The 57,671-nt window shown below is 58.3% G+C and carries 45 protein-coding genes and 1 pseudogene; 23 read left to right on the top strand and 23 right to left on the bottom strand.

From position 1 onward, the window contains the following. Nucleotides 1-643: 643 nt before the first annotated feature. From Q2M23_RS22090 to Q2M23_RS22080, 3 genes are all read right to left on the bottom strand, one after another. Entirely contained in the window at nucleotides 644-1,417 is a 774-nt protein-coding gene (locus Q2M23_RS22090) for a hypothetical protein (RefSeq protein WP_316397028.1), read from the bottom strand. A gap of 9 nt (nucleotides 1,418-1,426) precedes the next feature. Continuing rightward, entirely contained in the window at nucleotides 1,427-2,212 is a 786-nt protein-coding gene (locus Q2M23_RS22085; RefSeq protein ID WP_316397027.1) for a nodulate formation efficiency C protein, read from the bottom strand. A 419-nt stretch (nucleotides 2,213-2,631) separates the two neighbouring features. Beyond that, a complete protein-coding gene (locus tag Q2M23_RS22080) occupies nucleotides 2,632-2,943 on the bottom strand; it encodes a hypothetical protein (protein ID WP_316397026.1) in 312 nt (103 codons plus the stop codon). A gap of 518 nt (nucleotides 2,944-3,461) precedes the next feature. On the opposite strand from Q2M23_RS22080, the gene Q2M23_RS22075 reads away from it, so the two are divergent. Both Q2M23_RS22075 and Q2M23_RS22070 read left to right on the top strand, forming a co-directional pair. After that, entirely contained in the window at nucleotides 3,462-4,289 is an 828-nt protein-coding gene (locus Q2M23_RS22075; protein ID WP_316397025.1) for a transcriptional regulator, read from the top strand. Continuing rightward, nucleotides 4,286-5,269 carry a nucleotidyl transferase AbiEii/AbiGii toxin family protein gene (locus Q2M23_RS22070; RefSeq protein ID WP_316397024.1) on the top strand — a complete coding sequence of 328 codons (984 nt, stop codon included), beginning with the start codon at nucleotides 4,286-4,288 and terminating at the stop codon, nucleotides 5,267-5,269. Before Q2M23_RS22075 ends, Q2M23_RS22070 begins: the two co-directional genes overlap by 4 nt. A gap of 153 nt (nucleotides 5,270-5,422) precedes the next feature. Here Q2M23_RS22070 and Q2M23_RS22065 read toward each other — a convergent pair whose 3' ends face one another. Then, a complete protein-coding gene (locus Q2M23_RS22065; RefSeq protein WP_316397023.1) occupies nucleotides 5,423-5,578 on the bottom strand; it encodes a hypothetical protein in 156 nt (51 codons plus the stop codon). A 157-nt stretch (nucleotides 5,579-5,735) separates the two neighbouring features. Here Q2M23_RS22065 and Q2M23_RS22060 point away from each other — a divergent pair, with 157 nt between their 5' ends. After that, the gene (locus Q2M23_RS22060; protein ID WP_316397022.1) at nucleotides 5,736-7,265 is read left to right on the top strand and encodes a hypothetical protein; all 1,530 of its coding nucleotides are present in this window, start codon (nucleotides 5,736-5,738) and stop codon (nucleotides 7,263-7,265) included. A 148-nt stretch (nucleotides 7,266-7,413) separates the two neighbouring features. Here the strand turns inward: Q2M23_RS22060 and Q2M23_RS22055 are convergent, their stop codons facing one another. Further along, nucleotides 7,414-8,310, bottom strand: coding sequence for a LysR family transcriptional regulator (locus Q2M23_RS22055; protein WP_316397021.1), 897 nt, complete (start codon nucleotides 8,308-8,310; stop codon nucleotides 7,414-7,416). Nucleotides 8,311-9,020: 710 nt separating this feature from the next. Between Q2M23_RS22055 and Q2M23_RS22050 the strand changes: the two genes are divergently transcribed. The 4 genes from Q2M23_RS22050 (at nucleotide 9,021) to nolL (ending at nucleotide 15,929) form a co-directional block, all read left to right on the top strand. Next, nucleotides 9,021-10,319 carry a glycoside hydrolase family 28 protein gene (locus Q2M23_RS22050; RefSeq protein ID WP_316397020.1) on the top strand — a complete coding sequence of 433 codons (1,299 nt, stop codon included), beginning with the start codon at nucleotides 9,021-9,023 and terminating at the stop codon, nucleotides 10,317-10,319. Between the two features lie 251 nt (nucleotides 10,320-10,570). Further along, nucleotides 10,571-11,557 (top strand): pectinesterase family protein, encoded by a 987-nt coding sequence (locus Q2M23_RS22045; protein ID WP_316397019.1) that lies wholly within the window; start codon nucleotides 10,571-10,573, stop codon nucleotides 11,555-11,557. 345 nt (nucleotides 11,558-11,902) lie between these two features. Beyond that, nucleotides 11,903-14,158 (top strand): hypothetical protein, encoded by a 2,256-nt coding sequence (locus Q2M23_RS22040; RefSeq protein ID WP_316397018.1) that lies wholly within the window; start codon nucleotides 11,903-11,905, stop codon nucleotides 14,156-14,158. Nucleotides 14,159-14,810: 652 nt separating this feature from the next. Beyond that, entirely contained in the window at nucleotides 14,811-15,929 is a 1,119-nt protein-coding gene (gene nolL, locus Q2M23_RS22035) for a nodulation factor fucose acetyltransferase NolL (protein ID WP_316397080.1), read from the top strand. Nucleotides 15,930-16,069: 140 nt separating this feature from the next. On the opposite strand, the gene Q2M23_RS22030 is transcribed toward nolL, so the two are convergent. Further along, entirely contained in the window at nucleotides 16,070-17,176 is a 1,107-nt protein-coding gene (locus Q2M23_RS22030; RefSeq protein WP_316397017.1) for a carbohydrate porin, read from the bottom strand. 1,393 nt (nucleotides 17,177-18,569) lie between these two features. Here Q2M23_RS22030 and Q2M23_RS22025 point away from each other — a divergent pair. Continuing rightward, complete coding sequence (locus Q2M23_RS22025; RefSeq protein ID WP_316397016.1) at nucleotides 18,570-19,007, top strand: hypothetical protein; 438 nt, start codon at nucleotides 18,570-18,572, stop codon at nucleotides 19,005-19,007. Between the two features lie 54 nt (nucleotides 19,008-19,061). Here Q2M23_RS22025 and Q2M23_RS22020 read toward each other — a convergent pair whose 3' ends face one another. The 6 genes from Q2M23_RS22020 to Q2M23_RS21995 all read right to left on the bottom strand — a co-directional run bounded on the left by Q2M23_RS22020 (nucleotide 19,062) and on the right by Q2M23_RS21995 (nucleotide 25,027). After that, nucleotides 19,062-19,526: a nucleotidyl transferase AbiEii/AbiGii toxin family protein gene (locus tag Q2M23_RS22020; RefSeq protein WP_316397015.1), complete on the bottom strand. Its 465-nt coding sequence runs from the start codon at nucleotides 19,524-19,526 to the stop codon at nucleotides 19,062-19,064. Next, nucleotides 19,519-19,947 (bottom strand): nucleotidyl transferase AbiEii/AbiGii toxin family protein, encoded by a 429-nt coding sequence (locus Q2M23_RS22015; RefSeq protein ID WP_316397014.1) that lies wholly within the window; start codon nucleotides 19,945-19,947, stop codon nucleotides 19,519-19,521. Before Q2M23_RS22015 ends, Q2M23_RS22020 begins: the two co-directional genes overlap by 8 nt. Continuing rightward, nucleotides 19,940-20,584 carry a type IV toxin-antitoxin system AbiEi family antitoxin domain-containing protein gene (locus Q2M23_RS22010; protein WP_316397013.1) on the bottom strand — a complete coding sequence of 215 codons (645 nt, stop codon included), beginning with the start codon at nucleotides 20,582-20,584 and terminating at the stop codon, nucleotides 19,940-19,942. Before Q2M23_RS22010 ends, Q2M23_RS22015 begins: the two co-directional genes overlap by 8 nt. A gap of 438 nt (nucleotides 20,585-21,022) precedes the next feature. Beyond that, nucleotides 21,023-22,357: an oxygen-independent coproporphyrinogen III oxidase gene (gene hemN / locus Q2M23_RS22005; RefSeq protein ID WP_092083560.1), complete on the bottom strand. Its 1,335-nt coding sequence runs from the start codon at nucleotides 22,355-22,357 to the stop codon at nucleotides 21,023-21,025. Nucleotides 22,358-23,218: 861 nt separating this feature from the next. Next, the gene (locus tag Q2M23_RS22000; RefSeq protein WP_316397079.1) at nucleotides 23,219-23,797 is read right to left on the bottom strand and encodes a sulfite exporter TauE/SafE family protein; all 579 of its coding nucleotides are present in this window, start codon (nucleotides 23,795-23,797) and stop codon (nucleotides 23,219-23,221) included. A 909-nt stretch (nucleotides 23,798-24,706) separates the two neighbouring features. Beyond that, nucleotides 24,707-25,027, bottom strand: a complete 321-nt coding sequence (locus Q2M23_RS21995; RefSeq protein ID WP_316397012.1) for a hypothetical protein — start codon at nucleotides 25,025-25,027, stop codon at nucleotides 24,707-24,709. Nucleotides 25,028-25,564: 537 nt separating this feature from the next. Here Q2M23_RS21995 and Q2M23_RS21990 point away from each other — a divergent pair. After that, nucleotides 25,565-26,290 carry a helix-turn-helix transcriptional regulator gene (locus Q2M23_RS21990; protein WP_069280042.1) on the top strand — a complete coding sequence of 242 codons (726 nt, stop codon included), beginning with the start codon at nucleotides 25,565-25,567 and terminating at the stop codon, nucleotides 26,288-26,290. 334 nt (nucleotides 26,291-26,624) lie between these two features. Here the strand turns inward: Q2M23_RS21990 and Q2M23_RS21985 are convergent, their stop codons facing one another. Both Q2M23_RS21985 and Q2M23_RS21980 read right to left on the bottom strand, forming a co-directional pair. Continuing rightward, nucleotides 26,625-27,350 (bottom strand): outer membrane protein, encoded by a 726-nt coding sequence (locus Q2M23_RS21985; protein ID WP_225646299.1) that lies wholly within the window; start codon nucleotides 27,348-27,350, stop codon nucleotides 26,625-26,627. Nucleotides 27,351-27,993: 643 nt separating this feature from the next. Beyond that, complete coding sequence (locus Q2M23_RS21980) at nucleotides 27,994-28,239, bottom strand: hypothetical protein (RefSeq protein WP_316397011.1); 246 nt, start codon at nucleotides 28,237-28,239, stop codon at nucleotides 27,994-27,996. A gap of 146 nt (nucleotides 28,240-28,385) precedes the next feature. Here Q2M23_RS21980 and Q2M23_RS21975 point away from each other — a divergent pair, with 146 nt between their 5' ends. Continuing rightward, nucleotides 28,386-28,517 carry a hypothetical protein gene (locus tag Q2M23_RS21975; RefSeq protein WP_283848635.1) on the top strand — a complete coding sequence of 44 codons (132 nt, stop codon included), beginning with the start codon at nucleotides 28,386-28,388 and terminating at the stop codon, nucleotides 28,515-28,517. An 809-nt stretch (nucleotides 28,518-29,326) separates the two neighbouring features. On the opposite strand, the gene Q2M23_RS21970 is transcribed toward Q2M23_RS21975, so the two are convergent. From Q2M23_RS21970 to nodD1, 7 genes and pseudogenes are all read right to left on the bottom strand, one after another. After that, nucleotides 29,327-29,701, bottom strand: coding sequence for a NolY (locus tag Q2M23_RS21970; protein ID WP_092083564.1), 375 nt, complete (start codon nucleotides 29,699-29,701; stop codon nucleotides 29,327-29,329). Nucleotides 29,702-30,825: 1,124 nt separating this feature from the next. Next, the gene (locus tag Q2M23_RS21965; protein WP_316397010.1) at nucleotides 30,826-31,854 is read right to left on the bottom strand and encodes an LLM class flavin-dependent oxidoreductase; all 1,029 of its coding nucleotides are present in this window, start codon (nucleotides 31,852-31,854) and stop codon (nucleotides 30,826-30,828) included. Between the two features lie 164 nt (nucleotides 31,855-32,018). Then, nucleotides 32,019-32,276 (bottom strand): annotated as a pseudogene (locus tag Q2M23_RS21960) (transposase); the annotation flags it as partial. Nucleotides 32,277-33,216: 940 nt separating this feature from the next. Then, nucleotides 33,217-34,329, bottom strand: coding sequence for a branched-chain amino acid ABC transporter substrate-binding protein (locus Q2M23_RS21955; protein WP_316397009.1), 1,113 nt, complete (start codon nucleotides 34,327-34,329; stop codon nucleotides 33,217-33,219). A 342-nt stretch (nucleotides 34,330-34,671) separates the two neighbouring features. Beyond that, nucleotides 34,672-35,385, bottom strand: a complete 714-nt coding sequence (locus tag Q2M23_RS21950) for a MerR family transcriptional regulator (protein WP_316397008.1) — start codon at nucleotides 35,383-35,385, stop codon at nucleotides 34,672-34,674. Nucleotides 35,386-36,316: 931 nt separating this feature from the next. Continuing rightward, on the bottom strand, nucleotides 36,317-37,312 hold the full coding sequence (gene nodD2 / locus Q2M23_RS21945) for a transcriptional regulator NodD2 (protein ID WP_316397007.1): 996 nt from the start codon (nucleotides 37,310-37,312) through the stop codon (nucleotides 36,317-36,319). Between the two features lie 630 nt (nucleotides 37,313-37,942). Continuing rightward, a complete protein-coding gene (nodD1, locus tag Q2M23_RS21940) occupies nucleotides 37,943-38,887 on the bottom strand; it encodes a transcriptional regulator NodD1 (protein ID WP_316397006.1) in 945 nt (314 codons plus the stop codon). An 852-nt stretch (nucleotides 38,888-39,739) separates the two neighbouring features. On the opposite strand from nodD1, the gene Q2M23_RS21935 reads away from it, so the two are divergent. The 10 genes from Q2M23_RS21935 (at nucleotide 39,740) to Q2M23_RS21890 (ending at nucleotide 50,288) form a co-directional block, all read left to right on the top strand. Beyond that, a complete protein-coding gene (locus Q2M23_RS21935) occupies nucleotides 39,740-40,372 on the top strand; it encodes a NodA family N-acyltransferase (RefSeq protein ID WP_316397005.1) in 633 nt (210 codons plus the stop codon). After that, entirely contained in the window at nucleotides 40,369-41,028 is a 660-nt protein-coding gene (gene nodB / locus Q2M23_RS21930; RefSeq protein WP_316397004.1) for a chitooligosaccharide deacetylase NodB, read from the top strand. Before Q2M23_RS21935 ends, nodB begins: the two co-directional genes overlap by 4 nt. 14 nt (nucleotides 41,029-41,042) lie before the next feature. Next, nucleotides 41,043-42,413, top strand: a complete 1,371-nt coding sequence (gene nodC, locus Q2M23_RS21925) for a chitooligosaccharide synthase NodC (protein WP_316397003.1) — start codon at nucleotides 41,043-41,045, stop codon at nucleotides 42,411-42,413. A gap of 12 nt (nucleotides 42,414-42,425) precedes the next feature. Beyond that, nucleotides 42,426-43,058 (top strand): nodulation methyltransferase NodS, encoded by a 633-nt coding sequence (nodS, locus tag Q2M23_RS21920; RefSeq protein ID WP_316397002.1) that lies wholly within the window; start codon nucleotides 42,426-42,428, stop codon nucleotides 43,056-43,058. A 13-nt stretch (nucleotides 43,059-43,071) separates the two neighbouring features. Next, the gene (nodU, locus tag Q2M23_RS21915; protein WP_316397001.1) at nucleotides 43,072-44,781 is read left to right on the top strand and encodes a nodulation protein NodU; all 1,710 of its coding nucleotides are present in this window, start codon (nucleotides 43,072-43,074) and stop codon (nucleotides 44,779-44,781) included. A 1-nt stretch (nucleotide 44,782) separates the two neighbouring features. After that, complete coding sequence (gene nodI / locus Q2M23_RS21910; RefSeq protein WP_316397000.1) at nucleotides 44,783-45,703, top strand: nodulation factor ABC transporter ATP-binding protein NodI; 921 nt, start codon at nucleotides 44,783-44,785, stop codon at nucleotides 45,701-45,703. Nucleotides 45,704-45,705: 2 nt separating this feature from the next. Continuing rightward, on the top strand, nucleotides 45,706-46,497 hold the full coding sequence (locus Q2M23_RS21905) for an ABC transporter permease (protein WP_316396999.1): 792 nt from the start codon (nucleotides 45,706-45,708) through the stop codon (nucleotides 46,495-46,497). A 279-nt stretch (nucleotides 46,498-46,776) separates the two neighbouring features. After that, nucleotides 46,777-48,804: a carbamoyltransferase gene (locus Q2M23_RS21900; RefSeq protein ID WP_316396998.1), complete on the top strand. Its 2,028-nt coding sequence runs from the start codon at nucleotides 46,777-46,779 to the stop codon at nucleotides 48,802-48,804. A gap of 168 nt (nucleotides 48,805-48,972) precedes the next feature. Continuing rightward, entirely contained in the window at nucleotides 48,973-50,085 is a 1,113-nt protein-coding gene (locus Q2M23_RS21895; protein ID WP_316396997.1) for a nodulation protein NodZ, read from the top strand. Next, on the top strand, nucleotides 50,082-50,288 hold the full coding sequence (locus Q2M23_RS21890) for a hypothetical protein (RefSeq protein ID WP_316396996.1): 207 nt from the start codon (nucleotides 50,082-50,084) through the stop codon (nucleotides 50,286-50,288). Before Q2M23_RS21895 ends, Q2M23_RS21890 begins: the two co-directional genes overlap by 4 nt. A gap of 275 nt (nucleotides 50,289-50,563) precedes the next feature. Here Q2M23_RS21890 and Q2M23_RS21885 read toward each other — a convergent pair whose 3' ends face one another. Together Q2M23_RS21885 and Q2M23_RS21880 are read right to left on the bottom strand one after the other, a co-directional pair. Continuing rightward, a complete protein-coding gene (locus Q2M23_RS21885) occupies nucleotides 50,564-50,854 on the bottom strand; it encodes a helix-turn-helix transcriptional regulator (RefSeq protein WP_316396995.1) in 291 nt (96 codons plus the stop codon). A 3-nt stretch (nucleotides 50,855-50,857) separates the two neighbouring features. Beyond that, nucleotides 50,858-52,186, bottom strand: a complete 1,329-nt coding sequence (locus tag Q2M23_RS21880; protein ID WP_316396994.1) for a type II toxin-antitoxin system HipA family toxin — start codon at nucleotides 52,184-52,186, stop codon at nucleotides 50,858-50,860. 823 nt (nucleotides 52,187-53,009) lie between these two features. Between Q2M23_RS21880 and Q2M23_RS21875 the strand changes: the two genes are divergently transcribed. The 3 genes from Q2M23_RS21875 (at nucleotide 53,010) to nifA (ending at nucleotide 57,355) form a co-directional block, all read left to right on the top strand. Next, nucleotides 53,010-53,150: a DUF3551 domain-containing protein gene (locus Q2M23_RS21875; protein WP_410469752.1), complete on the top strand. Its 141-nt coding sequence runs from the start codon at nucleotides 53,010-53,012 to the stop codon at nucleotides 53,148-53,150. A 1,351-nt stretch (nucleotides 53,151-54,501) separates the two neighbouring features. Continuing rightward, nucleotides 54,502-55,338 (top strand): SDR family oxidoreductase, encoded by an 837-nt coding sequence (locus Q2M23_RS21870; RefSeq protein WP_316396993.1) that lies wholly within the window; start codon nucleotides 54,502-54,504, stop codon nucleotides 55,336-55,338. A 193-nt stretch (nucleotides 55,339-55,531) separates the two neighbouring features. Then, nucleotides 55,532-57,355, top strand: coding sequence for a nif-specific transcriptional activator NifA (gene nifA / locus Q2M23_RS21865; protein WP_316396992.1), 1,824 nt, complete (start codon nucleotides 55,532-55,534; stop codon nucleotides 57,353-57,355). Nucleotides 57,356-57,671 lie beyond the last annotated feature (316 nt).

The raw sequence follows: 57,671 nt of genomic DNA, 5'->3' as shown, positions 1-57,671 counted from the left end.
ATCCGAACGACTGGTCGTTCAGCCCGGATCAGCAAGAAATAATGCTTAGTTTTAATTGATTGGCCGGTGCAGTGGCGCTGATCACCATCGCGATCGACGAGAACTACGTCGCGAGGATGCCTCTACCCGAATGAACGCTTTGAAAGATTTCCGAGGTATAGAAGCTGCGTTCAGGATTGCCAAAGATGAGCCCCAGCACGCGTTGCTGTACGTTGGAAAAAAGCGCACTCGCCAGGCTTAGCTCTCTCGTCATATCGATCCCATTTTGGGTACTATGCCCCCCAAATTGGGTACTGGGGCGGATGATGTCGAAACTGCAGAGAATATCGCCGCGTTCGATGCTGCCGGGTCAACCCGCCATAGCCTGCCGCGTGTCGCTATCGAGGCTGCAGAGCTCGTCGCGGCCCTTGCGACGGAGGAGGCGGGGCGCACCTTTTGCGGTTGCGAAGCGGACGAGCGCCACGCGCTTGCGTCACCAGACAAGAGGACGGTGCAAACAGGCCCGGACGGACGCGGCCGGTGCGGGAGGGGAGAAGAATTGCACAGCCCCGGCTCTCGACGTCGCTACGACGGGATCGAGGCACACAGATGCGCGAGAAAAACAATCTGCACCCGATAGCCGCGGAGCCGCCGCGGTTTTCGATCAGGGCCCAAGATTCCTCTTTTCCATCTGCGAGGCGCTCCAAACTCTGAGAGCCCGGGGTGTGAGGCTTGTTTCGGTCAGTTTTCTCCAGGACCTGCCCGCTTCGATCCAACTGCCTTTCCACGAGGGTGAGGTATCCAGCACTTTCCGGGCAATTGATGCGAGATGCGCGGTTTCGGAGTTCGGGTCGAGCTTCGCATCTTCAAGAATTTTGACAGCGGCCTCTTCGGACCGCGTCCACCCTGCTTCAGTGAACCTGCTCTCGCCGAAATACTCAAAGCAGGTGCGGAACGTCAAAGCACGGCCGATAACGGCGTTGTTTGGCAGGCCCGCATCGTTTAGCCACTTCCGGAAACAGTCACACCACTCTTGGCTGCTGAGGTCGAGAAGATTGCTGCCTTCAAAGATCAAGAGTGCCGCCATGCCGGCGATTTCGTATCGAACCCGTTCATCCTGTTTTTCGAACCAGTCGCGGATTGCCTGCAAAGGCGTCGTCGGCCGGTTGACGACTGATGTCTCTGTCGAGCCTGCCCGATGAAGCCGAATGACGTTTTCCAGCGGGGGCATGCGCGGCCACGGTCTCCCTTTTGCGTCCCACAGGACCCAGCGCTCTGCGATCGCTTTTGCTTCTTCGGGCGGCCTGGTGCGCCAAAGCTCCTTGAGCGCCTCATCGACGTAGTACGAAACATCGGCCTCCAGGCCGCATGTGCGTGCGATTGCCGCGAGGCGTCCGGCGTCAAGGAGCCGCGCCGCGAAGTTGTTCTCTGCGTTCATTTTTAAGACCTATCGCGCGCTCTCCAGAGCGTCCCGCTCATTCTGCTCTATATGATCAAACCAGAAGCCCGGGGGAAATGTCGCTATCCGCCTGGCAAAAAGGGATTGCGGCTCCCAATCCTGTCGCTCGCGCTTTTCGAAGGTGATGACGCCTTTGCGAGTGAAGTAATCAGGCCCGGGAATATTGCAGTTCACCAAAAGCAGTACGCGCCACAGATCGCCTTTCGTGGTCTGATTCGCGTCGTCCATCTTCGGCTGGTAATCCACGCCGACGGGTCCAACGATCGTGCAGCGGCCGCGGCCGAGCAGATCGCCCAGTTTGCCTTGTGGGGTCGTCACGAAGTTGAAATTGACCGGATCATGCAGAAAGCGACGATTTACGTCCTTTTCACCGTCCGTGACCTCAGCTGCGATCAGTGAGAGCGCGAAGGCGCGCCAGCCCAGCTCCATCGGCTTTGCATATGTCGAGGCGATCTCGGGCGTCCCATCAGGCGAAAACTTCCACGTGATGACATACGTTTCGTTCGATCTGTTGTCGCCGTGTCTGGTCCACGAAAAGAAAACATATTGGTTTCGGCCGGCTCTCCCAGCAACGCCCCACGTTCGGGGAGCCAAGTGCGCCACTTGCGAGACCCTGCAGATAATCTGTTCAACGGTCTCGCCGTCTTGCGCTCGCCAGGTTGATTTGACCTTATGCACGAGAGCGCTGTCGTTGGCGCGTACACTGCTGGCCACGCCGGCGCAGCAGGCCAGCAAGAGGCCAAGACGGAACCACTGCGCGCGTCTTCTAGCCATTTTTCACCTGCTATGCGGATCCATCTGTTCGCCCGCGACGCGTCAATCCTGAAGCGGACCACAAATACGCTGTTCGCAGCGCGGAAAGTTAGCGGCGACGTGACAACGTGCCCGTCGGTATCGGCCGAGCAGACGCCGTCTTGCCTCATGTCACGCGCCGCTAACCTCAGTGGCCAGCCACGGCCTCAACTTGCGATGGTAGCCATGCCTGAAGGAGGGAGGGCCCCCAGGCAGGTCGAGGGTCTGCATTCTTCGTGCCAGCTAATAGTCAACAGTTCGCAACATCTTTGTGTTGATCTTGTAGGCTTCCCGACGCACCTGGGTCTTGATCCTTGCACTCAGTCCAGTCCCTGGCGGAGTCATGTCGACATTGTCGGTTTCGCAGTTAGCAACAGCGCAAGGCAGGCCTATGGCTTCCACTACGGATGTGGGATGAACGATGGTTTTCGTCGTTCGGCGCCGTTTGCGTCGCCGCCGTTGCAGTGAGGATGACGTCCCACCCAGGCGGATCTTTTGGGCAGATGCGACCAAGGCTTCCAAGCCGCCAGCCTGCCCCGTTCCAGTCCAAGCACGCTGCGCTCCCGCAGTTTGAGCGCAGCACCGGCCAGTCGGGCGTGGCGCTTGATGTCAATCGGCGTGCAAATTTCCCCTCGTATTGCCGCATCAGCGAATGTTACGTTCATGGCGCCATCGCACTGGTCGATGCGACCTCGAAGGATCGGCCGCGCCAAGTGGCTTTTCCGGCTTGCTCGACGAGAGGGGCTGTCGGCGGGTCGGGCCCTAAACAGCCCGAGCCGTCCACAACCGCGGGCATGGGGCAGCGGTGGTGGCCTCGCCGAGCGGCTCGAAATTGCTGCGGTTCATATCGCTGCTGTATGCGTGACACGCGGTGCTTGTTCGGCGCCACAATCACCGAACGCTGTCCTTGCAGGCTGTGAAAATCGCCTCTGGATGCCGTGTGCTGGAACGCCTGAAAGAACGTACCACTCGCAACGATCTCTCCGGCAGGGGCTGGCGAGTTTGGGGGAGCATGACGACACCGCCCCTGAGCCGGCGCAAAGCTGACCATCCCGACCTCGTGCGGATCGGGAACAGCGCCGGCCAGGTTCGCCTTCGCTGGGAGGTCCGGCTCGGCGTTCGTATTCGTTGTAGAATTTAGGGTATTATATACCCTAGATAGTGCATTTAAATTCGGAGTTCCTTGCATAGTGTGAGATTTAGGGTATAATATACCCTAAGGAGCGCACCGATGGTGGGACCGAAAGGGAAGGTTGAAAGATTTCTATCCTCACATCCGGTTTTCACCCGGACCGAGTTCCGCGAAACCGTATCTCCCGGCCAACCGCTCTCGTCGTCCGACTCCTTGCTTAAGTACCACGCCGCCTCCGGACGAATACGCCACGTCGCGCCCGGTGTGTATGCTTTCGTCCCGCCGCACCTGAATCCAGCAAACTTCCATCCCGACCGGATTCTGGTTGCATCGCGCATACGCGCCGATGGTGTCGTCGCGTACCACACCGCACTCGAATTGCACGGCCTCGCCTATTCGGAAAGCTCTCTGACCCAACTCCTCAGCGGAGGTCGCCCGGGCGAGATAAAAACGCTGGTTGGTCCCGTTAGGTTCGTCGCGCAACCCGCCTCGCTGCGCCGTCGTTCCGAGGAAATGTCTGGCACGATTAAGATGGATCGCCGCGGTCTCGACGTCATCGCGACCGGCGTCGAGCGAACGCTCGTCGACTGCATTGATCGCCCCGACCTGACCGGCGGCGTCGAGGAACTCGCAAACGCGCTCCAGAGCGTCAAGGCGATCGACGTTGGCAAATTCGCGAAGTTCGCGCTCGCTCGCGACAACCAGACGCTCGTCGGCGTCTGCGGTGCCTGGCTTGAGAGTCGGAAAGACGATCTTTTCGTTGACGAGCAGGTACTAGACGAACTGAAGCGTGCGGCCCCGCCGGCACCACGGCCCGCGCTGGGAAGCGACGCCCAAGGCCATGCAATGGAAGGCTGGAACGTCGTCCTCCCTTCGGATTTCCTCAACCCGTCCTTCGAAGGGATGTCACCGGAGATAATGCCGTGATCTCGGTCGAACGCCTCGAAAAGATTGCCACCGAGGTCTCGTTCCAACCGGCCTCGGTCGAGCGCGTCATCCGGTTGATTGACGTGCTCCACCAGATCGCGAACGACCGCGAGCTCGGGAAGCTACTCGCACTCAAAGGGGGCACCGCGCTCAACCTGTTCTATCTCGCACTCGACCGGCTTTCCGTCGACATCGATCTGAACTACGTCGGCGACGCGGACAGAGAAGTCATGCTGCGGGATTCCAAGATCATCAACACGCGCCTTCCCGCGCTCCTGCAGAGCAAGGGTTACGAAATCGGCCGTGATCCTTCCGGTGAACACGCCGGCGGCAAATGGCGCTTCAGGTACGTCTCGGCCTATCACCGGCCCGGCACGCTGGAAGTGGACGTGAATTATCTCTTCCGGACGCCGTTCTTCGGCTGGGACAGAATGAATTCCGCAAAGCTTGGCGACTACGAAGCGAAGAATGTCGGCGTGGTCGACCTCCACGAAATCGCCGCCGGGAAGATCGTCGCCCTGGTGGCCCGGAGGGCATCGCGCGATCTGTACGACGCCTGGAGGCTACTGCAGAGCGATAAGATCGATTGGGCGCAAGTTAAGGTCGGAGCGCTTGCGATCGGCGCCGCCTCCAGAGATCTGGATTGGCGCACGGTGTCGCTGAAGGACTACAAATACGATCTCAACGACCTGAACAACAAGCTGCTGTCCGTGGTGAAGAACAGCATGTTCGATGCGGAGGGCGGCGCGAAGAAATGGTGCGACCGGATCTTAGCGGAATGTCAAGAAAGGCTGGCGCCGCTCTTCAGGCACAATGACAGAGAGCTGGCCTTCCTCGATGCGCTCTACGACCGCGGAAGCATCGAAGTCGATACGCTTCCTGTAAACGACGATGTGAAAAAACGCATCGAAGCCTTTCCTGCACTCCGGTGGAAAGCGCAACATGTCGCGCAGCACTTGGGCCGGAAGCCCGCCATCTGACAAATCGAGACACGAAGGTCACGTAAAGCCAGCAGCCTGTCCACTGTGCGATAGAGGACACCCAACCCGGTCTCCGATGACAGTTCCTGACCGGTCTGGTCCGAGGAAGTGCAAGCGGATGCCGACGTCGTGTAGGGGCTGCCGAGGAAGACCTCACCGCGCCCCTGCCAGGCAAGGGATCCATTTCCAAGCGGACGACCGGGTTGCAGGCTGGGAAAATCGGCTCTGGATGCCGCGGTGCTGAAACGCCTGAAAAAACGTAACACTCGCAACGATCTCCGGCATCAGGCTGGTCAGTTTGGTCGCCATGTTGTCTGCACTCCTGATCGCGGCCATTGCTACAATTGCGGCGACCAACGATAGAGCGGGCGACGAATGCCACTTGGCACAAACCTCCGCTTCGTCAGGTTCTCGAAAGCTTGTCCGATTAGACGCGAGCTTAAGTGACTGTGGACGTGAGGCAAGCGTGGACCCGCACGATCGTGACCTATCCAGTCTGGCAGCGTCTTCGCCGGTACAACAAGACGTCTCGGGAGATCTGCGGCCGGAACAAGAGGCCTTTGAACGGCAATTGCAAGCGGCGGGATCGGCCGTGACGGCGATGCTCGATCGGCGGCCCGGCCGTAAACCTCCTCCCAACGTGTCTATCGAGGATCGCGACTATATTTACACGGTGGTCAAGGGCACTGCCAAACGCCGGAACCTCTCATCGGAGACGGCTGAGAAATATACCCAAATGCTCTACAAGGCCGCGAATTATCTCGGGGAGCGCGGCCAGTCGCTCAAAGGGAGTGATGATGTTGTCTTGAGCCAGCTCTCCGGTTCGGTCTTCAAGACGAACAAGCATGTGGGTATTGCGTTGCGGGCCCTTCAAGAACATCGTGGCGGTTCATCTGCTACCAGACGTGCCCCGGACGCCCCAGATGGTTCGATTGTTACCGGGCGCATACCTACTGCTTCGACCGAGGCTGACAGGCCGCTCATTGAAGGCATCATAGCGGATGGCATCAAGAGCAAGCATTGGGCTTCGACCACTGTCCAGCACCATGATACGATTCTTCGAAAGTTGTCGAACAGCCTTGGTACCCGGGACATGACGCTTGCTGGGACCAGTGATAGTGCGCTGTTCGATTACGTTCAGGAAGCTTTCCCGAAAAATTGGAAAAGAATGACTGCTTCGCTGAGTGCACTTCGTGAATATCGTGAGGCGAATGCCTCAGGAGCTTCGGGGCAGGGATCTTCAGCGGCAACCGGGCTTCAACAGCCTGGGGGTGAGGCTGGTGCGTCGCCGACATTAGATGTCGTTCCAGAGGAGCTTCGTCACTGGCTGGATGATGAAGCGGACGAGCCGCTTGTCACTGCGGACAATCCAGAGCTTTTGCGGCGGCAACAGGAGCTTCGCCAGGTGATTGGAGATCAACAGTCTCCGCTGTCGGTTTCTGGCGATCCGGGCGAGTTGAATCCCGATCCTGAGGACTTCACTGGCCGCCCGGCGAAGCTCAGGCGACTGCTGAATGATGAATCAACGCACTCGCCGTTGTCCGCAAGCCGAGAGGAACGTCAAGGATTGCATCAGGAGATTCAGGATCGTCGCGACGATCAAATCACCAGCCCGCCCATCTTCATCGATCCATGGGAGTTCACTTTCGATCCGAAGCAGTTTCCTCCTGGCGAGCTTCGACGACTGCTGGAGGACGAACCGATCACGTCAGGGGCGGATCAGGTCAGCCGCCAATTGCCCCCTGTCCAGCTGAACTTAGAGGAGGTTATCTACGAACAGTTCCCTCCAGGGGAGCTTCGGCAACTGCTGGATGATGAACCCGCGCAATTGGAGGCGGATCCGCTGGACAGCCAAGTGGTCGCCTCTATCGATCGAGGGGATTTCGCTTTCGATCCGGAGCCGTTTCCCTCATTGGAATTTCAACGCTTGCTCCGTGACGAACCTGCCGATTTGGAGGCTGATGATGTGCTGCGCCGGTTGCCAACCGATAGCTAGAGCACGATGAGAGCATGCTGCGGCCGGCGACGTGTCAAGCAAACTATGTCAATGGAATCCGACAAGTTGTCCGTGTGTATTGGGAACGATGGTCGATTCCGACCTGAGGCCGATCCGTGGCCGGGATCTCTAGCGATCGACGAAGTTGTTACCGAACGAGTATACTGGGTTGATACTGTTGGTCGTCGAATATTCGCTTCACCCTCTGCACAAGCTTGGCCGCAACTTCCTTTCGTAGCCCCGGCCTTGCACAAATGACAGCCCTGAGATCAGGCAATGCTGGTAAGTAGTATTCTGGCGATTGAACTAAATCGTCCGGCACGCAGAACGTAGGCAATGCAGTCAAGCCCAGGCCAACGCGCACGGCTGACAGTCTCACCAAATGGTCGGTGGTGTGAAGAACAATCCTGTAAGCTGATCCCATCCTGTCCAGCAGACCGATCATCCAATCGTGGTCAGGAAGCGTTACGATCGGAATAGGAGTGCCCGGACGGAGAACGAATTCGCGCGAGCGAACCCAGGTGGCCGGGAATGCCCGTTGTTCAAGGACAGTTTTTGAAAGATCGGAATCCACGTCCGTAGCGAAAATGCAGCCTACGTCTATGTAGCCATCGATCAAGCCCTTGCGGATCGTGCTGGAATGATCCGCGCAAATAAAGAGATCCGAAAAGTCATCGCTGCCGGCGCGCTCCAAAAGTCTTTGAGCAAGGAAATTGCTGAGACCGACGCGATGTACGGTCGCGTTGCCATGACCGGCGAGCCTGAGCATCTGATCGTTGGCCTCGAGTATTATGCGGGCCTGTCGGAGGACGAGTTCACCAAGGCTGGTGACGGTCGTGCCGTTGGGCGTTTTAACAAACAGTTGCCCGCCAATCAGTCCCTGCAATCGTTTTACTTGAGCGGTCACCGCAGGCTGACTAAGCCCGAGTTTGCTTGCGGCTTTGGTCAAGCTGCCCGTCTCGGAAATGGCTACAACAGTACGAATTGACTCGATTGGAAGGTTTAGGCTCGTAGCATTATTCCGCACAGAATCACGAACTTGCATTGGTTCTATCATCGTAGTCGCAATATCACACCGCAGCCAAAGCGCTATCCAAAATTCGGCTAGTGCGGCTAGCGATGCAAAAGATCATCTGTACAAAGCGTACACACCTCAGGGGCGGTCGCCACACGGCAACGTGTCGTTTCAGCTCCGCTCAGCGGTTGGCATTGGCTCGGTTTGTCGCACCTGAAGGCAACTTCTCTCTGAGCTGCTCGCTCTGAATCATTGATAGTTATTTGACCCGGCATCCAGTTCATTGATGTCGATCACACTGCGCGCAATAGACGGCCTTGTGTTCCGGGTCCTAGCGACGGTGATTGCCTGAAATTATCTCCTTTCGAGGTGTTGCCGACAACGCTGTTCGATCTCGGACAAATGCAGTGCCAGGGCGGATATTCGTTCATGAGCATAGCCATTGAGCGGCCTGATTTGCTTCGCGTTCCGTTCAGGGACCTGAGTTCTCTGGAGCTCACTGCGCCGCCTCCCTTGGTTTATTATTGGCCTCGCTCACGAAGCGACACCTGACATGGTGCTTCGACTCTGCCTCGGTGCGTCAAGAGCGTGCAGTCTTGCTGACATAGTGAGGCCCATGCTCTCCTTTGCGGTCTTATAAATGTCATCTTGCGCGGGCCAGTGAGAGCAAGCGGCTGGCCGATCGGCCGGCGCTCAACCCAGGTCAGACAATCACGCGAAGAGGCAAAGAGACGAGGTCGATGACAAAGCTTTTTCGTGAATGGGTCCTATTGTCCACCGTCGCCTTCATGGTTCTCTGCTCCGTAGCAGAAGCGCAAGATCGCCGCACTGTCACTGAGCCTGTTGCACCTCGCACGGTCTGTGACCGCCCGGTGCCGTCCGGCAAGAACGACACGGTCAGGCTGCAAGATGCCATCGACAATTGCCCCGCCGGGGCTGCGGTTTATCTGGGGCGTGGCGAGTTCCGGTCGGGCTCGCTCGAGATGAAATCGGGCGTGACCTTATGGATCGGACGCGGTGCAACGCTTTTCGCGATCCCCGAACCGGCTGCTTACGACAAGGGCCGCGGACAGTGTGGTCGCATCGGGGCTAAGGGCGACGGTTGCCGGCCCTTCATTAGTTTCTCCAAGACACGCGGCGGCGGCATCTATGGCGACGGCATCATCGATGGCCAGGGCGGTGCACCCATGGTCGGCAATGCTGAATCCTGGTGGCAACTGGCCCGCCGCGCGCAAGCCGAAGGTGGCAACCAAAACGCCCCGCGTTTGATCCAGATCGATCATGCGCAGGACATCACGGTGTCTGGCGTCACCTTGCGCAATGCGCCCAATTTTCATGTCGCGATGAACCGGGTCGAAGGTGCCACGTTCTGGGGCCTCACGATCGATGCACCGGCCGATGCCCGCAATACCGACGGCATCGACCCCGGCGCCAGCCAGGATGTGACCATCACCCGCAGCTTCATCCGCACCGGTGACGATAACGTGGCCATCAAGGCCGGCGACAATGGCCCCACCCGCCACATCTCCGTGACTGACAATTATTTCGGCTGGGGGCACGGGATGTCGATCGGCAGCGAAGTGAATTCCGGTGCCAGCGACATCCTGGTGCGCAACCTGACCCTGGACGGAACGACATCTGGACTGCGCATCAAGAGCGATGTCAGTCGCGGCGGCCTGGTCGAGCGAGTGACTTATGAGAACGTATGTCTGCGGGGTAACCGATGGCCGGTCGCGTTCGACACGAAATACGATCCACGTGCCCAAGGCATGAGAATTCCGGTCTATCGCCAGATTGTTCTGCGCCATGTGCATGGCGAAAATGGTGAGCTGCTGATGCGTGGAGTCGACGATAGGCACGCCCTTGATGTGGCGCTCGAGGATGTTCGGTTTGCCGACACCGCGACCTGGCAGCTCGAGCATGCCAATGTGACGGCCGATCATTCTGACGTGTCGCCGCCTCTGCCCGGGCGAGCCACAGGACAGCTGTCGCGCGGATGGGAGGGATGTGCCAGAGCATTCCGCGACCGTATTGAGTAAGTGCATGCCGAACCTTTAGGCCGGTCAGATCCCCCTTTGATGCGGCTTTGAGTTCCTGGAATAAAAGGCTACGACGCTGACGCCTCATGGCGGACGACCGACGGGGTTTAGCGCGGTCGGACATTTCCGTTAGTCGCGCGCGAGTTCCGGATCGGTGAGGAAACGTATTGACCAGACTCAGCTGCCGTATCGCCGCGGCACTTTGTACCGACTGCATGGAGCGTGCAGCGCGCCAATAAGAGTGAGATCACATGCGAGTTTCTGTGCTGTTCGCTGCGGTTCTGGCCGGATATGTCTGCATCTCGACGGCCCATGCTCAGCCACTTTTTGTCTCGCGTGCCGAGAGGGCGGCCTATCACTCCGTTCAAGCAGCCATCGACGCATTACCGGCCCAAGGCGGGGATATCCAAATCGCGCCCGGCATTTACCGCGAGAAGGTCAAGGTCTCTAAATCTGGTGTTCATATTAGGGGCTCCGGCAAGAGGCCGGATGATACGGTCATTGTATATGGCGACGGGGCGATCAATGTCGGAGGAACCGCTCATTCTGCGACGCTGGACGCCTCCGGTGATGATTTCCGGCTCGATAATCTAACGATCCAAAACGACTACGCGCTCAATCCGGCCAATTCATCTTCGCAGGCGGTGGCGCTGTCGGTTACCGGAGACAGGGACGTTATCACCCGCGTCCGCCTGCTCGGCGCCCAGGACACCCTGTTCGCCAGCAAGGGGCCGAACGGCCGAATGTCGCGGCAATACTTCGGGAGCTGCTACATCGAGGGGCATGTCGATTTCATATTTGGCGATGCCAAGGCCTATTTCCGGCAGTGTGAGTTACACGGCTTGGCCAATCAAGCGGTCGTGTATACCGCACAGAGCAAAGGCGCGCTGGACGAGGACAGCGCCTATGTTTTCGACCATTGCAGGCTGACCGCCGATCCCGCCGCGGGCTATGTTGCGCTTGGCCGGCCTTGGCGCCCCTACGCTACAGTGATTTTCCTGTCGACGAAGATGGATGCACCGGTCATGGCGGAAGGCTGGCGCGAATGGACTCCAGGCCAAACCAATAAACTGAGGACCACCAACTATGCCGAATACAAATCTTCCGGCATCGGGGCCAATCCCGCAGGCCGGGAGCCTCACTCTCATCAACTGACGGATAGCGAAGCCGCGAAATGGTCGCTCGGCGCGTTCTTCGGAGATGCCACAGATTGGCTGTCCGGCGTACCACCAAGATAGGACATAAAGACACGTTCTCGAAGAAGGCGTTTTGACGCCATGACGCCGTCCCAGCATGGACGACGGCGACGTAAGCTTTTGTTGGATTCGAGCGGACTATCCGCGGCGGCTGAACAGCAGGCAGGCTGCGATGCCACAGCAGGCAGGTTTTATGTTGCATCTTTCAGAAGAGCTTACGCGTACGCGAGCGCGACTGCTTGGGGCGAGACCTTGATCCCGTCAGCTTTTCGAAAGCTTGCGGCCGCACAATCGCGGATCTGATTGTCGCCGAAACTCCTGCCGCCTGACCGGAGTTCGAACTTCGGCCGGCTTGTGCAGGACCTCTACCATTGGAAGGAAAGCAGGATGGATCCAGTCGACCCATTCTTCGATTCAGGAGCCTGGATGGAGCAGTACGCCGCCCAACAGGAGAGGGCAGGGCAACGAAGGGGCAACGCAAGTCAGCAAGGTAACTTTGAGCGGCAGATGGCGGATTTGCAGCTCGATTCGTCTGACGCGAGCTATGTACCCTCAGCTTCACAAGATCGGGCGCCTGGAGGAGGCGGTCGGGCGGTCCGGCGGGACGATTTCGGCGGCTCGATGCGGATGCCGCCGCATGCCGCTCTTAGGGACAGCGCGCTCGGCGGGACTCGCCGCAGCGTCGACATTCCCCGTATTCAACTCGGAGCCTCGGCGCAACTGCCGCAGTTCAGTCTGCAGGATGATCTGTTCACCAGTGCGCGCTACTCTATGCCGGACTCGGAGCCCGCGGCTCAGGCCAAGAGTGGCAAAAGCCGTGGACTATGGTCGCGCTTCAAGTCGGGAGTGGGCAAAGCCTTCGGGGGGAGCAGCAGCGAAAAGTCGTCGCGTGAGGAGACGCAGCCTGAGGTCTTCTCAACGAAATTTCGAGTGGATCATGCCAGGCAGCCGGGCCGGGCTCGCGGAGGGCCAGTCCCTGCGGCGGACGAGACGCTCATAACGGATTTCAGAAACAGAGCGGCCGGCAACCTGAGCGGTGGCACCATCAAGAATGCGGCAGCCGATCTGCGCCATTTGAGCGCGCGCCTGAGTGCGAACGGCAGGCCATCGATTGCCGATCGAATTCGCCGCGAATTGGAAAACGCGCAACTGGAAAATCCGGAGGTGGAAAACTATCAGCTGGAAGCTGAGCTTGATGCAGATGTGGAGACGTATGCAAATGACCGCGGCAGGCGCATCAAGGCGGCCTTGAAAAAGCTCCGGGAGGTCGGTGCCGGAAACACCTTGTTCGCCGACATCCGCCGTCTGGAACCTTATCCTGCGGACGCAACACTCATCCGCATGTGGGCGGCAGCGGAAAGGGCGACAGGCAGGGTCGAGCCGGAGACAGCCGATCGTCAGGCGCGTCGCCTTTCGAGGTTGAGTGACTGGCTGCGATCGCACCACAGGCCCGCGATGGCTGACCGGCTCTTCACCCCAGAGCTCGCACAGGATGTCGAGGCGTACAAGCAAGAAACCCAGGACAGCAAAATCAACCCCGATTTGCTCAGGCTTGGGCGCTACCAGCAAATCCTTGAGGCGAACAGGGCGCTCGGATTGGATCCTGAGGACGGTGGGCAGCTTGCTGGCGAAGGCGCTGCACACGCGCACTTGCCGCAGGAACTGCCGGCGACGCCTGCCACGCCGAGCGCAGGAGCTTGGGATTGGCTCGGCGAGCAGATCCACGGACCGAGCTCATCACTGCCGGCGCCGTACCACATTTCGCAGGCCGGTCCCTCGCAGCAGCGTCCCTTAATGCCAGCCTCCCCCGGCGGTGCTGCGTGGGATTGGACGAGCGAGCAGGCCCACGGACCAGCCTCATCGGCGCCTCGCTGGGCTCCACAGCCGGATCTACCGCTCGGGCTTCCTGCAACTCCAGCCAGCTTGAGCCAAGGCGCTTGGGATTGGCTCGGGCAACATATGCAGGAAGGTGGGTCACCGTCGTCCGTCAGGCCTCGGTCGTCAAACATCTACAGCGGTCTCGATCCCCTGATTGATCTGGATCCGCCTACACCGCATGACTTGCGTGACGATGCACGTTCAGTGCCGGCGCCTGAATTTGGCGGAACGCCCTCGTTCGCTGGACCCTCAGGGGCCGTGCAGGGACTGCGGGACATTGGGGCCATCGTTGGGCCGGACTGGCGCCACGGCTCCCAGGCGGCTGAAGACGTCTTGGTTGACGTCCTGGGCAACATCAATCTGCTGCCAAACCAGTTCGGGCCAAGTCAGTTTATGATCAACGATGAGCGCTACTCGGCCACGTTCGGACCAGGAGGGCGCGGGGATGTCCGCCTGATCCATCACCCGCGCGCAAGCCAGCTAAATCAACTCGGGCCATCGGAACCGCTCCATCAGCCCCCGCAGATGGTCGGAGCCAGTCAGCCTCGTGAAGGTGCGGTGGATCTTGGGTATCTGATCCGCGGCGGATGGGAGCATCGCGAACGGTTCCTTCCGCCCTACCTTGTGCGCGTCCTCGAGGGCCAGCGCATCATGCCGGAGGCCGGACGCCCGACCTATTTCGACATCCGCGGCGTGCCTTACAGGGGCGAGTTGGTCGAAAGCGAGGGGCGCCGGCGCGTTCGCATTCATCCTGGGCTTGGCTGAGGGACGTAGGTCGGCTGCAATCTCGGGCCTAGGCGGCTCCGCGCGCGCGTTCAACAGCACGGCCCTGGAGGAGATTGTATCATTCGAAGTGGGGAAGGGGCTGGCCAGAGCAGTCCAGCCGCCCCTTTTCAATATCAAGCTCGGAGGATTTTGTGCTCCATCTCTCAGGTCTCAGGCTTTCACAAATCGCCCGCCAATCAATCCGTCGCTAATAAGCGCACCAGTTCGAACTTATTCGTGCTCGAGCGCCCACAGCTCGGAGTGCAGACGATCGCAAGCGCAAAAAGAATGTGGGGGAGTTCGCCAACAATTCCGTGATGGCAAAGCCGAACTTCGCTGAGAGACGTTGACATCCTTCATGCCCGGGCCAGGCGTTTGCCGCAATTGAGGGGCCTTGCAGTGCGTTGCAATCACCTCTTTCGCTCGACACCCGAGTAAGGTGACCGCTCGCTCCGGAGAGCCGATAGTAGTGAGGTGGACTTAAATCGGCAAACTCTTGTATAGCTCGCTCCCTCTTTTTTATACCGATCACCCACCTGCATATAATTGAACATTGGCATTCAGCCAGCTATCCGAGCGCAGCCTCTAGGTGGCAATTGCCTCCACGACCATCGCTTGGATCGAACTCCCTGGAGCAAAGCCGCAGCAGCCAATGATTGATGCATCGCTAAATGTAACCCGATCGGCTGTGCCTGGTACGCCAGAGGAAAACGATCGCGATCTTGCCTTGGATTTCGCCAAGGGAGTGCTGATCGTGTTGGTGATCGTCGGTCACCTGATCCAATACATCCTTTACCGAGGTGAAGGCTTCTGGGATTCGCTATGCTTCAAATGGATCTACATGTTCCACATGCCTCTCTTTATGGCGATAAGTGGATACCTCTCTTGCCGCGCGCTGTTGCGAAAGTCGTTGACGCAATCCGTCGGCGATCGGGCGACGCAGCTCTTGCTGCCCATGCTGTTTTGGTACGCTCTCCTGGAGATAGCAAAGGTTTCCGTGCTTCCCGGCGCACCTGACGCAACAGGCGAGATTCTGTTGTTTCTAAATGATGTCGCCGGCGCATACTGGTTTATCTGGGCAGCGTTCGTTTGTTTTCTTCTCGTAAAAATTCTTTCGATCTTTGATCGCTGCTCGCCCTGGATCCTATTCGTATCAGTCGTACTGGTCGTGCTTGCGCCTCTGACATTCTCCATATTTCCTCTCATAAAGTACACTTACCCGTTCTTCTGTCTTGGCTTCTCAGTTGCGCAATCGAGAGACTGGTGGGCGAGCATAACGCGATCTTACAGGCCGCTCTGGATCGTGACTCTGTCCATAGTGGCGCTGGTATGTTTTCTAGCCTGGCGCAAAGACACTTACGTCTACAACAATCTCGCCCTGGTCCAAGATATGCAGTCGGCGAAGAATGTGCTTCTGATGTTCTTCGGCTCTGCAGCGGCTTCGGCGCTCATGATTGAGTTCTTCCTCCAATGCTGGAGATTTGGCCGCTCAAACCCGGTGGTCCGCTTTATCGCCGTGGAAATAGGACAGAGCACACTAGTGCTGTACTTGATTCAGGGGACGGTATTTCGTCTCATGGATTCGATGCAGTACGCAGAACCGTCGGATCTCACAACCAAGTTGGCTGAGGCGGGACTTCTTGGCGGAGCGATTGTTCTGGTCTCGCTAATGGTGCGCCGGACAGTGCGCGACATTCCCTGTCTGTCTCAGTTCATTCTAGGAACTTCATCCCGCGCCCTCGCGGGTCAGGCCGCGCGCAAGCAAAGCTAGCCGACGTCTGGTCACGAGGCTCTTTAGTCGTTGGAGAGCCGACCTTCGGGTCGCTCCTCGCGACCTCCAGCCGGTGCGGTGACAGAAACAGCATTTTGACGAATCAGGTTGGGCGCCGAATTAGTGGCTTCCTCGACGAACTAGAAGAATATCAGCGTCGACACCAACAGATCTAACGCGTGCTCTGTTTGGGCCGTATGTGTGATGCTTGTCGGATTATGGATGTATGACAGTCCAAGGGTTGCATATATCCCTGGAGCGAGATGCGCGATGTATGTTCCTGTAATTGCAGTTGTATCGCGATGCGCAAGCTGTCCTTTCGCCAAGGCCGCATCCACTGCAACCTTGCTCCAGGCGGTGTTGCTCGCGACGAGACTAATCAGATCAGTAGGTCGGCTATCAAAAGGCCCCTTCGCATAAAGACGAAGCTCGTAATACCGGCTGATCCTGTTGAGATCAGGCGGAGCTCCCATGATCGAAAATCCGCCATAGATGCCGCGAGATGGCGTCCCCTCAACGTCACTCTGCCAGAGCTGCCGGTCAGCGGCGATGTAATGAAAGCTATTCCCGCTCTGCCTTTGTTGATCCGGATCTGCCAAATTCTTGTAATGGCCGCTGTTGAAACCAACGCCCGCCCGCAGCCACGTGTCAGGTACGCCGGGAGCGGCCTTGCTCTTGTAGCCAAGTTCATCAACGAAAAGAATACCTGTATTGGCCGTGCTCCAGTTCAGGCCGGTCGGATTCTCTGTTATCTCGGCATAAGGACCGTCTGGACTGATGGAGCGCTGCATGGAGACTTTGTTGTACAGGTGATCATCAAGATTGTACTTCAGGTTGACGGCGGGAGTCGGTGCGGCGTTGGTGCTCATTCCTGCTTGGAACAAGGCAAACATATTTGATCCTGAAACGCCTGCGAACAACGTGCCGGTGAACTCATTCGCATTTCGGAGATAGCCAAGTTTGAGTTCGAACTTCCTGTCGAGGAAGGTTTGATAATATGCGAGTGTATTCAATCCCACTCGATCCGGCCCCGGGCGCTTCCAAGTCCAGTATTGCTGCTCGGCACCCACGACAATCTGGCCATCGGGAATGCCAAGCCGGCTGAGATCATAGGTGACGATCAGGAAGTTCGCCGTAGCAAACGTCGGATTCTGCCCCATGTAGAGCTGGTTCGCGATGCTGGTTCTCGCCGCATTCGGCAGCTGGTTATTTGCAAAGATGTTATGCGTCCAGAAGTCGGAGGCCAAGCGGTCTTAGGAAGACAACTATAACACTCAACTCCTTGGCTCACAGAACGACATGGCTACGATCCGACTTCGGGTATGTTGAGCCAGATCCCTTTTTCTCGGAAAGTATCGAAGCGTGCGAAGGGATCGATCCTTTTTTGCGTTCGTGTCTGGGCGCCTCGATCGGAGCTGCCGCGCTTGATGAGAGGCAGGTTGGGAGCTGATGCCAGCGCCGAGGCACGAAGTTGAACTGGCTCATTGACCGCGCCGACCGGGAGCTTTGTGGCCATGTCGTGGGCTGTCGGCGTTCTCCTCCTGGTAACTTGTGCCGCAGGGTTGCTTTTGGCATCAGGCTCGTCGGCAGTTTGTGCCAAGACAGGCATGCCAACCAGACAAGCCGCGAGCGAAAGTGCGGCGGTAAGGCGCCGCCGCGTCTCGCTTGATCGCAAGCTGCAGGCAAGTGCGGCCGTAGCCAAAGATGTTTGAGGCGTCGTCGCCGCAATAAAGCAATCACCCACAGTGTACTTCGTGTCCTCTCTTGCGAGCCATGAACAGATTGAAAACCGGCCTCAATGGCCAGAGCGGCGTCCAAGCGCTGGCCTCTGAGGCGCGGCACGACGCCGTACGGGCAGGAGGTTCGTAATCCCGGCGAGGTCACCTCTAATCTGTGCCCGCGAAAATCTTGTCTCAACGTCCATGATTGAGCCCTGGAGATCGGAGGGATCCGGTTTCGAGCTACTTTGGTGGCTGTGGGCAAACTGTTGGTGAGTCCGCCCGCTCCGTCGGCGCGGAAAATTTGGGATGCATTCCGAGTTCCTAGACCTGTGACGCACGGCGTTGGTGGGCCACGCTTGCCATGTGTCCGTCGTCTCCATCAACCTGCCAGAATTGGTAGTTGGCCATGTCCAACGCTTCCCGCTCCAATGGCGAGGTAGCTTGGGCGCCGGTTGGTGCGCCTTGAGCAGCGGTCGGCCGTGAAGTTGCCGGTCTCGGCAGCACGGAAAGGCGAGAGGCAGACCTTGAAGGGAAATAGCGGTCGGTTCACATCAACGGCCGGCAGGGTAAGAAAACCTGCAAGGTTCTCTTGAATGATGCGAAAATGCTGCACCATAACCGTGAAGACGAGAACTATTTCTTACCGCTGGCCCTATGATGCAGGAACCCGCGTCATCTGTTCGCTTTGCCTGGGACAAGATGAGCCGCTTCATCGGAGCAGCGAGTTTGCGAAGAATGACGTTGTCGGCGGCCGCGCTTTGCTGGGAGTCGTGACTTCAGCCATCTCTCGCGTCAAGGAAACAAGCCCGTCGAAACGGGGATAGTCGGGTAGGGGACAATGGAGATGATTGATTAGGCGGCCGCTTCGGATTTGCGGCCGCTATTATACGGCACGTCAAAACGCATTCGCTGGGGTTTGATGTTTCTGGTTGTCCTCGTCGGCTTGTGTTCAGCAGCAGCCCATTTTGGAGGGAGCCTCGCAAGGGTTGTCGAGACGCCGCCAGCCGGGTTCGCCGATTCGGCGGCGGGCCTATCACCGGAGGACAGGACATCCCTGACCGAGATACGTTGGGCGCAGCAGAAGGCGAGCGAGGATATTGCGGAACTCAGCCGCCTCATCGATGCTCAGCGGAAGGATCTTAAAGGGATCTTAGATCGCATCACGGTGCTGAATTCGCGGATTGATTCCTTGCAGATTCCAGCACCTGTCGCTTCCGATCCCTCCGTTATTTCTTCGTCGCCGGCACAAGCTGCTTCGAGTCCGGCCAAGAAGCGCGTCGAGAGGTCCAAACCACAGGGGCCTGTTTCCGTCGGAGGTGCGCCAGTGATCGCTGGACAGAAGACGGGCGAGCCTTGACGCCTCGAGTTGCTGCGCGGAGCCAGCCACGTTTGGCGGCGGTGGGCTGCCCAGTCACGCTGATCCTGTCTTACCGAGCGAGCGTGCCGCCGACGCGTGAGGCATCAGGAATGCGGATAGGTCCTTGACCACGTCAGCGAGCGTGCCGGGTCGAAAAGCAACGTCTTCAACGAATGAATTCCACTGCTGAATTTTCGTTGGGTCTTCCGCAAACGCAGTTGTCAGCGCATCCGGAGCACTTGAGGGAATGTCAGTCTTCCGTCGAGCGAAAGTCGCGGCGATGGCTCGTGGGAGTTTGCCGTCCTTGAATTCGAAGTTGCGCGATAAAACCAAGACGTCATACAAGTCTTTCATGCGGCTATTGGCCCGACCCAACATAACCAACGCCTGAAATTTCTCGGCGATAACCGTTTCGCGGGCGTAGGCCCGGAGATGTGGCGCCGGGAAGTCCAAGGGAACGGGCAGATCCATTTCCTGAAGACCCGGCTCAACGGAGTCGCCAAAGGCGATATCAATCACGATCCGAATTTTGGCGGTTTCGATCGACGTTGGCTGTAATGCGCAGCCCGCCGCATTCGGTTTCTTCACGGATACGGTGGACCTTTACGCTGTTCGATTCAAAGACAACGCCATCATTAAGGGAGACCATGCAGATCTCCTGGAAGATGCGGACCATATCCTCTTGATCGTCTTTGCCAGTGGCCAGAAAGTCCAGGTCTCTTGTCGGGCGTAGCGGATCTTCGAACCACTTCGTAAGCAGCATCGCTCCTTTCAGAATGAAACGGTCGCGGTGCTTGGTTTGACTCAGGCGATAAAGGAGTCGCTCGAGAACGTAATTGTTGAGCAGCAGATCGAATGGCTGACGACGCTCCTTTGAGAGGTTGAGCAACCGCGTCCGAACCGACGCGCCCATGTTCTTGAGTGTTGGCTTCTTAGGCATTGGTCGTCATAGCCTCGAGATACGGCTGAACGACCTTCCAGGTACCAGCTTCATTTGCGTACCGGGCGATCTCGGCAGGGGTCGCTTGGCGCTGTCGCAGGGCTTCTCTGAGGCCCTCGAGCGCGAGATTGAGGCCGGGACTCTTTCGATACCGCTTTCCGGCGCTCCGGCGATAACGAAATAGGTCGACTACTGTTTTGGCAGGATTGTAGACGCGTACCCGTACGCCTTCGATCTTGTGCTCTGTAATGCCAGAGGTCAGAACCTTCTCTCCGAAACGCACAAATTGGATGGGCGGGATATCGGTTCGCGGCAGCCGATCCTTTGAGCCGATGGCCATCCAAACGAGCGATGGAATCGTATCAGTCAGTCCGTGAAACGCCAGCGCAGAGGTGAGGCAGATAACGCCTCTTGGGACGAGCTTGGCGGCCTCAGCCAGGACATGATGGGTGTCGAACGAGGCGTCTGGAAGCTGGTACAGTCCCCTGCTGAGCTGAAGGACGAGTCCCTTCTCCTTCATTCGGGATACGGTTGCCGCCGTAATGCCCGCCTTCTTAAATTCAGAAAGGCGAAGCATCCCCTGCTTCTTCAGTAGGGTTATGGCGCGATCCTGCTGGGTCTTAGGGAAGGATAGCATGCTAGCATTGTGATACAAAATGTCGAATTTGTCAGTATTTTATCCGACGATTGGTATCGTAAACTAATCGCATTGTTCGCGCCTGCGGACCTTGGAGGCGCGAGCGGCTGATCTTCCCGCGGGCACGACTACACCTCAACCTGGCAACAAAGAAACGGTGCCGCATTAGTCGGCGTGCGACTAAGTTTTCTCAATATCTCCGAGCCCAGGGCAAAGATGCCTTAGACGCGGATCTTAAAGTTCCACCAGCTGCCGTGGCGGCGCCAAGTACCTGTCGAGAGTTCGATTAGTCAGCAGATTCCCTTTATTTCGATCCGCATCTCTCGGTATTTGAACCGAATTTAAATCTTCCCTTTAAGCGTCTGCCTGCAGCGCTTCTTCCGATCACTCGTTCGCGAGGAGCGCCACGCTTTGGATCTGCTCACATGCATGGCTTTGCTAATAGGGTGTGCGGTCGAGATGAGCATCGAATGCGGCAGCCACAGCGCGGATGACAAAACGGTGCTCCTGCTTGACGCGGATGAAACCGTCCTGGATCTCCACTATCCCGTCCTCAGTGAGCATTTCCAAGCGATCAGCTGAATCAAGAAAAGCGATCGGATCAAATCCGTGGGCGGCACACAGTGCCGGCACGTCGGCCTGCAAATCGCACATCAAGCGCTCGATGATTGCAGCCCGCAGCCGATCTTCCTCAGTGAGACAGTATCCTTTCGACATAGGCAGACGACCTGCTCTGATGTGCTGGTTATAGGAAGCAGTCACGACCTCGTTCTGGACGTAGCCGTCACGGAGACGCCCGATGGCTGACGGACCAAAGCCGATCACAGTTTTACAGGTATCGGCCGAATAGCCCAACGAGTTGCGGCGCAGCCGACCAGCTTTCTGGGCCAGCACTAGCTCGTCGTCCGGCAAGGCGAAATGGTCGAGCCCGATTTGGTGGTAGCCGGCGGAGACCAGCGTATCTGCCACGGCCGCGGCTTGCTCGGCTCGAGCAATATTGTCAGGCAGCGCCGCCTCATTGATCTGGCGCTGACGTTTCATATAGGAGGGAACGTGGGCGTAGCCGAAAACCGCGAGCCGGTCGGGCCGCATGGCCACAGCCGTCCTCGCCGAGTCCACGCAGGACTGCACCGTCTGATGCGGCAGTCCGAAGAGCAGGTCGAAGTTGATGCGGCTTATTCCATGCTGGCGAAGGCTTTCGACTGCAGAAGCCGCCTGGGCCTCGCTTTGGAGCCGATTGACCGCCTTTTGGACCACGGGGTCAAAGCTTTGCACGCCGATGCTCGCGCGGTTCACGCCGGCCGCCCCCAAGGCTTCCGCCATCTCTGTCGTGAACGCGCGCGGGTCGATTTCGATGGCGATGGCAGCCGACTTACTGAAGGCAAAATAGCGACGTAGGAGTTCCATCAGAGCTAGAAAATCGACCGGCGCAATGCTGGTCGGTGTTCCGCCGCCGAAATGCACGTCGCGGACGGGCAGGGCGCGCGGCAATCGGTCTGCAACCAAACGAATCTCCTCCCGTAGCGCCGCCAAATAATTGCGAATCGGCCGCTCGCTGCGAATAAGGCTCGTGGGAAAGCCGCAGTACCAGCAGATCGATTGGCAGAAAGGGACATGGAGATAGAGCGATACGGGTTCATCCGGCGGCAGCCGTCTCAACCAAGTCTCACAAGTCTCGGCGCCGATGGTCGTGGAGAAATCCGGTACAGTTGGATAGACGGTGTACCAAGGCAGGCGAGCATCGCAATACTTGTTCAGGAGTGCGGTCTGCAAGGCTTCGTTCCCGTGCTCATACAGGTCTGAAGCTGAACCATGCGCTCTGCTGTGTCTTTGCGTTATGTCAACTCGCTCAAACTTGGTCGCGACATCTCGATCACGTTCTCGATATCATTGCCAACTTATCAGGGACCGAGGTTGGCGTGAGAGACATGCACGTTTGGATGCTCGTGCGAAGGATGAACTTCTCACATGCACATGGCCGATAGCCGCTAGTTCGACCAACCTGCGCGCAGGAACTTCGCAGGGACCATTCAGTGCAGTCGATGGGCCGAGCGGCTTGTCGCTCCTCTTCCCCGCCAGGGGGCACCTCTCGGATGAAATGCCGCGAGCAGGATGCGTCCGGCTGGCGATGCCATGGACAGTAAGTTGCTGTTGGATGGCGCCGACAAGTGCGAGATCATAGAACTTGACGCTACGTGAGATTCAAGTCCTTTGGAGCCGCGCATGAAACCATTTTAGACGCCACGTCAAAAGAATGGATGGGCCTCAATTCCGCCACGCTGGTTGTCTCATTGCCGCGAGCATCGTCACGGATGTACTGATGATGTTGGGGCGGGCCCGGCGCACTTCCAAGCCCGGCAAGTGCGTCGGGGCGCCTTGGTTCGGAGGCGTCCCGTCGCCGAGTACAAGCGGCTCTCCACAACCCGGTTTCGTGCGCTGGCGACCGCGAAGGCGAGCCCGGCTGGCTTCCTCACACCTGGACACTACGTCCTACATATTTGCGCTGTGCTTCTGCACTTTCATTTCGATTGTTTTTTGCGATCGCTTTAGCAGCTATCGATTCTTCGAGAGAGCCGCGCAATTGCATCAGTTGAATCTCGACCTGACCGCTGTGAAAACTAAGACGTGAGAGTTTCAAGCGCGAACCAATTGGATGCCAGCGATGAGCAGAACCGCCACGAGGATGAACCTTACGGTTGTCTGGCTCATCCATTTCAGGCCGATAACTGTTCCTGCCGCGGCACCCGCCAGTACGGCGATTGCATAAAGCCCGAAAGCCGACGCCGGAAATTGGCCGGTGAAAAGAACTCCGACGAAGCCGAGAGCGGAGTTAGCCAGGATAAAAGGCGGCGACAGCGCGGCGGTCTGCTTAGGTGATGCCCAATTCAGTGCGATGAGCGTCGGAGCAAGAAACGCTCCGCCGCCTACGCCTGTCAGCCCGGAAACGAGGCCGACGACTGCTCCAATGCTCAAGGTTCCCCAGAGCGGAGTTTCGCAACCGCGTTCGGCGGTGCGTCCGTGCCGAACGATCATCACGGCGCCTGCCAGAAGAAGGACAAACCCGGTTAGCGTCTTGTAAATGTGTTCCCCGAGCACCACGAGACCCCCGGCAAGCGCCGTTGGCATCGATGAAAGCAGAAGCGGACGCAGCATTATCCAGTCAACAACTTTGTTGCGGTTGAAAACCCACGTAGAATATGTCGCGACACACAATGTTGAGACCAAGCGCCGTTGGGCGCATCTCTGTCGATGGCAGACCAGCAAAAGCCATCAGCGCCAGGAATGCAGTACCCCCGCCTGACCAACGGTCGTATAGAGCAGTGAGATGATAGCCAGAAGCAGAGAAAACATCTCACCGATCTCGGCGAAGCTCTTCGCCTTGGTTGCGACGGCCCCGCCAGGGCGAGGCGCAATTGTTTTTCCTGTCGGGACGTTTGCATTGCATTCCGAGTTTTAGCCGGAGTGCGCGCAACCGGACCTATAGTCAGTCACGATTGCCATGTGGCGATCGTCTCAATCAATCGTTAAGCCTTGTAGTTGACTGGGTAGCGCGAGACCTTGGTAGTTGCCGGTCGACGGACAAGGCCTTGTCGGACGGGCAATGCTCTCGATCGTTCTTGACGTCAACCGTTGCATTCCGAGCCGCTGCACCTGCCAGGTTGTCATCTGACCTGCTTTTCCGTCATCTCTGATCGGCCACCCGCCGTGTTTTTAACCGGAATGTTGACGCTGCGCTGCGCGCATTGACGGGTTGAAGCCAAGAGCGTCTCGGAGCGGCTGCCGTGAGAGCTATATTTTCCTTGATCGAGGTCAACTGGCGCCGGGGCTCGCGCAAATGGTCCGTCGGATGTCCTCCCGATGTCATGATTGCTTCAATGCGCGATAAGGAGAGCCGCCCACCCTTTCAAGTCATTGATTCCGCGGTCGGTTTCTGAAAACCAAATGTTGGTATGGCACTTGCTGGTCCCACCCCAGGTCCTCTCCCGCCTTTGGAGATGCGCATGCAAAGTGTCCGCTGCGTCAAGCAGCTCTCGTGGCTTCGCGTATCTCCCGTTGCGCCCCTGACGCGGTTGCTATTTGTCCCTTCGATCTATTCGCGCCGACCCTGCGCGACCAAGCCTCTCAGAGGCCGTCGGCTGATGCTAGCAAATTTTCTTTTGCGACGGCTGCTGCGTGCTGCTCATCGCCCGCACCCTCGACGTTGTGGACGGGCGAAGGACCAGCCAAGGAAAAGCGATGCCGACTTGCAAGAAGGGGAAGAAAAATAATGCCGTTGTCTTCTGCGTCGGCGAGCAGTGCATCGACGGTGACGCCACGCAGGTCGAAGCGAGCACCCGCGAGCGGGCTTGCGTGCTCTAGCTCACTTGGCTCGCGAAGTTCAGCATCCAGGGTCTGCGCGCGCTCGCGCTCAAGCCGTAGCGAAGCTTCACTCGAGCTGGACATCGCTCTTGCACAATTGAATCTGATCTATGCTGACGTCGCAGCGGGCCGGCCTGGGTGGCTCGTACCGCCGACTGAATCGTTAGGAGAGCCGCCTGACCGCCTTTAAGCCGTAGCGCGCGCACGCCCGCCAAACCAGAGCTCTTACTTTCCGTCCCTGGCGGCATCAGTAGGTCAATTGTGCATCGCGAACGCGGACCATCAACATGGCCGTCCCCGCCGCGATCGTCAATCTCGGCAGCGCGCGGCCTGCGAGCCGAGTAGATCATATTGAATGACGTGAACGCTACGTTGTGCGTCGTGCTGTTCAGCCTCGAATGAAGGATAGGCCCGCACCTTGGCTGTTTGGCCGGGACATCACGTCATCGCAGTTGGTGTAGGGCATCGAATTCGGCATGACATCTGAGGCAGCATGCGCTCCAGACTTCACAAACAGCAAACCCAGGAATTCAGGTCATGGAATTGAACTTGGCTCCGCCTGAAACAAGCGCAATTGGAAGCGGCGACACCGACCGGGATCAGCGTCCTGAGCCGCCCGCTATGGACCTGTTTAGCTTTACTGAATGCGCAAAACAGACGCATTCGCTCAGAGCGCTATTCGAGCTACTTGTCAGCTGCGCCACGGAGGAGGGCTTCAGTGAAGTTGCTTACGGCGCCCTCAACTTCGTCGAGCCCCTTCGCCTGGCGGAGTATCCACCCCCGACCGTGGCCGTGAAATGGCCGTCAGACTGGTGCGACCGGTACTTCAAACGCAAGTACCACACCATCGATCCGGTGGTCCGGCGGACGCCAATGCTTTCTAGGCCGTTTTTATGGGATCAACTGGCCGACCACTATCGACTTCAACCTGACGAGAGACGCGTACTGGACGAAGCCAGAGAGGCGGGCCTGAAGCATGGCATGAGCGTGCCGTTGTTTGGGCCGCTAGGCCGAGTATCTGTAGTGTCGTTTGCATCTCCGTCAGACGACGCTGATCCTCAGGATCGCATCGGTCATCTCAATGCATTGGCCTGGCACTTTCACACCGCGTATGGTGAGATCGCACGTCCCTGCAACGATGGCGGTGATAAAAAAGTGGCACTGTCGCAGCGGGAGATCAGCTGCATGCGATGGGTGGCGGAAGGAAAATCGTCATGGGAAATCGGGATGATCCTGGAAATCAGCGAGAATACAGTCAATTTTCATATCAAGAATGCGATGCGAAAGCTTGGCGCCACTAGCCGGATCCAAGCGATCGTTCTGGCAATACGCCTCAATGTTCTTTGAAATCCCAACTCGTTTGAGCAAGCACCGAGCGGCTATCAGAATTGTTGTCGCAGCTTCCGGAAAGTCTAAAGCTGGACAATATTTATCGGAATTGCACGCAGGACGCTAAGACCCAGCGTCAGATTATGAAGCTCGATAACCATCGAAGTGTCGGATCGTGACTTGGACCGCCAGGCCCGGAGTTCCAGTAACCAGGGGCCATCCAGCCAATGATCTGGCTCGGGCTGCTCGAGTCGGACATCGCGAGGTATCGGCGGATGTGACACGAGCGCTTGAAGAAAGAACCCCGACCGACGGTCGGGGCTCACGATAGACCGCAAGCGCGTGGAGGTTGCTATCTACCAAACGCCGGGCCGAATTTGTAATTTAGACGCGCTGTGATGAGATCGACGTCCTGGTGGACGCGATCACCACCGACCGCTGTTGGAAAGGTTACGTTGCTGCCTTGCATGAACAAATGGTCATACTCGACGCCAGCCGACCAACTCGGAGTGAGGCTGACTTCGATACCGGCACCGAGCGCGCCACCCCAACGCACATCGTTGTTTCTGGCAATTTCGGTCCCAGTAGCCACTGAGTTGACGTGATAAGTGTTGCTGGTCACTGCAGCACCGCCCTTGACGTAGAGCAGCACGGGGTCGAACGCATAGCCGACATGGCCGGTCAGCAAGCCGAAAGCATCTGTCTTGGTGCCAATGATGTCTGCCGGGAAGGCGGTGCTGACATTGGAGCCGCTGAAGTCAGCCCAGTTGCCTTGACCTTCAATGCCGTAGACCGTTTTGAAGATCTGCCAGCGATAGCCGATCTGGCCGCCGACGGTAGCACCAGTCGAATTATGGCAACCCTCGGGAGTGATGCCGTTGAAGTCCCAGCAATTGTGGCTCGATCCCCAGCCGCCATTGATACCGATATAGTAGCCGGTCCAGTCGTTGATTGTGGCTACGACCGGCTGCGGTGCCGCCTTGATGTTGACGGGCTGCGCGGCGAAATCCGCGCTGAATGCGGGAGCGGCCGCAGTGAGTGCGCCGATGCTTGCAGTCAGAACCAGCAAATTCTTCATTCGAGTGTCGTTCCTTTTGATGCCGCCCGGCGCGATGCGTCTTAACAAGATCATCGCGAATTGCTGTAACTGCAGCACCACATTGTTTCGGAAGAAATGAGTTGAATCGAACGCCGCGTCAGATTGTGGAGCGTGCAACCGTCGTAGTACGTAGACCTGACCAAGATGCTCCGATCGGTGAGGCGCAAACAGCGAGAAGGCATTTCCGGACCAAGCAGCGCTGAATGAACTGAAAGCCACGAATCGCCCAGCGTCTCCTTCTGCTGATGATGGCCTGCGATGCGACGCAGCCCGTCTGACGTGCCCAATCCGCGTCACTCAACTTCGAAGCGCAAGCTGTACACAACTTACAGGCGGAGGATCGCTGTTCAAGCATTTCGTCGAAATTTAGGTCCTGCTGATAAAGCATGCTCCCGGGGACGACGAACTCATCTTGCCGTCGGCGGTCTACGATCGTGGCCTGGCTGACTGGTATCGTATCGTCAGCAGCTTTGTACCGGCAGCTTTAGTCGAGGGCGCGGTTCAGCGAAGCAGAATGGTCTGGAGGAGGACTTTGACCACGATATTGAGATTGCTCACATGGCGCTTCAGATGAGGGAGAGCTGTCACGTAGCCCATCGTTCCTATAGTGGTGGGAGCAACCCTACTGTTTGGTCGAAAATGCCAATTCTGCGCGCAAGTTGCGTATCGCCTCGTTTGCCAGATGCAAGGCATTCCGTTCGCCGTTTCTTATCGAGCACTCCAGGGCAGCTCGCAAGCGACTATGAAGCACTGCCTTGTGATTGTGCGCCAGGAGCGGATCTTTCTCGACAAAGCGCCACGCCTTATCAAATGCGGTGCTTACGAGAACCTCTGGCGCCTGCACTTGCTCGGATGATATCTGAGTCATCTCAAACTCCTGCGATATCCTGAACGCAAAGAAGTAGCTTGTTCAAAACACCGAGCGCCCGTGATCTATCCAGCTGTGAAGAGGTCGGATCCCTAGGCGTGCTCGCGTGTCGAGCTGATCTCGGCGCTGCGAGCGAATTTATATAGATGCTTGTTGAAGCGCGGATGACCGAACGTGGTGGTGCGCGCTTCAATTCGAATGATTCTGAATCATTTGACGGCAAGTATGCGTTGTCGCGCGCTTCTCTGCTGATTGCCCGCATTGCCTGCTGTCAGTAGTGGCTCGAAGAAATCAGAAGATCGGTCCGGACCAATCGACGCTACAGTCGAAGCTAAGGAAAGACCGTTCACCGCATGCGCAACCTCGAGCTAAGAAGGGGTCGAAGCCAAGTGCTGTCCGTTTTGTACATTACTCGTTTTGTACGATGTCATCTGCTAAGTGCGGGACGCATTCCGGACAGGATTTGTTTGCTTTGTGACATATGTCGGCGGCGTGGCCGTCGTTCTGCTGTTCAATCCCTGCGCGTAACCGATGGCTTGAAGTGTGCGTCTTGTGGAATGCAGTAGAGAAGTGGTGACGAGGTGCAGGGCAATTGTGATGATCTGGTTCGTGTCGCCCTGCAAGACGTCGTGGAGTGGAGATCGTGGGGTAAGGGTCAATGCCGCCGCAACGCGAGTGCCAAACCATTGAGCCAAGCGTCAAACACTAGATCGGACGAGAAGACCTTGCCTGTACGTCGCCGCATGCGTTGCGTTCATTCGCTGTCCGCCGTCGGGTTGGCTGCGGCATACAGAATACATAGCCATGAAGTACTTGATACAGGAGAAGCCCAGCTGAGATCGAGGGGCAAACGGGTCCTCTCCCGCGCAAGATCGCTTAGCGCGACGGGATCCGTTCGAATCCGGTGACGATACTGACGGCTGCAAACGGAAAAAGCAGTGCACGCGACGCGCTCCGCGCGACGACAAGTAAATCCAATCTGAGGCTTGCTGCGGTGCTGGGTACGTTAAACCGCAGCACGCCGTGCCCCAACTCTGATCAGACCCTGATCGCGCCGTCAACCGACGAAAAAACTCGAAATAGAATCTCACTCCGCTGCACGGGAGAGAATCAGGGTAGCGATCTTCAACTGGTTGGCAGGGGTGCGCAGAGCCTCAGGTAAGGCCGCCACCGCTTGATCGAAAAGGCGTCCCAAAATTTGGAGGTCTTCTGGATGATAGACGCCGCGGTCTCGGAGCATCCGCGCCGCCTGCCCGTCGCCATTGCAGCCGCTGGCCCTCGCATCGGCGAGCTGACCGAGCGCTAGCTCCGCATTTATCATTTCGTTTGTGTGTGCATTGAGCAGTCTGACCGCCTCGAACCCGTTACCTTCCTCGCCGACGAGGGCGGCCACGATGTCAAGTTGCAGGTCGATGCGGTGCGTCAGGTCTTCTATGCGTGAATTGGAAGGATCAAGTTCCATGGTGTTGCTCCAGAGTAATGAAAGCGCGCTAGGCAGAGTAAAGAGAATGCGTCGTTTGTCCCGTTAGCGGGGCTGCAGGCGCATGGCTAGAACGAGTTGCGGCTGCAGCTGTACCCTGCTGCAGTCGGTCGAGGGCGGTGCATAAAATGAGATGACCACGGTACAAGTTTGCAGGACGCGAGTGAGGGTTGCCGGCGACGAGCAGCACTGAGCCGGCGAGCCCAGTAAGGATCCCCCACGACGACGACTTAGGGGAGCGCGCAGTGATACTGTGTGGCCGGTCCTGCCACACACATCGACTGCTGTGCTTCCTCGTGGCCTGAGAAAATATGCCTTGCAAATCCGGCAGTCAGATCGCTGACGGCCCTGTACCGTCTGCGAGCCGTCACAGCGCCAGGTTGATCGCGCGGGCAGGAGGTTCAGGGCGATAGGTCCGGTTCGCCTTGGCTGCGAGGGCAAGTCGCCTATTGGAATTCTAGCCGGCGCACGCATGGACCCCAGCCAATAAGAGTTCGTGAGAGCTGATCTTCTCGGGCGCCTTCAGCATGATGACAATTAGGTTTGCGACTAAGCGGTAGATTGCGCGCGCGACGTTGCGATCTGCCATCTGACCAAACGTGGGCGGCGCGTGCCGGGGTTTGCGGGCTAGGGAGGGATCGTTGGGGCAGACACGGGCGGGTGGAGTTGCCCTGCAACCATGCTCAAAGCAAAATGGTTCCATTGTCACACGTGGTTCGCGAAGGATGTTTTCCGGAAATCTGCGATCGACTATGGGACATTTGGTTAAAACCGGTAAAATCGAAAGTTTTGATGGGACGCATCCAACCGGCGGATAGCATACTCGATCGTGGCGGATCTGTTCTTCGATGACGCACAATGCCAACCGCATGCGAATCGAGCCGGCTTGTCATGCCGCCGTTCTCCAAGCCAGTTCACGTCACCTCCGACGACACCGGCAGACCGGCCGCCATGGCGGGTGATCGATGCGACCGTGTCCTCATGGGTCTGCGGACCTCCTGCTGAGTAAGGCAGGAGATCTGAATTCGCCCGTTCTGCAGGACGGCCGATCATAGATAAACGTCGTCGCGCAGCTCCTCTGAGGTGCCAAGATCGGATAGTGATTGTCAGCCAAAGCCAGCGATGATTTCAGATCTGATTGTGGTTGCGGTGTATAGAGAAGCTTCCAACGGAAGGTTCCCGAAGGCAAGCTGGCAAAGTAGGTAGTTGGCACCTGCCTCCTCCATCTGGCTAAGAAGGAGTCGTCGAACGGAAGCTGGCGTTCCGACGACGCATAATTCGCTATCGAGCGCTGCATCGAAGGTCAGCGGTAGGGTGGGTGGCGTCGGAATGGCGTTCAGCTCGTAAACGAACTTGAAGCTCTCGAGCCATCGCTGGTAAGCCATTTCCGCCGCTACATGGGCATCTCGGTCAGACTGCGCGATCACGACCATGCGGAGCAAACCAAGAAACGGCTCCCGATCGTCCGCTGGCGCAATGCGCGCCCGCTGGGAGCGGAACGCATCCGTAATGTTTCGGACCGCTGAGGAGCGGCCCAGGCACGCCAGATTGGCGCCATTTGCAGCAGCCCACTCTGCCGACTCCGTCCGATTGCTCGTGATCCAGGTCGGCGGATGTGGATGCTGATGAGGCCTCATGGTCAAAGGTATTTCGCTCAGCTCAAAGAAGCGTCCGTGATAGGATAGCGTGTGCCCCTTCAGCGCGGCATTCAGGATTTCGCTGGCCTCCTCATAACGCTCTGGCGCCGCGTCCGCGCTGACGCCGAAATAGCCCCATTCAGTCGGCAGCGAACCGCGTCCGATGCCGAGCTCAAGTCTGCCGCCGCTCAATTGGTCAAGCATGCAGATCTCTTCGAATGCGCGCAAGGGATGATAGAGATTGAGCAACATGACCAGCGGGCCAACGCGCAGTCTCTGAGTGCGCTGCGCGACGCTAGATAAAAAAAGATTTGGTGACGGCCCTCTAGCATGTGGTGTGCAATGGTGCTCGGCCAGATGATACGCGTAGAAGCCCAGGGAATCGCACACCTCCGCCAATTTGAGGCGATCTTCGTATTGTCGCGCGACATCGCGGCCGTCGTCGTCCAAATGGTCGAAGATTCCGCACGTTAGTTTTGAAGGAGGGCTGCTTTTCACTTGATCATCTCCGTTCTTGGACCAGGAGTCCTGGGTTGCCTGGTGCCGCCGCGCTCAAAGACGGCTTGCCCGGTATTTGACTGCTCTTGATCCGCTCATTGGGGTATGGTGGCTGAGCTAGCACGAGGTGATTGGGTCATGAGGATCTGCAGTCCTGACCACTACTTTGGCAGAAGCTCGCGGAGCGCCGCCACACCGAGCATGTGCTCGACCAGTAGCATCTTTAGCTTCGCGTTCTCCTCTTCCAGGGCGTTCAGTCGCTTGGCCGCAGGAATGTCCATGCCGCCAAACTTGGCTTTCCAATTGTAGATCTCCGCTTCAGAGGTCCTGTGCCTGCGAGCTACGTCGGCCGCCTTCGCACCAGCCTCATGCTCCTTCAATATCGCGATAATCTGCTCTTCGGTGAATCTTGATCGCTTCATCTGTCCGCCCTTGTTGCGGCAAGAGTTGCTCGCCAGCTGGAGCAAATGCCCAATAAGAGGTCATCTGCCGCGCGCCAGGGCGAAATCTGGGTCGGAAGGTGCTCCAGAAGATTCGAGCTCAATGAAGTATGCTGCAACTTCCCGTCTTTCAGGCCGGATAGGCCAAAGGTTGTCCTTGGCAAAACGGCGCCCAAAGATGCGGACGCCGATAGCTTGGCGGATCACACCGACGTTGAAAATATTCTGTATCGTGTGAATAGCGCCGATTTGTACGTGGCGCCGGGCGGCTTGGCGGCGGCTCGCCCCCAGTTAGATCCGTTCCTTGCAGACCGGCATTGCTGTGCAAGGGTAGCAACAAGCCTCCGACTAAGGCGGCAGATAGCGACAATGAGGTCTCATTGAAGACAAATTTGACGCGCGTCGCGTGGAGAGTGGGATGGCCGGAACGCCAATTGGTCGTCTTGTCGTGCGCAATTCGCGGTGTTTCGCACGGCCCGGCAATGGCCATAGTTTGGAGCGCGCAAGTGCATTTGTCAGCATGCGCACTCAATCGCGCAAATTGTCGCTGCAAATCGAATTTCATGGCTAAGTTCTGCGACTGAACCGCCATTCGCCTAGCCGCTGCAGAAGGCATGGAAGGATTATTTGAGAAAGATCCGGCGAACCAAAGAGGGCAAGCATCGAACTGATCGAGACAAGCTTGGCAAGGTCGAGTAGCAACACTGAAGGTTGGCACGGGTACTATTTGTCTATCATCTGTCGTAACTCATCTGCCTGCGGATCGACGTCAGGCAGCTGTGCGAGAGCCGCAGCGAGCGCAAAAAATGCTCCGAAGGCCGCGAGTATAAGAGAGCACCCGAGTATCGCTGCACTAAGGTCGTCAGGGTGTCTCATCATCTGTGTCCTCGGGTGAATTGTGGCAGGCTACGCATCGCCCCGATCAGTTCTGCTCGACGGCTTCAACATGCCCGTCGCGCCAACGGTAAACGAGAAAGCCAGGAGCCGCGTTGTCTCCCTTGGAATCAAACAGAACTGGGCCGACTACGGTATCGGCCGGGCGCGAACGAAGGGCGTCGGCGACCCTTCGAGCATCGAGCGAGCCGGCCCGCTTCACCGCCTCTGCCCATGCTTGGACCGCGGCATAGGCGTAAAGCGTGTAGCCCTCGGCGGAGAGGTTGGCAGCTTTGAGTCTGGCCGCGATGCCTGCCGCGTTGGCATTCTTGGTAGGGTCGTCCATGAAGGTGAACAACGTGCCATTTCCGGCACTGCTGGTAATGGCCCAGAATTCAGAGGTCATCAGCGGATCGTTCGCCATGATGGTGAGGCCGGCACCCGCTTCCGATGCTTGGCGTACGATCAGTCCAATTTCGGTATGATATCCGCCGATATAGGCTACCCGTACCCCCTCCTTCTTCATCCTTGAGATCAGTGCAGCATAGTCCTTTTCACCAGCCACATAACTTTGTCGAATGACGGAGTGACCCGATCTCTGAAGCTGTGCCGCGACCACATCGGCAATGCCCTTGCCTGCCGTGCTCTTGTCATCGAGCACTGCGATCGTCTCGTTACGGTAGTTTTTGTGAATATGCTCAGCTGAAACGAGCCCCTGTTGGTCGTCGCGGCCGCAGATCCGAAATACCGTCTTAAGACCACGTTCCGTCAGCTGAGGATTTGTCGAACCAGGTGACATTTGAAGGATGCCCGCTTCGTCGTAGACGTCGGAGGCTGGAATCGACGAAGAAGAGCAAAAATGACCAATGACCAGCCGCACGCGCTCTGCTGCGAGCTTGTTCGCAACTGCGACGGCTTGCTTGGGGTCACATGCGTCGTCGACGACAGTCAATATCAGCTTGCTATCTGAAAGTTGGCCCGATGCGTTCAAGGCCTCGACGGCGGCAGCCGCCCCATCGCGCATTTGTGCGCCAAACGCAGCGCTGCCTCCGCTCATAGGACCAGCCACGGCAATATTGACGTCGGAGGCGCGCGTGGTCGAGGCGAGAGCGCTAAAGAGCAGTGCTGCACTTGCAGCCAAAGCGTAGCGCCTACCCAACATTGTAGAGCTCCAATGTTCACCTGAAGTGAGCCGCCTGCGTTGGCGGTCCGACTTGTCTCCGGACGTCGATGCGGTTGCTGCTGCCGAGCGAAGTCGTGCGCGCCAGCTCGGCCACACCGCAACCAGAGCTTACAATGTGACGTTACGTGCGGTTCAAGCTCTTTTTTGAGGATGCGTCTGATCATGGCCCCGGCGGGCGGCTCGACGGGGCCAGGCGTGAAGATCTTTCCGATTGAGCCACGCACTCGGCCGCCGCGCCTGGAGCTCGTGTACGAGGCGTCAACGGCTCTCATCTAGATGGCCAAGACAGAGGGACAATTCCGCGCGCGCTGCGCCAGGGCGTCAGTACGGCTGATCTTCCAAGCCCACAAGGGCGAGATCGAGATACTGCATAAGACTGGGATCCCAACCCGCCAGACTGCGCGGGGCGCTCAACCGCGCAAGGACCTTGAGGATCGTGGAAACGCGTGAATCAGCTCCGGCGATTTCGCCGATTAGCAACCGCGCTGCAACTGCGACAGCCTTTGCTCGCTCACCGCAGGGGTGTTCGCCTCGATCCATACAATCGCGCAGCTCGTCGCGAATCCGACGCCACCTCTCGTCGCGCTCGGCGGCCAGCTTACAGGTGCATCGCGAGGTTTGACTACGCGTCTCAACCCGAGACATGGCCACCAAGGCGGCAGGCAGCTCGTCTACACTGACCTGGACTTCACTGTCCGTCGTCATGTCACGTAAACGATCTCGCAACAGGGTTGCTCGAGCGACTTGAAGCTCGATCCGCTCCAAATGTTTGCGTAGGAGATCAATCAGTGAAGTCGTGCCCTCCATAGCCTTGCGGATCTCGAGAAGGGAGAAGCCAAGCTCACGTAGCGCTCGAATCTGATGAACCCGTTGAACGCTTTCGCGATCGTACATCCGATGACCGCCGTCAGTCCGTTCTGATGCGGCTAGCAGTCCCGTATGTTCATAATGATGCAGCGTGCGTACCGTCACTCCGGTCGCCTCTGCAAGTTCGCCAATGCGCCATCGACGCCTACGTGGTGTAGCTTTGCTCATGTTGTTCAATTTCAAAGCCTACAACCTGACGTCACGTGTGATTCAAGCTATTTCAAAGCTCTAGCTGGATCGTCTTCTATTCCAGCGTAAGAGATGGTGACTATCCTTAGAATGGCTGGCGATCAACCCTGAGGGGAAATGGTGGTCAACAAGTTCATCAGACATGCCAGTCCAGACTCGCCGATCGCTGCACGCTCCAAGATGAGTCTGGCAACCGCTGCGCGATTTTCAGAAGTTCGCATCGACGGCGGTAACGCGGCGATTGCGCTGTCAAAGAGGCTTCCTAAGACAGAAAGTTCTTCCGGATCGAATACGCCGCTGCACTGTTCCAACGTTCAGCTCCTTGTTGTCATTGCGCCAGGGCAGCGCACGTCGTCAAGACGTTTGGCCGCGGTAGGGCCAAAAGAAGTCGGACCGGCGGCGCAGAGCGATGAAGATGCGATGCACTTTAAGGTGATGCGACAAGGCAACACAGGTGCGCGGTGCTCTGCAGAATCGCACGAGCGAGTCCCGCCACCTCCGTAACCGATCGGTGTGAGGGCTGTGCGGCTCGGCGAAAACGAATCGGCCGCGCGCGTTAGGAGAGCTACTAGCTTTGAGAGTAGTCGGCGCGCTCCGAGCCGATCTCAGTCATCTATATATGGCTGCCAGGCGAGGCAGCGTTGTGTAGGGCCTGGCTTGAGCGAGCTTCAGGCGTATGGTGCTTCGTCTCTGATGTGCGGCTCTCTAAAAAAACATGCGACGGGCGGCTTGAGCCGTCGCCCGCATGTCGGTCGCGATACTCATGTGCGAGTTCACGACAGCGTCGTGATCGCGGCTCAGGCAGCGAAGCCGCGGGACTTTCATGAGCAAAGAATGGGTGTCGGCAGAGAAGTCTAAATTGCAGCTGCCGAAACATGCAGGCGGAAATTCGCGTAGCCTGCAAAGGTCCTTACGACAACCGCGAGGCAGCTCTTGCCAAGCTTCCGTCGGTCTCCGCTTGTCCCGAGGCGGAGATCATGGAGCACTCGTCAGGTACAGATGTCATGCGAGCCGCCTCCTGCAACAATATCTCTCGCATCCAGATGCTCTCCGGATCGCTGTTGTGAAGGACGGGCCATTGGACCGCCTCGGTAAAGGTGGGGAATGACTGCGGAAGCTCGGCAATCCGAAGGGGCGCCATCTTTTCGAAATGCTGAACGAGCCTGAATGGCATGGTCCCTATGCGGCTCGTGCCCTCCAGCATGGGCGGGATCATGCCGTAGCTCTGCACGAAAACGTCGATGCGTCGGTTGAGGGCTCGATCGAGCAAAAAGCACTCCTCGATGGGAGGTTTGCGCCCAACTCCGACCTTAACCGCAACGTGGCCCATTGACATATATCGGTCGAATGTAAGCCGTCGCTGCAGCTGCCCGTTCGTGCTGCAGCCAACGCACACAAGCCTGTCCTCGAACAGGGCTATCCGTGGGTGCGCGCTGGACATGAATAGTTCCGGCAGGATAACAAAATCAACCTCGCCACGCCGAAGAAGCTCATCATGCTCATCGGTGAGCGCCACCAGTTCGAAGCTGACGGCGGGTGCCTCTCGTGCGACGCGCTCTACGACATGTCGGAAGAATACGACCGTCATGAAGTCGGAAAGGCCGATCCTGAATCGCCGGGTCGATTGCGCCGGATCGAACGCGTCGCAGGCGATGATGGAGAGTTGGATGTGCATCAGAGCCTCGCGAACGGGAGCCGCCAGTCCTTCTGCGCGTGCGGTAGGGACAAGTTCCCGGCCCCTCATTGCAAACAGTTCATCGCGGAAATAGGAGCGCAGCCGAGCAACAGCTGCGCTCATGGCCGGCTGGCTGAGGTTAATCTTGCGTGCTGCTGCGGTAAGGCTGCGCTCAGTCATAAGAGCATCGAGGGCAACGAGAAGATTCAGATCCAGGCCTTTGAAACGCATATCCAATTATCCGACGCGATCGTCTTTACGGTGCATACAATGAGCGGCAACGGCTGCGTCTGAAGCGGCAGCGCTGGCTCGCCCGAATCAACTTCGTTCGTTTGGCGCGATCGCGAAAAGAAAGCTCGCGGATCATCGCAGAATGGCCGGTAGGGCGACCGGGGCGCCGACCTACCTCTGGACTCGTCGGGCGCCAACCTGATCAAGCTCCGTCGATCCTGGGCCACACTGGCAACTCGGCCTGGTCGAGTTACCAGCCGAAGTGCCTATCGCGTATATTCGCGAGTTGGCCCGATGCGACCCATTGACGTCCACCAGCGCAGCGTTAGTCAGGAGGCGAAACTACAACCTGACGCAGTGTCGGATTCAAGCGGTTAAATTGGCCTCGCCAAATATCATGGTACCCGACGACGTGAGTCCTTCCGGGGTGCCGGATCGTGCCCGCAGGACACGCGTACTAAACGACATTTCGTGAAATCATGACGTGCGCGAGCCGGCGGTCCATTGGCGGCTCGCGCGCGCACTTTGCAGCATGGCTGTACGTGACGCTGAATTGAGAAAGCCGGCAGGCCCGCCGAATGATCGGGTATGGTATGATTGTATTAACCGCGGGGGCGGCTTGTGGTGAAGCTAGCTGCGCCTGCGCGCTGTGGGTTCCCGATGCCCAGATGCCATGTTGGATGCCTCCTCCAGCAAGATCCGCCGCATCCAGATGCTCGCCGGATCAGTATTGTGGAATGCAGGCCACTGCACTGCCTCCGTGAATGCAGGCAGGGGAAGCGGTGGCTCCACGATCCGCAAGGGCATTCGCTTTTCGAAATGTCTGGCAAGACGTAACGGCATTGTCCCTATACGGCCCGTGTCCAACAATATGGGCGGAATAAGGCTGAAGCCCTGCACAACGACCTCGATCCGTCTTTTCAAGCCGTGCTCGAGCAAAAACCATTCTTCGAGGTTGGGCCTCAGCGCCCGTCCGAACTTGGCAGCAACGTGCCCCATAGAATTGTATTTCTCGAAAGTAAGTGGCCGCGATAGCTGCTTGTTCGTGCGGCATCCCACGCACACGAGGGTCTCTTCGAATAGCGTCGCCTTCGGATGCGCACTCGACATGAACAGTTCCGGCAGAATGAGAAAGTCGACCTCGCCGCGGCGGAGCAACTCACCAGGCTCATCGGAAAATGGCAGCAATTCGAAACGCACCGCGGGCGCCTCCTGCGCGATACGATCGACAATCCGCCGAAAAAACACGATTGTCATGAAATCGGAGAGAATGACCCTGAAGCGTCGGCTCGACTGAGTCGGGTCGAACGCATCCTGAGAAATGATCGAAAGTTGGATGTGCAGCAGGGCCTCGCGAACCGGACCCGCAAGCGCCTCCGCGCCGGGTGTTGGGACGAGCTCGCGACCTCTCATCGTAAACAATTCATCGCGAAAATAGCTGCGTAGCCGCGCGATCGCAGCGCTCATAGCGGGCTGGCTCAGGTTAATTTTACGCGCCGCCGCCGTGAGGTTGCGCTCGGTCATCAGAGCATCGAGCGCAACGAGAAGGTTTAGATCAAGTCCCTTGAACCGCATGTTGTGGGTCTATCCATTGTGTGGATGTGTTCTATCGAAACAATCGATTTTACCAAATTGCGGAATGTTGGATAGCAAACATCAGTTTGGAAAATGAATTAGGCATACCACGATGGCTGCTGGTCGCACGCGAGCTCGAAGAAGAACTCCTGGACGTGCGAGCGGCCACCGAATCGGTGTGAGCCGTGGGTACTTCTGCCGGACGCGAATTGCGCCGTTTCCCTGTGCGACGAGCACGCGATGCGACCCTAGGCAGGTCTCGCTAAACCTTCGTATGTGTGTTCCATCCCTTTCCATATCGGCGGTTTACCCGCGTACACTTGAGGGCGCGCTCAGCCTCGCCTTAGTGTCGCGATCAAGCGGCAGGCGCAGATTGCGGATGCCAGATATTTCCGGCGACCGGCCAAATGGCTCGCCTGTTCATCGCAATTCAAGGCGTGTCGAAGATGCATAGGACCGAAGTTGAACTGGTGCCAGTCGCGTGCGCCCTCGATGAGCTCGCACGCGTCGATGGCCGGCCCCCCGATGCGGTAGCGTCGATCGTGATCTTGGACACGGCGGAGCCCCTCCATGGTGCAGATAGGTTATGGGCAATCCAATCGCCTCACTGGGATGTCCGGGCATATGTCGACCATGGCATTGGCCGGAACGACGCGCGCGAGCTGCGCGATCGTCTCGCCGCTAACGGGGGCGCCATTCCGATTCGGTCTGCTCTCGCGCGGTCTGGCGAGGAGAGCCGAGCTTGGATGCCGCATGTCAGCGCGTTTCAGTGTTGATCAGCGGTTCGGCGAATAGCGAGTTGCTTACGTGACCATCTCCGCTCTCAACGCCACTGGCGTAGGAAAGCCCGCCATGAATATTGCTGTGTGCCGCTCCGCGGAAGATCCTTCTGCGCGCTCTCAAGTCCAGTGGAACCTTCGCTGGGAAAACGAGCTGCAGCTCGCCGATCATGCCGAGCTCGCCGACTTCTTCCGTAAGAGCTACGGGCCGACCGGTGCGTTCAATGCGCAGCCATTCGAAGGCAATCGAAGTTGGGCCGGTGCAAGACCTGAGGGCCGCGTAATCGGTTACGACGCGCGCGGCGTCGCCGCTCATATCGGCCTACTGCGCCGCTTCATCAAGATTGGCGGCGTCGATCTTCTCGTGGCCGAACTGGGACTATATGCGGTGCGTCCGGATCTAGAGGGGCTTGGAATCAGCCACTCGATGCGCGTGATGTATCCTGCGCTGCAGGAGCTTGGGGTTCCGTTCGGCTTTGGTACGGTCCGGCCCGCGCTTGAGAAGCATCTTACCAGACTGGTCGGAAGGCAGGGGCTGGCAACCCTCATGTCTGGCATTCGCGTCCGCTCCACCCAGGCAGATGTCTACCCTAATTTGTCGCCGATCCGCGTCGAAGACGTGCTCGTGGTGGTGTTCCCGGTTGGACGCTCAATGGGCGAGTGGCCGGCCGGAATGATTATCGATCGGAACGGACCCGAGCTGTGAACGAACTCATCCCCCTATCTGCGGTGCGGCGCGACTACGGTGACGTCAGTGGAAGTCGCTCGGTCTACTTGACCTTCGACGATGGACCCAATCCATTCTGCACGCCGGACGTCCTCGATGTGCTGACCCAACATCGGGTGCCGGCGACGTTCTTCGTCATCGGCACGTACGCGGCCGACCAGCCCGAACTCGTTCGGCGAATGATCGCCGAAGGGCATGAGGTTGCAAACCACACGATGACGCATCCCGATCTGTCCCGATGCGAACCGGCGGAGGTCCACGATGAGGTGCTAACGGCGAGCAGGGCGATTCGATTGGCATGCCCGCAGGCTCTGCCCAGGCACATGCGGGCCCCCTACGGCATATGGACCCAGGACGTGCTTGCTACTTCAGCCAAGGCTGGCCTCGCAGCTATGCACTGGTCGGTCGATCCGAGAGATTGGTCGCGCCCTGGGGTTGATAGCATCGTGAACTCGGTGCTGGCGGCTGTTCGCCCGGGTGCAATTGTGCTCCTGCACGACGGATATCCTCCCGGCGAGGAAAGATCGTGCACGGATGCCACTTTGCGTGATCAGACGGTGAGGGCGCTGTCATATCTGATTCCGGCACTGCAACGGCGCGGGTTCGAAATCCATCCGCTTCCTCAACTTCACTGAACAACTGGCACCCCATGGATCTGCTCGCTACAACCAGCGCTGTCGCCGTTTCGTCTTATGCGCTGCTCTCGACCGTCTACAAGAGCGCGCAAGCGCTTTACGCTCAGCCGGCCAATACCCCGCAGCTGCAGGACGATCTAGGACAAGCCGAGGTGGCTCTGCCCAGCGTAGATGTCGTCGTGCCCTGTTTCAACGAGGATCCAGACACACTCTCCGAATGCCTCGCGTCGCTTGCGAGCCAAGACTACGCTGGAATGCTGCAAGTCCATGTCGTCGACGACGGATCAGCAAATCGCGACCTTGTGGCGCCTGTACATAAAATCTACGCGAACGATCCGAGGTTTCGCGTCATTTTGCTTGCCAAGAACGTCGGAAAGCGCAAGGCGCAGATTGCAGCGATACGAAGTTCTTCCGGCGATCTGGTGCTCAACGTCGACTCGGATACGATACTTGCCGCCGACGTGGTAACGAAGCTTGTATCGAAGATGCGGCACCCCGAGGTCGGCGCGGCCATGGGGCAATTGGTGGCCAGCAATCGCAACGAAACCTGGCTGACCAAGCTGATCGATATGGAATACTGGCTGGCCTGCAACGAGGAGCGAGCGGCCCAGGCTCGATTCGGCGCGGTGATGTGCTGCTGCGGCCCATGTGCGATGTATCGTCGCTCGGCGCTCGCGATGCTGCTTGATCAATACGAAACGCAATTCTTCCGCGGAAAGCCAAGCGATTTCGGCGAGGATCGTCATCTAACGATCCTGATGCTCAAGGCTGGATATCGAACCGAGTATGTTCCCGACGCAATCGCGGCCACCGTGGTGCCTGACAGCCTTGGGCCATATCTGCGACAGCAGCTTCGCTGGGCCCGCAGTACCTTTCGGGACACGTTTCTTGCATTGCGTTTGCTGCCCGAGCTCGATGGCTATCTCACGCTAGATGTCGTCGGACAAAATCTCGGCCCCTTGCTTCTCGCCTTGTCGTCGCTGGCTGCACTCACTCAATTTGTCATCGCGGGGTCGGTGGCCTGGTGGACAGTACTGACGATTGCGGCAATGACGATGGTCCGTTGCAGTGTGGCGGCATTCCGTGCTCGCGATCTGCGTTTTCTCGGCTTCTCGCTCCACACGCCCATCAACATCTTCCTCCTGCTGCCGCTGAAGGCTTATGCGCTTTGTACATTGAGCAATAGCGACTGGCTGTCGCGAAAGGTCATCGTGACGAGCGAAGCAGAGAAGAAGGCTGTCATCCCGCACGCGACCGCCGCAATAAGCTCTGCAAGAAGCGGGGCGAGCTCCGGTGCAATTCGCAAGTCCGAGCGTTCGCACCTTCCATCGAGTGTGGCCGCGACCGAGATTTGCGGTCACGATCGATCGAGCGCCTACAAGTAGGTTGAACGCCCCATGACGCCGGACAACAACAACTACCAGCTACTGGAACGCGAGTTGGCTGTCGACGATCCATGGCGTCTGGATAGTAATTCGTTCGAGCAGGAGCGCTATGCGCAAATGCTCCGGATCTCCCGTCGCAACGGGGATGTTGCGCATGCACTCGAGGTCGGATGTGCCGCCGGGGCATTCACCGAAATGCTGGCGCCCCATTGCCAACTGCTCACCGTGGTGGATGTCATGCCACAGGCGATTGAGCGGGCGCAGCAACGAACCAAGAGGTGGTCACATATCAGGTGGAGAACCAGCGACATTAAGCAGTTCTCGACGGCTGATCAGTTCGATCTGATCGTCGTAGCCGAGGTTCTCTACTACCTCAAGGACGTCGCCGAGATGCACGCCGCCATCCGCAATCTGTCGGGTATGCTTGCACCAAATGGCGCTCTGGTGTTCGGATCGGCACGTGATGCCACGTGTCGACGCTGGGGCCATGCTGCCGGCGCAGAAACGGTGATTGCTCTCTTCAAGGAGAGTCTATTCGAGGTCGAGCGTCTGCATTGCCACACTGAGTCGGTCAACGAAGACTGTTTGCTCGTGCTGTTCCGGAAGCCGACGAACTCGTCAGAGCAACCAAATTTCGGTCATTAGGTCAGGGGGTCGTATGCGCATCTGCGGCATTAAGTTAACACACGATGGCGCAATCGCTGTCGTCGAGGACGGGCAGCTTGTCTTTTGCACCGAGCAAGAGAAGCGCGCCAACAGCCCACGCTACCAATCCGTCGATAACCTCGATGCAGTCGTGCTCGCATTGGCTGAACATGGCCTTGAGCCTCGAGATATTGATCAGTTCGTCATCGATGGCTGGGATGGGGAGATTGAGTCGCAATTCCAGGTCCTGAGTGGGGCGGTTCCGATCGCGCTGAAAGGGGCGCCATATGTCGAGCGGCATGCCGAGGGCCTGCTTGATTCCGTCGACGGCTACGGCCTGATCCTCGGTGGCAAGGTATTTCCCTATAAGAGTTACCCCCACGTGACGGGCCACGTCGCGTCGGCTTATAGCACCAGCCCCTTTGCCGGCGCCGGAAAACCCGCGTTCTGTCTGGTATGGGATGGCTGTATCTTTCCACGTCTCTACTATGTCGAACCGCGGGGTGCGCGGCTCATCGCGTGCCTGTTTCCGATGATCGGTCATGCCTATGCTGCCGCAGGCCTTCATTTCGGGCCTTACAGGCAGCCGAACCGCACCAATTGGGACTTGGGCATCGCCGGCAAGCTGATGGCCTATATCGCGCTCGGCTCTGTCGACGAATCCATCGTGACAGTTTTTCAGGAGCTTTACGAAAAGCGCTTCGCGGCCGACACGGAGCAGGCGCGTCGCTACCGCGCCGATATCAATAATGCGGAGGCGTCGCTTGCGGCTGTGCACGAATTTTTCGAGGCGAGCGCGCTGCGCCTGACGGCCAAGCGAGCGGAAGACGTCCTAGCGTCGTTTCATGTGTTCCTGGAACGTCTTCTTGTCCGGGAAATCGCGATGGTTCTGCTGCGGCACTCATCGCTTCCGGGCGCGAGAAACCTGTGTGTCGCCGGGGGGTGCGGGCTCAATATCAAGTGGAACAGTGCGCTTCGCGCGACGGGTTTGTTCGATGAGGTCTGGGTGCCACCGTTTCCAAATGACAGCGGCTCGGCAATTGGCGCTGCTTGCAGTGCTATGGCGGCGCAAAATGGGTTCGGGCCACTGGAATGGTCGGTCTACAGTGGTCCGGCGCTGCAGGCTAGCGAAAGTCCGTCAGAATGGGAGGCTGCGCCATGCACCCTCCGCGAGCTTGCGGCCATCCTCGCCGACAACAAGCCCGTAATCTTCCTTTCGGGACGCGCCGAGCTTGGGCCGCGGGCATTGGGCGGCAGAAGCATTCTTGCAGCAGCGTCCTCGCCGGCAATGAAGGATCATCTCAACGACATCAAGCGCCGTGAGCATTTCCGGCCGGTGGCGCCGATTTGCCTGGAGGATCGGGCGCCAGACATCTTCGAGCCCGGGACACCGGATCCTTATATGCTTTTCGATCACCAGACTCGTGCGGAGTGGCGCGATAAGGTCCCCGCTATCGTCCATCTGGATGGCTCTGCGCGGTTGCAGACAGTTGCGCGCAACTCTCCGCACAAAATCGCGGAGCTGCTGGTCGAGTTTGAGCAACTCACGGGCATTCCGCTGCTTTGCAATACGAGCGCCAACCTTCATGGGCGAGGATTCTTCCCGGATGTTGCCGCCGCCTGCCAATGGGGGCGCGTGGAGCATGTGTGGTGCGACGGCCTGCTGTGGACCAAAGCAGCTGTAACGAAGCCAACGTCGACCGAACGCCTTTTGTCGGCTTAATATGAACATGTCCAGCGCAGCAATCGACCTTGCCGGCGTAAGAAAGTCATTGGGCGACAAGATCATCGTCGACGAGCTGTCGTTCTCGGTTGCGCGCGGGGAATGCTTCGGCCTGCTCGGGCCAAATGGAGCTGGCAAGAGCACGATTGCGCGTATGCTCCTCGGGATGATCTCTCCAGATGCCGGCGAGATTACGGTCCTCGATGAGCCCGTGCCTGCGCGCGCCCGTGTCGCACGTATGCGCATTGGCGTGGTGCCGCAGTTCGATAACCTTGAACTCGAGTTCACGGTACGGGAGAACCTACGGGTTTTTGGTCGCTATTTCGGCATGAGCGCTCGCAAGATCGAGGTGGTCGTACCCTCGTTATTGGAGTTTGCCCGTCTGGAAAGCAAAGCGGACGAGCGCGTCGCCGAGCTGTCGGGTGGTATGAAACGGCGGCTAACGCTGGCGCGTGCCCTGATCAATGATCCACATCTGCTCGTAATGGACGAGCCCACAACCGGTCTGGATCCGCACGCACGCCACTTAATCTGGGAGCGCCTGCGAGTTCTGCTTGCGCGTGGCAAGACGATCCTCTTGACCACTCACTTCATGGAAGAGGCCGAACGCTTATGCGATCGTCTGTGCGTGCTCGAGAGTGGACGCAAGATCGCCGAAGGAAAGCCGAACGCCTTAATCGAGGAGCATATCGGATGCGACGTGATCGAGATCTATGGCGGTGATCCACATGAGCTCACTGAGTTGATCAGGCCTTACGCGCGGCACATCGAAGTGAGTGGAGAGACGCTGTTCTGTTATGCGCCATATCCGGAGCAGGTTCGTGTGCAACTGCGTGGGCGAGCCGGCCTTCGCATTCTGCATCGGCCGCCGAATCTCGAGGACGTGTTTTTGCGGCTGACCGGACGCGAGATGGAGAAATGAGGATGGGTGAAAGTTATGCAGCGCTGATGCCCGCTAACGCGTACAACTGGATCGCGGTATGGCGTCGAAACTTCCTGGCGTGGAGGAAAGCCGCACTTGCATCGGTTCTCGGCAACCTTGCAGATCCCATAACCAACCTGTTTGGCCTTGGCTTTGGCCTCGGGCTAATCGTGGGCCGCGTTGAGGGGACTTCGTATATCGCGTTTCTGGCAGCGGGCATGGTCGCGACCAGCGCCATGACGTCCGCGACCTTCGAAACCTTGTATGCCGCCTTTGCTCGGATGGACGCCAAGCGCACCTGGGAAGCAATCCTGTCCACACAACTCACGGTTGGCGATATCGTTCTGGGCGAATTAGTGTGGGCGGCCAGTAAGTCCGTTCTAGCCGGAACTGCGATTGGAATTGTCGCTGCAGCGCTGGGTTATGCGTCCTGGCCGTCGATTTTGTATGCGATGCCGACGGTCGCCCTTACCGGCCTTGTCTTCGCAAGTTTGGCGATGGTCGTCATATCTCTTGCGCCAAGTTACGACTACTTCGTGTTTTACCAGACGCTCATCCTGACACCCATGGTGTTTCTGTGTGGCGCGGTCTTTCCGATGAACCAATTGCCGAGCTCATTTCAGCACTTCGCCGGCTTGTTGCCGCTCGCGCATTCGGTCGACCTCATTCGCCCAGCGATGCTTGAGCGCGCGGTCAGCGTCAGCGCTGCCTTCCACGTTAGTGCGCTTTGCTTGTACGCGGTATTGCCGTTCTTCGCGTCGACGGCATTGCTTCGGCGCCGCCTGCTGCGTTGAAGAATTATGCCATGCTCTCTGCACCGGTCGAGGCGTGAGCTGCGAGGAGGATCTGCAATGATTTTAGAAGGACGTGATCAAGCCAGGTGTATGACTGCCGATTTGGTCGATGGGCGCGGGACGCCCAGTACCTCAACGGGTTGAGTCGCTGAGCATCGGGACGAATTTCGAGAAAGCCTTGGTAGTGCTGCCTGGCGCGTGGTCGACATCGTGTGACAGTACAGACGAGTTAGTTGGAACCGCGGGTGGCCTTCCTGCCATGATCAAATGGAGAATGAGATGTTGTGTCTGGGAGTGAGTGGTGGTCTGGACAGAATCTATGAAAGCTCGCCCGAGCTGCCCAATACATTTCTGCACGATGGCGCTGCGGTTCTGGTGCGGGACGGCCGTGTGATTGCTGCCGTCGAAGAGGAGCGCCTCAATCGAGTCAAGCACTCCAACAAGTTTCCAAGCAATTCGATCCGATACTGCCTTTCAACTGCAGGAGTTGAGCTTGGCGAGATCGACCGCATCGCGTTCTACGCGACTGAAGCCTACTGCAATACGATGCTCGAGCGGCTGTTCGTTTCTCAGTCCGTTCCGTTGGACGCCAAACTGTTGCTACGGCAGCTGCTGGCACGGGAGTTCGGCACCGAGGTCGATGCCTCGCGCGTGTCCTTCGTAAATCACCATGAAGCGCATGCCGCGAGCGCGTTTGCGATGTCTGGATTTGACCAAAGTCTGATCTTTGCGGTCGACGGCGGCGGAGATTTTCTCTCAGGTATGCTGGCGGTGGGGGCTGGCACCGAAATTACTGAGCTCGCAAGCTTCCCAGAACATAACTCTCTGGGGCTGTTCTATCTCGAGACGATCCGTTATCTCGGCTACGGGTTGTTCGATGAGTACAAAGTGATGGGGCTTGCCCCCTATGGTGACCCTGCTCCCTATCGCGAGCTCTTCGCGCAGTTCTACGAATTGTTGGACAATGGTGGCTATCGTGTCCACCTGGATCGAATCGGTCCGGCCTTGATCCGCAGCATCCAGGTCCGGCGAAAAGGAACGCCATTCACGCAGCAGCATCGAGATGTCAGCGCTTCGCTGCAGGAAGCGCTCGAGCGGATCGTCTTTCACATCCTGCGGTACCATCGCGAAGCGACGGGCATGAAGCGTTTGTGCCTGGCGGGAGGAGTAGCCCACAATTGCACGGTGAACGGTAAGCTGCTCTATTCCGGGCTTTTCGACGACATCTTCGTCCAACCCGCGGCGCACGACGCCGGTTGCGCACTCGGCGCTGCATTGATGATGTCAAACGAGTTGGGCAGGCCTGCGCCGCGCGAGCGATTGCCGGACGTCTATTGGGGGCCCGATCTCGGGACCGAGCAAGCGGTAGAACAGGAGCTCAATGCATGGTCCGGCCACCTCGATATCCAACGCAGTGATGACATCGCAGCCAGTGCGGCCGACTGGATGGCAAATGGCGCTGTGATCGGTTGGGTTCAGGGCCGTTCTGAGTTCGGGCCACGTGCGCTTGGCAATCGCAGTATTCTCGCCGACCCGCGGCCAGCCGAAAACAAGAACCGGATCAACGCGATGGTCAAAAAGCGTGAGGGCTATCGTCCGTTTGCGCCATCAGTGCTGGAGGAAGATGCAGGTGAGTTCTTTGAGCTCCCAGGCGGCAAGCGGGAGTTTCCCTTCATGAACTTCGTGGTTCGTGTGCGTGAAGCCCACCATAGCGTGCTCGGTGCGGTCACGCACGTCGATGGGACTGCTCGGCTGCAAACGGTGTCGCGCAACACAAACCCTGCCTATTGGGATGTCATTAATGCATTCAAGAAGCGAACCGGCGTTCCGGTTCTTCTAAACACGTCCTTTAACAACAATGCCGAGCCAATCGTGGATTCCGTTTCAGACGCCATCGTCACGTTTTTGACGACTGACCTGGACGGACTTGTGGTTGGGCCATTCCTCGTCAAGAAGCGGGCGGCGACGCTGCAGGATTGGCGTACACTGAGCGTTTCATTGCCTCCGTACGCATCCCTTCATCGTTTTCGCTCCCACACAGCGGAAGATCGTCAGGAAACGGTCTGCGAGATCCGTATGGGACATTCGGATCGTGACAGCATGCGTATCTCGCATGAGCTCTTCGACCTGCTGATGCGGATTGAGGGGGAGGCCTCGCTGGGCTGGCTTCTTGACACAACTATGCTGGACCAGCCCAAGCGCGAAGATGTCATGAGGGAACTGCGGCTCGTGTGGGAGCAGCGCAGCGTTCGGCTGCATCCGCCACGCGCTGCTTGCGTCCGCAGTAAAGCGCAAGGCAAAGTATAACCGGCGATTATGGTATGGCCATGGCTATCCCTCCACGGACAGCAGGCTAGGCCGAGGTTGAGCAGGCACAATAGCCATCCGGCTTAAATCGGGTATATCGGCGCAACAGCTCTGAATGGAAGAAAAGAGGCAATGCGTCGAGAGAACCCGCTACGAGGATAGCGCTGCATGAAGTTCTACCGACGCAACTCGCGAGCAGCACGAGCGCCGACCATAACATCGGCGGAGATCATATGTGAGGTGTCTCCAATGACGTCTCTTGTTCAACCAGGAGCCCGGAAGGAGGCAATGCAGATGCTTGGTGGTTCGAAAAATGATCGGTTCGTTGTTTCCCGACGACGTACGGGGTTGGGCGACTGCTTGTGGTCGCTGGCGGCAGCTTGGCGTTTTGCGCAGCGGACCGGACGGAACCTGGTCATCGATTGGCGGGGGTCCTGTTATCTCGATCAACCATTCACCAACGCCTTTCCAGTCTTCTTCGAACCAGTTCAAGACATTGCTGGCGTACGGGTGATCTGCGACGACCAGATCAATCAGCGCACATTTCCGGGACCGTTCTTTCCGGCATGGTGGAATAAGCCAACCATAGACTGCGCCTATCGGCCGGATGAGCAGATTTTCCGGGAACGCGACGAGCTCGATCAACTGTTCCAAAGCGAGCAAGATAGCGATGCAAACACGGTTGTGTGTGACGCCTGCCTGATGTGGCGCTGCGATGAGGAGGCTGAACGTGAGATCTTTCGGAGCATCAAGCCGCGACCCGACGTGCAGGCACGGATCGATGCCATCTTCCGTGAGCACTTTGAACCGTACAGCGTGATCGGCATTCATGTTCGCCACGGCAACGGCGAGGATATTATGGGGCATGCACCCTACTGGGCTGATCCGGAGCGCGCCTTGCAACAGGTCTGTGATGCCATCGACAAGGCCAAGGCGTTACCGCATGCAAAACCTGTCAGGCCTTTCCTGTGCACGGACAGCACGCTCGTCCTTGAGAAGGTGTCGGCTATGTTTCCCGATGTTTTCACGATCCCTAAGCGCTTCCAGGCGCCTCAGGCCGGACCGTTGCACAGTGCGGCGCTCGGAGCCGGAGGCGGCGTTTCCGCCCTCATCGAGATGTATCTCCTTGCGCGATGTGACACTGTGATCCGTTTCCCCCCGACGAGCGCTTTTACGCGTTATGCGCGCCTCTTTGCGCCGCGCGTGATAGAATTCGATTTGAATGATCCGCGCCGATTGATCTTGATTGAGGAAACCTCACAAGAGCTCGTGGCTTCATGAGCGTTGTAACCCGTTTCATCGACCTGATGACCGCTTTTTGCATCGAGCAGTACTGCCGTTATTTTCCCGCGCGGCAACTGCTTGCGCAAACCGACGCTCCAGCGACCCCTTGCGCTGGAGAGAAGAAAGATGCGGCGGCCGGAAGGCATCCGAGGAAGCTCGAAGTCGACGAGAGTGGCCCTAACGTACTGCCACCGCGCTAGACAGGTGGAAGCGACCTCGGCTTCGCCACGCGCGGATCGAAACTGATAGCCTTCGCTGGCTGCTCGCGGATAAAGTTATCGAAAGGTCCGACGTCTAGCCGGCGAGTTCGGTTGCGGCACCGGCCACGCGCTCGCGCGGAGCAGCACATTGGGGATAGCTGACGCCGGGCTGGACCATTCAGCATCCTAGACTAGCTAGTAACACGCATCCATTGCAAATGACCGTGTCCGCGTGCTGTTCCTGGCGCCGGCTGCCGCGATGGTCGCTGCGGCTCTCACGGAGCGCCGGGCGTCGCGCGCGGTACGAAGCCGATCTGGAAACCGAATACGCGACCTATGCGCTCGAGGGTCGCTACCGTCGGATTGGCGCCGCCCCGCTCCATCTCGGAGACTTGTCGAGTGGTGAGTGAAAATACCTTCGCGAATTCAGCTTGAGAAAGTCCGAGCGCATGCCGCATTTCGGCGATGCCTTCTGGCAGCCGCAGTTGCGCGCTCCGCGCTTTCTCGTTGATCGCGGTGCGGCGATCCCATATCTCTTCCCGAGTGGGCTTTCGTATCCTCGGCATCGTCTATCCGTAAGTCGGTCGATTCCGCAGCCTCGCCACCTTGTCGGCCATATCGTCGCCACGCACAACGGCGCTGGCAATGACGCTGTCCTGCACACCGTACATGCGCGCCGCCTCAGGCAGCGCGCGAAGTAAGTCCTCCTTCTCGGCGAGCGCGGCCATGAGATCGTCCGCCGGCACGCCGGGCCTCGCGACGGCCTCGCAGATCAGGCGCCAATCCGGCTCGATGTCACTGCCGCCGGCAAAAGCCATGCAGGCCCACTTCGTGGACCTCACGATCCCCGCGAGCGAGATGCGCATCGGCGCGAAATCGAATAGCGGCGACAGACGCACCTGGCCGTCGGGAAACTTACGCAACGCGGTGTTTCTGCCGTGGTTGTCCGGATTGCCCATCGCGAGATTGAGCATGTCGCGCCGCAAATATTCGATCGTGTCCGCGAGCGGGTCAGAAGAGACCTCTTGAAGCTTCGCGACATAGGTTTCGTGCTTCTCCAGATGCCCGAACGCCGCGACGCCGATCGCGGACACGAGGCTCTCCTGACCGTACCGGATCAGTCCGCTGGAATCTCTTCCGCGGTCGAACCTCGGCACGACCAGCACGCCGTTGCCGTGTGTGCTGGTCCGCTCGACATGCAAACCGAAATCCTTTGCGACCTTCGCGTAGGCGGCCTCTGATTGAAGGATCCGCTGGTCGATTCCTTCCTCGCTTCGAAGCAACTTGGCGATCACATGGTCCCCGGCATCATCGTCGGCTACCATCGGATCGGGATACCAGAGTCCGTCCGCCATCGACTTTGTGAGCGCGACCTTCGGCCAGTCGCCCTGAAGACCGCTGGAGCCGGAGGCGATAAGGGCAAAGTCGTCCGCCATCGCGAGGAAATGGTCTGTACGCGCTAGAACGTCGTCCATTGAGACGCCGATCCGGACCATCTTTTCGATGCGCTGGACTTCTTCCTCGTGTGCTTCCTTTATGCGGAGATTGCCAACTGGAGCGCTGGCCGATCGCAGCAGCAGCTTGATCTGGGTCGCTGGATCGCTTGCTTTGAGACCGAGAAACGCGGCTATACGGTCTGCCTGCTTCCCCTGAGGGATCAGATCCAGCAGGAAGGCCGGCCAAGTGTCCGCCGTTCGGTCCTCGAGGTCGATTGGCGCGGCCACCGAGTACGCCCGAAGGTCGCGAACCGGATTCTTTGTCGTTCCGTGCTCATAGAAATAGCTCATCTCGTAGCCGGCCGACGACCGGCTTCCGATCCCAGTCTCGGCCTGGGCAAGTGTTACGACGGCGGCGTCACGCCACGTGCCGTCAAAAAACGTTTGTACGGTAAGCTTCACAATCGACCCCTTTAAGGGCTATTTATTCTGCCGTACATCAATAATCAACCCATTATAGGGCTTATCATTAAGAGTATGGAACCTGATTATGGTCTCAAGCGACCCGTCAGCTACGTGGCCGCCGAGGATACGTACCACCATGGCCGCTGGGGAGCTCGCCGGACTCGGCTCCAATGAGTTTGGTTGAGCCCGGCCTCGCCCATCCGCTGCAGCAGATACGTTAACGTCGATCTCGGCATAGTCGCCGCGGCGCCCTCCGAGCCCGCCCATCGGCCGACGACTTGCCGCTCGCCTATCTTTTGGGGATCTGGTGCCGTGCCCCGAGTATGGCCTGATCTGACGCGCGGAAGCGACTGCACCAAGGCGAGTGGCCAGCGGGCCCCGAGCTACAGTTGATGCAGTGACACCCATTTTTGTCCTCTTCTATCGGCGAGCAGTCGCGGAATTTTTGAGGGACGAGCATCTGGAGTCCGAAAAGGCTCTGGGGAAGCACGTTGAGTGCAAATGGATGTGATGCGGTTCGCGTATTGGATAATCGATGCGGCGTGTCGGGCAGGGTATCGTGACATCGGCATGAGCACGCACCTGAACGCCGGGAATTCTGCGTGCACATGCCGACGCGGGAATTTAGAGCTGAGAGTCTCAGCCGGCCCAAGCCATCTTTAATGAGCTTCTAAGGGGAACTACGCATCGTTCGCTCCGTTGGAACAATCGGGCTTCGAGCTGCGGAGTCACCAATGCGTGTGTCTCTGTTGTTTGCCGCTCTGGCGTTTGGGATCGCGGGGTACGTAACCGTTATTCCGGCGAGCGCTCGGGGAGAGGCGTGGGATATCCCGGCGATTGCATGTACCAGACACGTGCACAGTGCATCGCATCCGCGTCCGGGCGAAACGTGACGTGCGGGCTCAATCCACGGGCGGCATTTGGCGAGCAGCGGCGGCAATACAGAGATCGACATCGCTAGTGCATGTCGGAAGGGGGCCCCGGCACTGTCCGAGCCTGGACAGGCCTATAAATCGCCAATGGTCTCCGGGTTAGAGTGGGTTCGAACGCGACACCGCGCCATTATCGGCGGTAGCACCACGCTGTCGTTCGTTGGTGTGCGGCGGTCGTTGCCACGAAGGCATCACGTGCCCGGCTGGCAGAGCACCCGCTGGGGAATGCAAAACATGGAAATCATCGCCGCAGTTGGCTCAGAAAATTTGAAGATCGCCCCGCGAACAATATGGCTCTTTCTATTCGGAGATATCGATTCCCTAGGTCAAAATCGGCGAGCACTCTTTCCATGTCGTTTTTCAGATGGATGGAGATGATCGCCTAGCGCAGGTTCTAATTCGGCATGACTCGGATCGGGAACCAGTCCGGGCGTTTACCGCCGCGAAATTGCTGCTTTCGGAACGATTTGGATTGCCCGAGAGGCAGGGAACGACGGATGAATTTTGTTGGCGTTTCCCAACTACGACGATTTCTCTTTCGACAATCTTTTTGAGAGGCATAAGCCTCTCCCATGTCGTGATAATCTTTATCTGATGTAGGCGGTGTTGACGTTCGCCGCTCCGGAGACTTGGTCGCCGATTAGCAGCCTATTACAGCCGGTATATTGGCAGCGACCCGCGGCGCGGGCCCAGACGATGTTCTCGATCTTCCTCCGCACCCCCCCTGCGCCTTGCGGTGCGCGGCGGCGGCGCCGGTGACTGCTCTTCCTCTTCAATCTTTGCAGCGAAGCCCATCGCATTGCGTCACGGATTTATGATTCGTTCGTTGGTGCAATTTCGCGGCGAAGCCGAAGCCTCGCCGCGAACGTCTCTCTTCCCTCGGCGCCGGCGCGCTGAGCGGGTTAGAATATTCTCCTATCGGCACATAAGTTCGCATCAGATGGACACGAAACCGCTCTAGATGGAGGACTTGGACTGATTTTCACAGCTGCGATCAGGTCGGTGTACGTTGCGGCGATACCTGACGTATGGCGGCTTCGCGTCAGTTTTCGAATCGCAAAGACGAGGCCACTGGGCATCTCCGCTTTCCTCACTCATCGTTGCCTCGACACGCGACGGAGCTGTTCGTCCGCTAGCCTTGCTCGGTTCGGCGATCACAAGAGCGCGACTGAGTTTAGTTTGAGCAGTAGACAGAGCACACTCAGGTGTGTGTCGGCGATGCACCATCACTGTCGCAAAGCGCACGCGTCGTGTCCCGAATCCGCCAAGCGTTTTGAGTGCGCGACATTAGGACGCAAAATGGGAGCGTCTTTGCGTGCATCGTAGTGGCCCAAATCCTGCTACGCGTTGGCCAGCGGCGCTACAGGAGAGGACGCGGGCGTGGGTTTCGATCTACCAAATGACGGTCCAGTCGGAGATCCGCCGCCTGAGACACATTTGAGCTGTCCCTTTCACGCCGATAAAGGTCGCGTCGATCGTGGTGAGCAAAAGACGATGTTGCTGACCGGGGCGTCGCGTGGAATCGGCCATGCCACCGCCAAGCTGTTTTCGGAGGCGGGATGGCGCATCATTTCTTGCGCGCGACAGCCGTTCGACGGCGAGCGGTGCCCGTGGGAGTCCGGGCGCGAGGATCATGTCCAGGCCGACCTCAGCAATCATCAAGCGCTGCCGCGCTTGATTACGGAGGTCAGGGAACGTTTGGCGGGCGCACCTTTGCACGCGCTAGTGAACAATGCCGGCATCTCGCCGAAGGCGCCCGATGGAGACCGGCTGACCTCGTTGTCGACGTCAACCGAAACCTGGATGAGGGTGTTCCATTTGAATCTGGTGGCCCCGATCCTGCTGGCGCGGGGTCTATTCGACGAGTTAAGGGCCGCATCAGGATCGATTGTCAACGTGACATCGATCGCTGGTTCGCGGGTGCACCCGTTTGCCGGCAGCGCCTACGCGACGTCGAAAGCTGCACTTGCGAGCCTCACACGCGAAATGGCCCACGATTACGCGCCGCATGGTATTCGCGTGAACGCGATCGCGCCCGGCGAGATCAGGACGGACATGTTGTCGCCCGATACGGAAGCGCGTCTCGTGCCAAACATTCCGCTGTGCAGAGTGGGGACGCCCGACGAAGTGGCCAAGGTCATCTTCTTCTTATGTTCGGATGCCGCAAGCTATGTCACGGGGGCGGAGGTGCCGATCAATGGTGGGCAACATCTGTGAATCGAGCAAGCTGGCAACGCAGCTGTCTTGAGTATCAGCTCTGAAGCTCTTGTTCTACGCGACGTCACGCACCCATTCCGAAAAAGTGAAATCAAAAGTGAAATCACGGCACCGTAGAGTTACCGTCGTGCCATGAAAAGGTGTTACGCTTCTATGTCATCTCGTCAACTCGTAGCCCTAGACCGAGCATGACATGCAAAACGAAGCTCGTAAACTCGAACAAGCTGAGAGGGAGGATGATCAAGATAACGGAGACCGCCTCATGCTGCATATCGCTTCCGCGCGCGAAAGACCTGCCTCTCACGCAGAGACGGAGCACGAGCTCTCGGGCGAGCCGCTGGGCGAAAGCGCGCTGAGCGGCATCTTCGAAATATCGAAGGTACTCACCGTTCCCTGCCGGCTCGAGGTCACGTTGGCCAACGTCGTGGGCCTCCTGCAATCGTTCGTGCAGATGCGACACGGTATCGTCTCACTGTTCGACGATGACGGGATGCCGGACATCACGGTGGGTGCCGGTTGGAGCGAAGGCAGCGACGAGCGCTACCGGATGCGCCTGCCGCGGAAGGCAATCGACCAGATCGTTGCGACCGACGGGCCTCTTGTCGCCGAGAACGTGGCAGCCGAACCGGCGTTCAGCGCAGCTGACCTGGAAGTGCTCGGTGCCTCAGAAAATATACCGGTGTCATTCATCGGTGTTCCGATCCGGATTGACCCCAAAGTCGTGGGTACGTTGACGGTCGACCGGCTCCGTGACGACAGGTCGAGCCTCCGGCTCGATTATGATGCGCGACTGCTCGCCATGATCGCCAACCTGGTGGGACAGGCAGTGAGGCTGCATCGCTTGGTCGCCTGCGACCGCGAGCGGCTGATGGGGGAGAAGGACCGTCTGCAGAAGCAATTGTTCGAGCTTAGGCAGCCGCCACGGGAACGTAAGAAGCTACCCATCCATGGGATCATTGGCGACAGCCCGGCGCTGCGCGGGTTGCTCGAGAAGATCTCGGTCGTCGCCAAATCGAACAGCACGGTTCTGCTGCGCGGCGAATCCGGTACCGGAAAGGAACTCGTAGCCAAGGCCATTCACGAATCGTCTTCCCGGGCCAAGCGGCCGTTCGTCAAGCTGAATTGCGCGGCACTCCCCGAGACAGTGCTGGAGTCCGAACTGTTCGGTCATGAGAAAGGTGCCTTTACTGGCGCGTTCAGCTTGCGCAAGGGGCGCTTCGAGCTTGCTGACAAAGGCACGTTGTTTCTTGACGAGATCGGCGAGATCTCAGCGCCGTTCCAGGCGAAGTTGCTGCGCGTCCTGCAGGAGCAGGAGTTCGAACGGGTCGGCAGCAACCAGACTATCAAGGTCGATGTTCGAGTCATAGCTGCGACCAACAAGAACCTTGAAGAGGCTGTGGCAAGAAGCGAGTTTCGCGCGGACCTTTACTACCGCATCAGCGTCGTTCCCTTGCTGCTCCCACCGCTGCGCGAAAGACGCAGCGACATTCCGCTGCTGGCCGGCGAGTTTCTCAGGAATTTCAACAACGAGAACGGCCGTGCGCTGACCTTGGAGGCGAGTGCGATCGATGTGCTGATGAACTGCGGCTTTCCGGGCAATGTCCGTGAGCTTGAGAACTGTATCGAGCGCACAGCGACCCTGTCGTCCGGACCATCGATCGTGAGAAATGACTTTGCATGTTGCCATGGTCAGTGCCTTTCCGCGATGTTGTGGAAAAGAACATCGGAGGAGGCGACGGTCCAGCCGGCACCGACCGTGCCAGTGGCGGCTAAGCCGATCACTTCGCTGTCTGAAGCGGCTGCGCTGGTCCCGCCCGTCGGCAGCGAACTGGTCTCGCTGGCGCCTCCCGGCACAGTTCTCGTAAGCGGCGCAAAGATGGCCGATCGCGAGCGGGTCATTGCGGCCATGGAAAAATCTGGTTGGGTGCAGGCAAAAGCCGCGCGCTTGCTCGGACTGACGCCGCGCCAGATTGGCTACGCGCTGAGGAAGTACGGAATCGAGATCAAACGGTTCTGAACGCACGGCCCTGTGAGAGTTGCGCCTTGCAAGCGCGTTGAAGACTGCCGTCTGAGATGACGGCCGCGGCAAAGCCTAGCGAGCAGCCGCGAACCGAGTCTTGCGTGGCGTCCGGTAACGGCCGTTGCGAAGCGTAGACAGGGAGGTTGTAGGCCGGAATGAAGTGAAGGGGAAAATAGCCCCGAAATCGAACGTGATCGGAGTAGCCGACCCTGTCTCTCAAAGGGGAAGGCGGAACCGCGGGCCGCGACAACGCGAGCGGTCAGAGGTGCTCCCGGGGTTCGTACCGCCAGCATGCAATCAAAGGAAGCAGCGT

It is taken from the genome of Bradyrhizobium sp. 33ap4, from assembly GCF_032654765.1.
In the GTDB taxonomy this organism is placed as follows: domain Bacteria; phylum Pseudomonadota; class Alphaproteobacteria; order Rhizobiales; family Xanthobacteraceae; genus Bradyrhizobium; species Bradyrhizobium australafricanum.
This window is presented reverse-complemented; position numbering and strand designations above follow the sequence as displayed.

Bases quoted from the DNA above. Each gene is read 5' to 3' on its own strand.
- Q2M23_RS22090 (WP_316397028.1), bottom strand. From the start codon at position 1,417: ATGAACGCAGAGAACAACTTCGCGGCGCGGCTCCTTGACGCCGGACGC.
- Q2M23_RS22085 (WP_316397027.1), bottom strand. From the start codon at position 2,212: ATGGCTAGAAGACGCGCGCAGTGGTTCCGTCTTGGCCTCTTGCTGGCC.
- Q2M23_RS22075 (WP_316397025.1), top strand. From the start codon at position 3,462: ATGGTGGGACCGAAAGGGAAGGTTGAAAGATTTCTATCCTCACATCCG.
- Q2M23_RS22065 (WP_316397023.1), bottom strand. From the start codon at position 5,578: ATGGCGACCAAACTGACCAGCCTGATGCCGGAGATCGTTGCGAGTGTT.
- Q2M23_RS22055 (WP_316397021.1), bottom strand. From the start codon at position 8,310: ATGCAAGTTCGTGATTCTGTGCGGAATAATGCTACGAGCCTAAACCTT.
- Q2M23_RS22050 (WP_316397020.1), top strand. From the start codon at position 9,021: ATGACAAAGCTTTTTCGTGAATGGGTCCTATTGTCCACCGTCGCCTTC.
- Q2M23_RS22045 (WP_316397019.1), top strand. From the start codon at position 10,571: ATGCGAGTTTCTGTGCTGTTCGCTGCGGTTCTGGCCGGATATGTCTGC.
- Q2M23_RS22040 (WP_316397018.1), top strand. From the start codon at position 11,903: ATGGATCCAGTCGACCCATTCTTCGATTCAGGAGCCTGGATGGAGCAG.
- nolL (WP_316397080.1), top strand. From the start codon at position 14,811: ATGATTGATGCATCGCTAAATGTAACCCGATCGGCTGTGCCTGGTACG.
- Q2M23_RS22025 (WP_316397016.1), top strand. From the start codon at position 18,570: ATGTTTCTGGTTGTCCTCGTCGGCTTGTGTTCAGCAGCAGCCCATTTT.
- Q2M23_RS22015 (WP_316397014.1), bottom strand. From the start codon at position 19,947: ATGCCTAAGAAGCCAACACTCAAGAACATGGGCGCGTCGGTTCGGACG.
- Q2M23_RS22010 (WP_316397013.1), bottom strand. From the start codon at position 20,584: ATGCTATCCTTCCCTAAGACCCAGCAGGATCGCGCCATAACCCTACTG.
- Q2M23_RS21995 (WP_316397012.1), bottom strand. From the start codon at position 25,027: ATGTCCAGCTCGAGTGAAGCTTCGCTACGGCTTGAGCGCGAGCGCGCG.
- Q2M23_RS21990 (WP_069280042.1), top strand. From the start codon at position 25,565: ATGGACCTGTTTAGCTTTACTGAATGCGCAAAACAGACGCATTCGCTC.
- Q2M23_RS21985 (WP_225646299.1), bottom strand. From the start codon at position 27,350: ATGAAGAATTTGCTGGTTCTGACTGCAAGCATCGGCGCACTCACTGCG.
- Q2M23_RS21980 (WP_316397011.1), bottom strand. From the start codon at position 28,239: ATGACTCAGATATCATCCGAGCAAGTGCAGGCGCCAGAGGTTCTCGTA.
- Q2M23_RS21975 (WP_283848635.1), top strand. From the start codon at position 28,386: ATGCTTGTTGAAGCGCGGATGACCGAACGTGGTGGTGCGCGCTTCAAT.
- Q2M23_RS21970 (WP_092083564.1), bottom strand. From the start codon at position 29,701: ATGGAACTTGATCCTTCCAATTCACGCATAGAAGACCTGACGCACCGC.
- Q2M23_RS21955 (WP_316397009.1), bottom strand. From the start codon at position 34,329: ATGTTGGGTAGGCGCTACGCTTTGGCTGCAAGTGCAGCACTGCTCTTT.
- Q2M23_RS21950 (WP_316397008.1), bottom strand. From the start codon at position 35,385: ATGAGCAAAGCTACACCACGTAGGCGTCGATGGCGCATTGGCGAACTT.
- nodD2 (WP_316397007.1), bottom strand. From the start codon at position 37,312: ATGCGTTTCAAAGGCCTGGATCTGAATCTTCTCGTTGCCCTCGATGCT.
- nodD1 (WP_316397006.1), bottom strand. From the start codon at position 38,887: ATGCGGTTCAAGGGACTTGATCTAAACCTTCTCGTTGCGCTCGATGCT.
- Q2M23_RS21935 (WP_316397005.1), top strand. From the start codon at position 39,740: ATGAATATTGCTGTGTGCCGCTCCGCGGAAGATCCTTCTGCGCGCTCT.
- nodC (WP_316397003.1), top strand. From the start codon at position 41,043: ATGGATCTGCTCGCTACAACCAGCGCTGTCGCCGTTTCGTCTTATGCG.
- nodS (WP_316397002.1), top strand. From the start codon at position 42,426: ATGACGCCGGACAACAACAACTACCAGCTACTGGAACGCGAGTTGGCT.
- nodU (WP_316397001.1), top strand. From the start codon at position 43,072: ATGCGCATCTGCGGCATTAAGTTAACACACGATGGCGCAATCGCTGTC.
- nodI (WP_316397000.1), top strand. From the start codon at position 44,783: ATGAACATGTCCAGCGCAGCAATCGACCTTGCCGGCGTAAGAAAGTCA.
- Q2M23_RS21905 (WP_316396999.1), top strand. From the start codon at position 45,706: ATGGGTGAAAGTTATGCAGCGCTGATGCCCGCTAACGCGTACAACTGG.
- Q2M23_RS21900 (WP_316396998.1), top strand. From the start codon at position 46,777: ATGTTGTGTCTGGGAGTGAGTGGTGGTCTGGACAGAATCTATGAAAGC.
- Q2M23_RS21895 (WP_316396997.1), top strand. From the start codon at position 48,973: ATGAAGTTCTACCGACGCAACTCGCGAGCAGCACGAGCGCCGACCATA.
- Q2M23_RS21890 (WP_316396996.1), top strand. From the start codon at position 50,082: ATGAGCGTTGTAACCCGTTTCATCGACCTGATGACCGCTTTTTGCATC.
- Q2M23_RS21885 (WP_316396995.1), bottom strand. From the start codon at position 50,854: ATGCCGAGGATACGAAAGCCCACTCGGGAAGAGATATGGGATCGCCGC.
- nifA (WP_316396992.1), top strand. From the start codon at position 55,532: ATGCAAAACGAAGCTCGTAAACTCGAACAAGCTGAGAGGGAGGATGAT.